The 57,671-nt window shown below is 31.4% G+C and carries 44 protein-coding genes and 4 tRNA genes (2 of these 48 only partly in view); 23 read left to right on the top strand and 25 right to left on the bottom strand.

The window, feature by feature from the left end; translation table 11 throughout:
* The 4 genes from V7R38_RS12950 to V7R38_RS12935 form a co-directional block, all read right to left on the bottom strand.
* A protein-coding gene (locus V7R38_RS12950; RefSeq protein WP_334059056.1) for a DUF349 domain-containing protein crosses the window boundary here: on the bottom strand, positions 1-364 show its 5' end (the start). 1,487 nt of this gene lie to the left of the window's left edge; only the first 364 of its 1,851 coding nucleotides appear in the window; it begins with the start codon at positions 362-364; the stop codon falls past the left edge of the window.
* Between the two features lie 111 nt (positions 365-475).
* Positions 476-1,231, bottom strand: a complete 756-nt coding sequence (locus tag V7R38_RS12945) for a shikimate dehydrogenase family protein (protein ID WP_334059054.1) — start codon at positions 1,229-1,231, stop codon at positions 476-478.
* Positions 1,209-2,219, bottom strand: a complete 1,011-nt coding sequence (locus tag V7R38_RS12940) for a DUF368 domain-containing protein (protein WP_334059053.1) — start codon at positions 2,217-2,219, stop codon at positions 1,209-1,211. Before V7R38_RS12940 ends, V7R38_RS12945 begins: the two co-directional genes overlap by 23 nt.
* Complete coding sequence (locus V7R38_RS12935; RefSeq protein ID WP_334059051.1) at positions 2,220-3,143, bottom strand: DUF368 domain-containing protein; 924 nt, start codon at positions 3,141-3,143, stop codon at positions 2,220-2,222.
* Positions 3,144-3,280: 137 nt separating this feature from the next.
* On the opposite strand from V7R38_RS12935, the gene V7R38_RS12930 reads away from it, so the two are divergent.
* From V7R38_RS12930 to V7R38_RS12920, 3 genes are all read left to right on the top strand, one after another.
* Positions 3,281-4,987 carry an amidohydrolase gene (locus V7R38_RS12930; protein ID WP_334059049.1) on the top strand — a complete coding sequence of 569 codons (1,707 nt, stop codon included), beginning with the start codon at positions 3,281-3,283 and terminating at the stop codon, positions 4,985-4,987.
* Positions 4,988-5,075: 88 nt separating this feature from the next.
* Positions 5,076-5,861 carry an MBL fold metallo-hydrolase gene (locus V7R38_RS12925; RefSeq protein ID WP_334059047.1) on the top strand — a complete coding sequence of 262 codons (786 nt, stop codon included), beginning with the start codon at positions 5,076-5,078 and terminating at the stop codon, positions 5,859-5,861.
* Between the two features lie 23 nt (positions 5,862-5,884).
* The gene (locus tag V7R38_RS12920; protein WP_334059046.1) at positions 5,885-6,400 is read left to right on the top strand and encodes a superoxide dismutase family protein; all 516 of its coding nucleotides are present in this window, start codon (positions 5,885-5,887) and stop codon (positions 6,398-6,400) included.
* 69 nt (positions 6,401-6,469) lie between these two features.
* Here the strand turns inward: V7R38_RS12920 and V7R38_RS12915 are convergent, their stop codons facing one another.
* The 3 genes from V7R38_RS12915 to V7R38_RS12905 all read right to left on the bottom strand — a co-directional run bounded on the left by V7R38_RS12915 (position 6,470) and on the right by V7R38_RS12905 (position 11,787).
* Positions 6,470-7,444 (bottom strand): Gfo/Idh/MocA family protein, encoded by a 975-nt coding sequence (locus V7R38_RS12915; RefSeq protein WP_334059043.1) that lies wholly within the window; start codon positions 7,442-7,444, stop codon positions 6,470-6,472.
* Positions 7,444-9,156 (bottom strand): sodium:solute symporter, encoded by a 1,713-nt coding sequence (locus V7R38_RS12910; protein WP_334059041.1) that lies wholly within the window; start codon positions 9,154-9,156, stop codon positions 7,444-7,446. Before V7R38_RS12910 ends, V7R38_RS12915 begins: the two co-directional genes overlap by 1 nt.
* Before the next feature lie 144 nt (positions 9,157-9,300).
* Positions 9,301-11,787, bottom strand: coding sequence for a PIG-L family deacetylase (locus V7R38_RS12905; RefSeq protein WP_334059039.1), 2,487 nt, complete (start codon positions 11,785-11,787; stop codon positions 9,301-9,303).
* A 175-nt stretch (positions 11,788-11,962) separates the two neighbouring features.
* On the opposite strand from V7R38_RS12905, the gene dnaN reads away from it, so the two are divergent.
* The 17 genes from dnaN (at position 11,963) to V7R38_RS12820 (ending at position 33,171) form a co-directional block, all read left to right on the top strand.
* Positions 11,963-13,081: a DNA polymerase III subunit beta gene (gene dnaN / locus V7R38_RS12900; protein WP_334059037.1), complete on the top strand. Its 1,119-nt coding sequence runs from the start codon at positions 11,963-11,965 to the stop codon at positions 13,079-13,081.
* 101 nt (positions 13,082-13,182) lie between these two features.
* Positions 13,183-13,779 (top strand): ACP phosphodiesterase, encoded by a 597-nt coding sequence (locus tag V7R38_RS12895; protein WP_438825606.1) that lies wholly within the window; start codon positions 13,183-13,185, stop codon positions 13,777-13,779.
* On the top strand, positions 13,776-15,455 hold the full coding sequence (gene ggt, locus V7R38_RS12890) for a gamma-glutamyltransferase (protein WP_334059035.1): 1,680 nt from the start codon (positions 13,776-13,778) through the stop codon (positions 15,453-15,455). The genes V7R38_RS12895 and ggt overlap by 4 nt, the downstream gene beginning before the upstream one ends.
* Positions 15,456-15,504: 49 nt before the next feature.
* Positions 15,505-15,921: a VOC family protein gene (locus V7R38_RS12885; protein ID WP_015480706.1), complete on the top strand. Its 417-nt coding sequence runs from the start codon at positions 15,505-15,507 to the stop codon at positions 15,919-15,921.
* A gap of 70 nt (positions 15,922-15,991) precedes the next feature.
* Positions 15,992-19,234, top strand: a complete 3,243-nt coding sequence (locus V7R38_RS12880) for a S41 family peptidase (protein WP_334059032.1) — start codon at positions 15,992-15,994, stop codon at positions 19,232-19,234.
* A gap of 58 nt (positions 19,235-19,292) precedes the next feature.
* Complete coding sequence (locus tag V7R38_RS12875) at positions 19,293-20,159, top strand: RluA family pseudouridine synthase (RefSeq protein WP_334059030.1); 867 nt, start codon at positions 19,293-19,295, stop codon at positions 20,157-20,159.
* Between the two features lie 12 nt (positions 20,160-20,171).
* Positions 20,172-20,462 carry a DUF1272 domain-containing protein gene (locus tag V7R38_RS12870; protein WP_334059028.1) on the top strand — a complete coding sequence of 97 codons (291 nt, stop codon included), beginning with the start codon at positions 20,172-20,174 and terminating at the stop codon, positions 20,460-20,462.
* A 96-nt stretch (positions 20,463-20,558) separates the two neighbouring features.
* A complete protein-coding gene (locus V7R38_RS12865; protein WP_334059026.1) occupies positions 20,559-21,836 on the top strand; it encodes a hypothetical protein in 1,278 nt (425 codons plus the stop codon).
* Positions 21,836-22,918, top strand: a complete 1,083-nt coding sequence (locus V7R38_RS12860) for an AI-2E family transporter (protein WP_015480711.1) — start codon at positions 21,836-21,838, stop codon at positions 22,916-22,918. Before V7R38_RS12865 ends, V7R38_RS12860 begins: the two co-directional genes overlap by 1 nt.
* Positions 22,919-22,924: 6 nt before the next feature.
* Positions 22,925-24,100: a class I SAM-dependent methyltransferase gene (locus V7R38_RS12855; RefSeq protein ID WP_334059024.1), complete on the top strand. Its 1,176-nt coding sequence runs from the start codon at positions 22,925-22,927 to the stop codon at positions 24,098-24,100.
* Between the two features lie 200 nt (positions 24,101-24,300).
* A complete protein-coding gene (gene fdhD, locus V7R38_RS12850; protein WP_334059022.1) occupies positions 24,301-25,107 on the top strand; it encodes a formate dehydrogenase accessory sulfurtransferase FdhD in 807 nt (268 codons plus the stop codon).
* The gene (locus V7R38_RS12845; RefSeq protein ID WP_334059020.1) at positions 25,100-27,391 is read left to right on the top strand and encodes an FdhF/YdeP family oxidoreductase; all 2,292 of its coding nucleotides are present in this window, start codon (positions 25,100-25,102) and stop codon (positions 27,389-27,391) included. The genes fdhD and V7R38_RS12845 overlap by 8 nt, the downstream gene beginning before the upstream one ends.
* Before the next feature lies 1 nt (position 27,392).
* A complete protein-coding gene (locus V7R38_RS12840) occupies positions 27,393-28,919 on the top strand; it encodes a hypothetical protein (protein WP_334059018.1) in 1,527 nt (508 codons plus the stop codon).
* Positions 28,920-28,932: 13 nt separating this feature from the next.
* Complete coding sequence (locus V7R38_RS12835; protein ID WP_334059016.1) at positions 28,933-30,564, top strand: beta-N-acetylhexosaminidase; 1,632 nt, start codon at positions 28,933-28,935, stop codon at positions 30,562-30,564.
* Positions 30,565-30,570: 6 nt separating this feature from the next.
* Positions 30,571-31,650, top strand: a complete 1,080-nt coding sequence (locus tag V7R38_RS12830; RefSeq protein WP_334059014.1) for a mevalonate kinase family protein — start codon at positions 30,571-30,573, stop codon at positions 31,648-31,650.
* A gap of 1 nt (position 31,651) precedes the next feature.
* Positions 31,652-32,524 (top strand): sugar phosphate nucleotidyltransferase, encoded by an 873-nt coding sequence (locus V7R38_RS12825; RefSeq protein WP_334059013.1) that lies wholly within the window; start codon positions 31,652-31,654, stop codon positions 32,522-32,524.
* 428 nt (positions 32,525-32,952) lie between these two features.
* Positions 32,953-33,171, top strand: coding sequence for a hypothetical protein (locus V7R38_RS12820; RefSeq protein ID WP_015480719.1), 219 nt, complete (start codon positions 32,953-32,955; stop codon positions 33,169-33,171).
* Positions 33,172-33,182: 11 nt separating this feature from the next.
* On the opposite strand, the gene V7R38_RS12815 is transcribed toward V7R38_RS12820, so the two are convergent.
* From V7R38_RS12815 to V7R38_RS12795, 5 genes are all read right to left on the bottom strand, one after another.
* Positions 33,183-33,680, bottom strand: coding sequence for a hypothetical protein (locus V7R38_RS12815; RefSeq protein ID WP_334059010.1), 498 nt, complete (start codon positions 33,678-33,680; stop codon positions 33,183-33,185).
* Between the two features lie 156 nt (positions 33,681-33,836).
* A tRNA-Arg gene (locus V7R38_RS12810) sits at positions 33,837-33,910 on the bottom strand.
* A gap of 29 nt (positions 33,911-33,939) precedes the next feature.
* A tRNA-Pro gene (locus V7R38_RS12805) sits at positions 33,940-34,014 on the bottom strand.
* Between the two features lie 11 nt (positions 34,015-34,025).
* Positions 34,026-34,108 (bottom strand) — tRNA-Ser (locus V7R38_RS12800).
* Between the two features lie 100 nt (positions 34,109-34,208).
* Entirely contained in the window at positions 34,209-36,272 is a 2,064-nt protein-coding gene (locus V7R38_RS12795; protein ID WP_334059009.1) for an HD family phosphohydrolase, read from the bottom strand.
* A 126-nt stretch (positions 36,273-36,398) separates the two neighbouring features.
* Between V7R38_RS12795 and V7R38_RS12790 the strand changes: the two genes are divergently transcribed.
* A complete protein-coding gene (locus V7R38_RS12790; protein WP_334059007.1) occupies positions 36,399-37,574 on the top strand; it encodes an acetyl-CoA C-acyltransferase in 1,176 nt (391 codons plus the stop codon).
* Positions 37,575-37,591: 17 nt separating this feature from the next.
* The gene (locus V7R38_RS12785) at positions 37,592-38,359 is read left to right on the top strand and encodes a C40 family peptidase (RefSeq protein WP_334059005.1); all 768 of its coding nucleotides are present in this window, start codon (positions 37,592-37,594) and stop codon (positions 38,357-38,359) included.
* Positions 38,360-38,415: 56 nt separating this feature from the next.
* Here V7R38_RS12785 and V7R38_RS12780 read toward each other — a convergent pair whose 3' ends face one another.
* Complete coding sequence (locus tag V7R38_RS12780; RefSeq protein ID WP_334059003.1) at positions 38,416-39,663, bottom strand: tetratricopeptide repeat protein; 1,248 nt, start codon at positions 39,661-39,663, stop codon at positions 38,416-38,418.
* A gap of 25 nt (positions 39,664-39,688) precedes the next feature.
* Positions 39,689-42,205, bottom strand: coding sequence for a DNA gyrase subunit A (gyrA, locus tag V7R38_RS12775; RefSeq protein ID WP_015480725.1), 2,517 nt, complete (start codon positions 42,203-42,205; stop codon positions 39,689-39,691).
* 271 nt (positions 42,206-42,476) lie between these two features.
* On the opposite strand from gyrA, the gene V7R38_RS12770 reads away from it, so the two are divergent.
* Positions 42,477-45,041: an ATP-dependent Clp protease ATP-binding subunit gene (locus V7R38_RS12770; RefSeq protein ID WP_334059000.1), complete on the top strand. Its 2,565-nt coding sequence runs from the start codon at positions 42,477-42,479 to the stop codon at positions 45,039-45,041.
* A 37-nt stretch (positions 45,042-45,078) separates the two neighbouring features.
* On the opposite strand, the gene V7R38_RS12765 is transcribed toward V7R38_RS12770, so the two are convergent.
* From V7R38_RS12765 to tuf, 11 genes are all read right to left on the bottom strand, one after another.
* Positions 45,079-45,390, bottom strand: a complete 312-nt coding sequence (locus V7R38_RS12765) for a DUF3467 domain-containing protein (RefSeq protein WP_334058998.1) — start codon at positions 45,388-45,390, stop codon at positions 45,079-45,081.
* A 113-nt stretch (positions 45,391-45,503) separates the two neighbouring features.
* On the bottom strand, positions 45,504-49,775 hold the full coding sequence (gene rpoC, locus V7R38_RS12760) for a DNA-directed RNA polymerase subunit beta' (protein WP_334058996.1): 4,272 nt from the start codon (positions 49,773-49,775) through the stop codon (positions 45,504-45,506).
* Between the two features lie 77 nt (positions 49,776-49,852).
* Entirely contained in the window at positions 49,853-53,662 is a 3,810-nt protein-coding gene (rpoB, locus tag V7R38_RS12755) for a DNA-directed RNA polymerase subunit beta (protein ID WP_334058994.1), read from the bottom strand.
* Between the two features lie 155 nt (positions 53,663-53,817).
* Positions 53,818-54,195, bottom strand: coding sequence for a 50S ribosomal protein L7/L12 (gene rplL, locus V7R38_RS12750; protein WP_015480730.1), 378 nt, complete (start codon positions 54,193-54,195; stop codon positions 53,818-53,820).
* 48 nt (positions 54,196-54,243) lie between these two features.
* On the bottom strand, positions 54,244-54,762 hold the full coding sequence (gene rplJ, locus V7R38_RS12745; protein WP_015480731.1) for a 50S ribosomal protein L10: 519 nt from the start codon (positions 54,760-54,762) through the stop codon (positions 54,244-54,246).
* A gap of 19 nt (positions 54,763-54,781) precedes the next feature.
* Positions 54,782-55,471, bottom strand: a complete 690-nt coding sequence (gene rplA / locus V7R38_RS12740) for a 50S ribosomal protein L1 (RefSeq protein ID WP_015480732.1) — start codon at positions 55,469-55,471, stop codon at positions 54,782-54,784.
* Positions 55,472-55,490: 19 nt separating this feature from the next.
* Complete coding sequence (gene rplK, locus V7R38_RS12735) at positions 55,491-55,928, bottom strand: 50S ribosomal protein L11 (RefSeq protein ID WP_015480733.1); 438 nt, start codon at positions 55,926-55,928, stop codon at positions 55,491-55,493.
* Between the two features lie 70 nt (positions 55,929-55,998).
* A complete protein-coding gene (gene nusG / locus V7R38_RS12730; protein ID WP_015480734.1) occupies positions 55,999-56,547 on the bottom strand; it encodes a transcription termination/antitermination protein NusG in 549 nt (182 codons plus the stop codon).
* A 9-nt stretch (positions 56,548-56,556) separates the two neighbouring features.
* Complete coding sequence (secE, locus tag V7R38_RS12725) at positions 56,557-56,745, bottom strand: preprotein translocase subunit SecE (RefSeq protein ID WP_015480735.1); 189 nt, start codon at positions 56,743-56,745, stop codon at positions 56,557-56,559.
* 19 nt (positions 56,746-56,764) lie between these two features.
* Positions 56,765-56,836: transfer RNA gene (locus V7R38_RS12720), tRNA-Trp, on the bottom strand.
* A gap of 77 nt (positions 56,837-56,913) precedes the next feature.
* A protein-coding gene (tuf, locus tag V7R38_RS12715) for an elongation factor Tu (protein WP_015480736.1) crosses the window boundary here: on the bottom strand, positions 56,914-57,671 show its 3' portion. Its footprint extends 430 nt past the window's final position; the window shows 758 of its 1,188 coding nt (coding positions 431-1,188); its start codon lies beyond the right edge, outside the window; its stop codon occupies positions 56,914-56,916.

The raw sequence follows: 57,671 nt of genomic DNA, 5'->3' as shown, positions 1-57,671 counted from the left end.
TTAAAGGACTCGAAAATTTAAAATCGATTGAATTACCTCCTTCTTCTAAAAATTTTGCTTTTTTCTCAGCTAATAGGGCTCCAAATTTCTTGTTGAATTCACTTTTAATGTTTTCTACAGCTGTTTTAACTGACTGAACAGGATTGTTATTCAAAACTGTTTTAAAGCTAACCAATAACTCCTCTAAGCTTTTATCTGAATAATTCTCTACTGGAATTTCTTTTTCATCTGCTTGATTAGGGGTTGCTTCTTCATTAGCACTTTCTACTGGAGTAACGTTGCTCTCAGAATTACTTTCTGTTTTAGATTCTTCTGAATTTACAACATTTTCATCTTGAACAACTTTTTCTTGATTATCTAACATATCTACAATGTTTAAAGGTCTTAATACAATAATATAATTGTATAGTCACCAAAATTACTTACAACTTACAAAATTTGCAAGGTTTAATTATAGCAAAAATTTATACTGTAATTAAGAGTTCCAAATTCGCCAAGATTCCTCTGCTTGCAGCTCTAACATTTCGAAACCATTCTTAATTTTGGCACCATTTGCTTTACCATTTGCTAAGAATTTTGAAACTTCTGGGTTGTAGATTAAATCATACAATAGATGCTTAGAAGTAATAAATTGATATGGAATTGCAGGAAATTTATCTACATCTGGTGAAGTACCTAATGGAGTTGAATTAACAATAATAGTATAATCTTGCATGATTTCTTGAGATAAATCATTGTAAGAAATTTGCTTTTTCGTTTTTGGGTTTCTAGAAACAAACTTGTACTTAATATTGTTTAACTTTAATGCATATGCAATAGCTTTAGAGGCACCACCTGTACCCAAGATTAATGCTTTCTTATGGTGCTTTTCTAATAATGGTACTATTGATTTTTCGAAACCAACTACATCAGAATTGTATCCTTTTAAATTGCCTCTTTTAGTAATTTTAATAGTATTCACTGCCCCAATTTCTTTAGCAGTCTTATCTATTTTATCAAGATAAGCCATAACCTCTTCCTTATATGGAATAGTTACATTAATACCTTTAATTGATTCATTGTTTTCTATGATACTAGGAAAATCTTCAATTTTTGGGATATCAAAATTCACATAAGAATGATGTTCTAAATTAAGAGCTGTGAACTTTTTTGTAAAATATCCTCTAGAGAATGAGTAAGAAATATCTCTACCTAATAATCCAAATAACTTACTTTTTTCTTCTTTTCCCATAATAATCTATAATAAGCACTATTGCAATGCCAATTAGCATAAAAAATATTGCGAAAAATGTTTCTGAATTGAATAACTCAGGCATAAAACGCTCAAAGTTTTCTATAACTTTATTTCCTTCTTTATCTATTAAGAATTCACCATTTTCCTGAACATATATTTTTTCTTTCCAAGGCCAAACAATTCCTAAAGAACCTGTTATAAATCCAATAATTACAGCATTTACAATTTTATTATATTTTTTTAAAACATAACCCAATACATGAGAAATTGAAACCAAGCCAAAAGCAGAGCCTGCAGTAAAAACTGAAATAATTTTCAGGTATTTTACTTTTATAGGATCAGATAAAACTTCAAAATTTCCAATAGCTAAATTGGTTAATACATTTAAAAGAACGTTTACAGAATCTACCAGCAACAGTACATAATTACCTAATAAAATCAATATAAAGGAACCTGATAAGCCAGGTAAAGTCATACCAGAAACACCTATAATTCCACATAAGAAAACAAACCAAAGATTATCATTTTCTTTAGCAGGCTTTAAAAAACTTATTGCCAAGCCAAGTGTAATTCCGATAATTAAAGATATAAAACTAGTTCTATTCCATTTACCAAAATCTTTTCCTATGTAATAAATAGAGCCTACAATCATTCCAAAAAACCAGCTCCAAACAAACAATTCATAATGCTTTAGCAAGTAATCTAAAAGTAGTGAAACACTGAAATAACTAAAAATACTTCCACCCATTACCAATAGGATAAATTGGGCATTTGTGTATTGAGCAAAGGTTTTAAAATTACCTGCGATAAGCAGTTTAAAAGCTTTTAAATTTATTTTTTGAAAAGAGTAAATAAGATCTTCATAAAAACCAAGCACATAAGAAACAGTTCCTCCAGAAACACCAGGTACTTTATTGGCAGCACCCATTGCTAATCCTTTAAAGAATAGTTTAGCTTTCTGTAGAAAAGTTCTTTGTTCTCGCATTTAGTTTTTTTGTGTGGCTAATTTCTCCATTCCTAAAATTAGCGCAAATCCGATAAAAGCCAATAAAATTGCGAATAATAATTGTGCATCACCATCAAAATTAGATGGCAAAACACTTTGTTGATTAAATGGCACTTGCTCTCCATGAGAATTTGTACGCCAAGTTATGGTTTCTTTCCAAGGCCAAATTTTATTTAAAGAGCCAATAATAAATCCTGTTAAAACAGCGAGCGTATAATCTTTGTAATGGTTAAATAACCATTTTAAAATTTTAGAAAATGATAACAAACCTACAATAGCTCCTAAGCCTACTACTGCAATTGTTTTTAAATCTTTATCGCTTACAGCAGATAAAATTGGTTTATAAGCACCTAAAAGCACCAAGATAAAAGCTCCTGAAATACCTGGTAATATCATTGCACAAATGGCTAAAGCACCAGCAATAAACATAAATAAAAGGGATGAATTTTCATTAACTAAAGGGTTTAATGTAGTAATATAATAAGCTACAAAAGCCCCAATAATTAATACTAAAACCGATATAAAGTTCCATTTTTTAATTTGTTTCGCAATGTAAATTATACTTGCCAAAACCAAACCAAAAAAGAAAGACCAAAGTAAAATAGGTTCATTTTCTAATAGGTATTTAATAGCTTTTGCTAGTGATACAACACTTATAAAAATCCCTGTAAATAAAGCTAATAAAAAATTTCCATTCAACTTTTTCCAGGCTATTTTAAAACCCTCATTTTTTAAAGTTTTAAAAAGTTCTAAATTAATATTACTTATTGAGCCTAAAAGTTCTTCGTAAATACCTGAAATAAATGCGATTGTTCCTCCAGAAACACCTGGTACAACATCTGCAGCACCCATTGCCATTCCTTTAAGACTTATTATAATGTAGTCTTTGATTTTTCTGCTCATCTTACGGAAATTTCTTTATAGAACGAATATAAAATTTTTTTAGTTATATAAAGTATTTCGTACTCAAGTATCTAGAAAAAGTTCTTATTTTAGTTTTAAATTATCTAAAGTATATATAACCAACTAATTAATAAATCATGAAAGGCAAGGCTCTTTTAATTTTATCACTACTAACAACAATCATTATTCTATTTTCTTGTAAAAAAGAAACCACTAAACCACAAGCAACTGTATATTTCAATGGAAAAATAATCACTATGGAGGGTGATAACCCAACCTATGTAGAAGCATTAGTAACCAGAAATGGTAAAATAGAGTTTGCTGGAAATTCAGACCAAGCTATGAAAATAGCTGGTATGGGTCATAAAATGATAAACCTAAAAGGTAAAGCTTTGTTACCTGGTTTTATTGATGGCCATTCACATTTTGCTAACTTTTCTGCTCAAGCCATTGGTGCACAAATTTTACCTCCACCAGATGCAGGTGCAAAAGATATTCCATCTATTATATCTATTTTAAAAGAGTGGAATACCGAAGAAAATAGAGCCTTAACAGGTTGGATTTTCGGAACAGGATTTGATGATTCTGTAATAGAAGAAAAACGTTTTCCGACCAAAGAAGATTTAGACAAAGTAACTACTGAACATCCTGTAATGATTATCCATATCTCAAATCACTTTGCAGTATTAAACTCTAAAGGATTAGAATTATTAGGCATTACAGAAGACACTAAAAATCCAGAAGGTGGAATTATTAGAAGGATGCCAAATAGTCAAGAACCAAATGGTGTTCTAGAAGAATTGGCTGCAATACCTCATATGTTAAAAGCTCTGACACCAAAGTCTGATGAAGCTCTTCTTAAATTTATGAAGGCTGGTCAAGACTTGGCTTTATATTATGGTTACACAACAGCTCAAGAAGGAAGAGCTATGGAACAGCATGAATTATTAGCAACCTTCGCAGATAAAAATTTCTGGAAAATTGATATTGTTTCTTACATCGATTATTCTTTTCAAGATCTTATGAAAAGTAAATGGAATAAAAAAGAGTATGAAAACCACTATAGAATTGGTGGTTTAAAGTTAACTTTAGATGGTTCTCCTCAAGGAAGAACTGCGTGGAGAACTAAACCTTATTTATTAGCACCACACAATGCAGCTCCAAATTATTTAGGATATCCTGCAATACCAAAAGATGAAGATGTTTTAGCTATTTATGAAAATGCATTCAAAAACAATTGGCAAATACTTACACATGCAAATGGAGATGCTGCAATGGATCAAATGATTAGAACCATGTCTAAAGCTGCAAAAAAATATGGTAATGAAGATCGTAGAAATGTTTTAATACATGGGCAATATGTTAGAGATGATCAATTAGATTCTTTAAAAAAACTAAATGTAATTGCCTCTTTATATCCTTTACATACTTTTTATTGGGGAGATTGGCATCAGGAAATTATTGGTGGTGAATTGGGAGAAAAAATTAGTCCTGTAAAAACAGCCTTAAACAAAGGTTTAAAAGTAACCATACATTCAGATGCACCTGTTGCTTTACCTAATTTAATGCGTGTAGTTTGGACAGCTGTAGAAAGAACTTCTAGGTCAGGTAAAGTAATTGGAGAAGGTGAAAGGTTAACTCCTTACGAAGCTTTACAAGCAATTACAAGTTGGTCTGCATATCAACATTTTGAAGAAGACACAAAAGGATCTTTAACTGCAGGTAAATTAGCTGATTTAGTAATTCTTAATGAGAATCCATTAACAGTTGAACCAAGTAAAATTAAAGATATCGTAGTTTTAGAAACTATTAAAGAAGGGGAATCAATCTATAAAAGAAAGTAGATCCTTCTCGAATAATAAATATGTTTAAGATCAACATTTGATTTTTTCTTAATCTTCTTATCTTTGAGAATACTTAAAAAAAAATATCATGAAAATTAAATCAATATTCTTAACGCTAACTGTTCTAGCATTATTTTCTTGCAAATCTGAAGCAAAAAAAACTTCGGATAAAAAAATGCCTCTTGCAGAAAATGTAAAAGAACAAACTGAATTAGAAATTACACCAATAAGTCATGCAACTGCAGTCTTAGAATTCGATGAAACTGTTATTTATTTAGATCCAACAGGTGGTGCAGAAGCGTTTGCTTCTTTTGAAGACCCACATTATGTTTTAATAACTGATATTCATGGTGACCATATGAACTTAAAAACCTTGAATGCCTTAGCTTTAGAAAGCACTATAATTATTGCTCCTGAAGCAGTAGCTAAAGAAATTAGCGCTGTTAAAGCAAAAGAGATTGTTGTAATTAACAATGGCGAAGAAAAATCATTCTCTAATTTTGACATTGAAGCAATACCAATGTACAATTTAAGAGAAGAAGCTTTAAAGTTTCATAGTAAAGGAAGAGGAAATGGTTATGTGCTAACCATTGATGAAGAAAGAATTTATTTTTCTGGAGATACAGAAGACATTCCAGAAATGAGAAATCTAGAAAACATCGACAAAGCATTTGTTTGCATGAATTTACCTTACACCATGCCTGTTGAAAATGCAGCTAGTGGAGTATTGGCTTTTAAACCAAAACAAGTATATCCTTATCATTACAGAGGTACAGGTGGTTTGAGCGATGTAAGTAAATTTAAAGAATTGGTAAACAAAGAAAATAAAGAAATTGAAGTGGTACAGTTAAATTGGTACCCAAATAGAAAATAATAACTATCTAAACTCTTTAAAATATGAAAAAAATAAGTCTATTAATTTTACTTTTTGCAATCGCAATTTCATGTACAAAAAGTGAAGAAAAATTTGCTGAAGCAACTATAAATGCAAAAAGTGGAAGCTCAGTTAGCGGAACTGTTAGTTTTACTCAAGTTGATGGTAAAGTTATGATGAAAGCCGAATTAAAAGGATTAACTCCTGGTACACACGCCATTCATATTCATGAAAAAGGAGATTGTTCTTCTGATGATGGTAAATCTGCTGGAGGTCACTGGAACCCAACACAAGATAATCATGGAAAATGGAAGCATGGTGAATTTCATAGTGGAGATATTGGTAATTTAGAAGCTGATGAAAATGGTAATGCTACCATAGAAAAAGAAAGTGATTTCTGGTGCATAGGTTGTGAAGATGATACTAAAAACATTGTCGGACATGCCATTATTGTTCATGCAGGTACAGATGATTTTAAATCTCAGCCTTCAGGTGCTGCTGGTGCTAGAGTTGGTTGTGGAGAGATTATGGAAAAATAATTGAACCCTATTAGAATATAAAAAGCCACTAGAAATAGTGGCTTTTTTATTGTTTAAAATTAAAATAAATTAATACTCCAAATCTATTTTAGTTCTTACATCGTCTAACGTTTTTATCAATTTTCTAGAAAAATCAAAAGACATTATAGTACTTTCTTTTTTACCTTCTCTCAATAGTTTACTGAAATGATCTGCTTCAAAATTATAACCAATACTCCTATAGTTAAAATTTAAAGTTTCTGAATTATTATTTTGAATTACGGTTACAGTAGAAGGTTCATGAAATCTAGTATTGATAACCAATTTTGCTTTTTCAAAGGTAAAAATAGCTTCAGTAGGAGTTTCTTCTAACAAAGTACTTTTTAGATATGCTTTGGCTTTTTCGTAACTAAAAATCATATCACAAACTGCATCTGCTCCATTTTCGAAAAACTCAGCTTTAGCCTCTATTTTAGAAGGACTACCTAAGGTACTCAAAGCAGCAAATATTGGGTAAATACCAATATCTAACAAAGAACCTCCACCCACTTCTTTCTTAAAAACTCTGCTGTCTGTATTGTAAGGGGTAACAAATCCGAAATCTGCCTTTAAATCAATTAAATCACCATACTTTTTTGTCTTATACATATCGAGTACAAATCTATAATGAGGTAAAAAGTAGGTCCAAAGCGCTTCCATCAATAAAACATCATTTTCTTTTGCAACAGCTATCATTTCATTTACCTCTTCTAAATTCATGGCAAATGGTTTTTCGCATAAAACTGCTTTTTTATGCTTTAAACATAAAATAGAATGTTCTTTATGAAAACTATGTGGAGTTGCTATGTAAACTGCATCTACATTTGGATCTTTAGCTAGTTTTAGGTAAGAATCGTAAGCTTTATCTGCACTAAACTGTTTCGCAAATTCATTTGCCCTTTCTTCACTTCTAGAAGCTACAGCAGCAAGATTTACATGTTTTACATTCGTCAGATCTGTAGCAAATCTGTCAGCAATTTTACCTAAACCAATAATTCCCCAATTGATAATTTTACTGTTATTCATTATCCTTCATTAAATTTTAGCTTCGATTTATCTTGAGTAAATGTTTGAATAAAAATGGCAATTCCCATTACTAAAACACATCCTAATAAATTTAACCATAAATAAGGTAACCAATCCATTATAAACACATAAATTATTATTAGCTGAGTGATAAGTGCAGCTATAAATACTGCATTTCCTCTCACAAATTTGATAAAAAATGCTAATAAAAATATACCCAAAACATTGCCATAAAATATGGAACCAATAATATTTACCAATTGAATTAAATTATCAAACAAATTAGCAATACATGCTACAGAAATTGCAATAATTCCCCAAGCTAACGTGAACCATTTAGATGCTTTTACATAATGCTCTTCACTTTTCTCCTCACCTAAATTTCTTTTATATAAATCCATTGCTGTTGTGCTTGCTAATGCATTTAATTCTGATGCTGTAGAAGACATTGCTGCTGATAGTATTACAGCTAAAAGCAAGCCTATTAATCCTCTAGGTAAATTATTTAGAATGAAATGAATAAAAACATAATCTTTATCATTAGATTCTATTTTTTTAAAATCTTTTTGTTGATTTAAAATATTCACCAAATCTTTAGCTTCTTCTTTTATGGCTAAATCTTGCGCATTTAATCTTTTAATTTTTTCTTTTTCTCTATTCTGAACACCGTCAATGAACATCATTCTTTTTTCATCTTCAATTTTAGCATGTCTGCTTTCTAATTGTTGATATTGACTGCTAAATTTAGAGTTTGCAATAGCATCATTAACCTTTGGATTAAAATTTAAAGGTGATGCATTAAATTGATAAAACACAAAAACCATTACACCTACTAGCAAAATAAAAAACTGCATAGGTACTTTTAGTAAACCATTAAAAATTAAACCTAACTGACTTTCTCTGATAGACTTACCAGACAAATAACGTTGAACCTGGCTTTGATCTGTTCCAAAATAGGATAACATTAAAAATGTTCCTCCTAAAATACCTGTCCAAACTGTATATCTGTTATTTAAATCAAAAGAAAAATCTAAGACCTCCATTTTTCCACTAGCTCCTGCAATATCTAAAGCTTTGCCAAATGTAATATCTTCTGGAAGCTGACTCATAATCATAAAAAATGCTACCAACATTCCAAAAAATATAATAATCATTTGCTGTTTCTGAGTAACATTTACAGCTTTCGTACCTCCTGAAACTGTATAGACAATTACTAAAAATCCAATAATAATATTTAGGACTAACAAATCCCAACCTAGCACTGCAGATAGTATAATCGCTGGTGCAAAAATGGTTATACCAGCTGCTAAACCTCTTTGTATTAAAAATAAAATAGCTGCTAAACTTCTGGTTTTTAAATCGAATCTACCTTCTAAGAATTCATAAGCAGTGTATACTTTTAACTTATGATAAATAGGTATAAAAACTGCACAAATAATTACCATAGCAATTGGCAATCCAAAATAAAATTGCACAAACCCCATTCCACTATGAAAAGCCTGACCAGGAGTTGACAAAAAGGTTATTGCACTGGCTTGAGTTGCCATGACAGAAAGACCAATTGTCCACCATTTAGAATCGCTACCTCCTTTTATATAATCTGTGACATTTCTGTTTTTACGAGTAACATAAGTACCATAAGCAACTATGAATATTAAAGTTACAGATAGTATTATCCAATCTACATAATGTAATTTACTTGTTACTTCCATAAATTAATTTGTAAAATGATTTGTGATGAGATAAAATACAATCAAATAAATTAAGTTCGCAATTAAAACGAAGGTGTAACTTCCTTCCCACTTATATTTTGGTTTTTCCATACGATTCATTTTAAATGATTAGCTTCTAATTTATTATTCTTTACCTACAGACAACATATTTGCAAATAACTTATAAGCCCCAGAAACACCTGCTGGTAGTTCTCTAAAAAAACTTAAACCAGTATAAATGTAATTTCCTTCACCATATTTAGCAATTAACAAACTACCTAACTTCGGAGTTTCTCCTTTGTCTTTCATCGATAATAAAGGTGTGTACTGCTCGCTCCAAATGTCTGGAAAGTACAAACCTCTTTCTTGTACCCAACCTTTAAAATCAGCATCCGTAATTTTATTCGGAAAATTTAACAATGAATTATTAGGATCTAAAATGGTTACTTCTGCAAATTCATCTGTAACTCGATCTCTAGACAATTTAAGTTGATAAGGTGCTTGTACATCCACTCCTCTATTTGTGTTGTACTGCACTATTAAATTTCCTCCATTCTTTACATATTCCAACAAAAATTTCTGTTTGAATTTCAAATCATTCACAACATTATAGGCTCTTATTCCTAAAACAATTGCATCAAATTGTTGCAAATTTTTAGTATTTATTTCTGAAGGCTTTATAGCAATAACATTATACCCAATTTGTTGTAAACTTTCTGGCACAGCATCTCCTGCTCCTTTTATGTAACCGATATTAGTACCTTTCTTTTTGATATTTAATCTTACAATTTTAGCTTCAGAATTCTTAAGAACTATCTGTTTTGGTATGTGATTGTAATTAATTTCTATTAACTCCTTTGTAAACTTTTCACCTTGTGAATTAGCAATAACTTTTAAGTTTCCTTCAGATTGATTTTTTGGAGGAACAACTGTAAAAACAACTACTTGTTTATCATTTTTTTGAGCAATATTAAACGGAATTTCCGAAGGTGAAACCATCCATTCTTTTGGCACATCTAACTGCATAGTTCCAGATGTAAAATTAGCACCAGCTCTTACTTCTACCTCAACTTTTTTTGCGACACTGTCAGAAAAAATAAGCACTTTATCTTTTAACTTAGTAGTTACTCTTGGCACAATTTCAAAAGGTTCGTAAATTTCACCTTTGTCACGTTTAGAATATCTTCTAATTACATTTTTTGTAAAACTGATTGGCACATAATTTACAATCATGTTAAAATCAACAGTAATTTCTCTAGGTGTTTCTGGCTTACCAATTAAAGTTCTATCTTCTACAGCATACATGCCTAAAGACGCCTCATTTCTTAACCAATAAGGGTCTGAATAATTTGCTCCTTTTAATGAAATTTGCTCTTTGAAGTTTTCCTTTTTGTTTTTTGCTAAACTTATTCCTTTAAAATATTTTTTATTTGTTTTGTTTGATGTGATTGAGGTTAGCTCAACAGGAATATCACTTCTATTTATTACTTCGAAATTAACATCAATGGTAGAGTTGGGAACAGCTGTTGCACTTACTGCAGAAGCCTCTATATACAAACCTAAGCAAGCCTCAATAATTTCTTTAATCTCAGCAGTTTTAATCTTTTTCCAATGTTCGTTTTCTAATTTTGTTATTAGAGAATAAGCTTCTAATAATTTTGGCAAATGTTTAGCCGGATTTGTAAAGTCAAAATTTTCTTCAATATCATATAAAATATCACCCACTTCTCCTCCATTCTTAACACGATTCCAAGTAGTATTAATACCTGAAAAAATATCACTTTTATCTTTTGGAGCATCACCTTTTAAAAACTCTACATATTCTGTTTGAGATCCTCTTGTTGTTAATCTACCAAAACCTTGACATAAATGTTGACTACTTGCTAAAGATGCCAATTCATTATTTGAAAGTCCTTTTAAAGGGTAATATACACCAACATCAAATTTTGTAAAATTCTTAGAAGCCTCAGCAAATTTGTCTTTATCTCTATAAAACCAAGAAGATGTGTTAAAAAAAAGACGTTTTGGCTGCCATACTTGGGTATACTTCAATTGGTCAGAAAATTTTGTATTATCATTTACCAAATCAAAAGCTTCAACACTTAACATAGCAGAGCTAGTATGATGGCCATGTGTTGTACCTGGTGTTCTATGATTGAATCTGTTGATAATTACATCTGGCTTAAAGATTCTAATTGCCCAAACCACATCACTTAAAACCTCCTCTTTATTCCAAATTTGTAAGGTTTCATCAGGATGTTTAGAATACCCAAAATCATTGGCTCTAGTAAACATTTGTTCACCTCCATCAACCCTTCTTGCAGCTAATAATTCTTGCGTTCTAATAACACCCAATAACTCTCTAATTTCTGGGCCAATTAAATTCTGTCCTCCATCACCTCTAGTTAAAGATAAGTAAGCAGTTCTTGCTTTAACTTCATTTGCCAAATACGCAATTAATCGTGTATTTTCATCATCTGGATGTGCAGCAATATAAAGTGCTGTTCCTAAAAAATTAAGTTTTTGAACTTTTTCAAAAATTTCATTCGATGTTAATTTATTTGGTTGCTGAGCAAAAAGTGCAGTATACATCAGCAAAATCGCTGAAATTGAAAGGAATAATTTCTTCATTTTTTGTAGTTGATAACACACAAATGTAGTTTTTTTAATCAGTAAAAAAGTACGCATTAACATAATTATAACGTTTTTAAAAACATCAACAAAATGCTCATAACCTGTTAATAAATTAATTTTAAAAGTCGCTTATTAAGATTATATTTGTAAATCAAATTAAGAAAAATAATCAATGAAATTTATTGTATCGAGTTCACAACTTTTAAAGCAATTACAAGTTTTAGGAGGCGTTATAAATAGCAACAACACCTTACCAATTTTAGACAACTTTTTATTTGAATTATCTGAAAATCAACTTAAAGTTTCTGCATCAGATTTAGAAACTACAATGAGTTCTGTTGTAGATGTAGAAAGTGATAGTTCTGGTTCAATTGCAGTTTCTGCACGTTTGTTATTAGATACATTAAAAACTTTTCCAGATCAGCCATTAACTTTCAAAACAGAAGGTGATAATACTATAGAAATTAGTTCTGATCAAGGTAAATATGATATGGCTTATTTTGGTGGAGATGAGTTTCCGAAAGCGGTTACCTTGCCTAGCCCAAGTAAAACTGTAGTACCTGCAAATATATTAGGTACTGCAATTTCTAAAACTATTTTTGCTGCTGGAAATGATGATTTAAGACCAGTAATGAGTGGTGTGTTTTTTCAATTTAGTTCTCAAAGTTTAACTTTTGTAGCAACAGATGCTCATAAATTGGTTAAATATTCTAGAACAGATGTAACTGCAGATCAAACAGCAGAATTTATTATGCCAAAGAAGCCTTTAAATTTGTTAAAAGGTATTTTAGGTGGTTCTGATAGTGATGTAACTATTGAATATAATGATGCTAACGCAAAATTTACATTCGATAATATAGTGTTGGTTTGTAGATTAATTGATGGTAAATATCCTAACTACGAAGCTGTAATACCAAAAGAAAATCCTAATAAATTAACTGTTGATAGAGCTTCTTTCTTAAATTCTGTTAGACGTGTTTCTATATTTTCTAGTAAAACCACGCATCAGATTCGTTTAAAAATGGCGGGTACTGAATTAAATATTTCTGCAGAAGATTTAGATTTCTCTAACAAAGCAGATGAACGTTTAAGTTGTGATTATCAAGGAGATGATATGCAAATTGGTTTTAACTCACGTTTTTTAAGTGAAATGTTAAACAACTTAAATTCTAGTGATGTTTTAATTGAAATGTCTTTACCAAACAGAGCAGGTATTTTAACACCTATTGATGGTACAGATGAAGGTGAACAAGTTACAATGCTTGTAATGCCAGTAATGCTAAACAACTAATATTAAATAGTTTACATTTAAAATAATTTAAATATTACAACCACAATAAATCTGATTTTAAAGTCAGAATTTATTGTGGTTTTTTGATTACATTTACTTGCATGAATTTCTTAGCTCACCTCTATTTATCAGAAAACAATACCAATATTATGATTGGTAATTTTATTGCAGACCATGTGAGAGGAAATAATTATACCCATTTTAATGACGAAATTCAGCAAGGTATTTTTCTACATAGAGAAATAGATACATTTACAGATGCACACCCAATAGTTAGAAAAAGTAAAAGGCGTTTACACAAACGTTATAGACATTATGATGGTGTTATTATCGATATTTTTTACGATTACTTTTTAGCAAAAAACTGGAACCAGTATTCAGAAATTCCTTTAGAATTATATACGAAAGCTATTTATAGACTTTTCAATGAAAAATCTCCTGAACTGCCAATAAAATCTCAGAACTTCATCAGATATATGATTGAGTATGACATACTCTACAACTATCAATTTAAAAATGGAATTGCCAAGGTTTTAAATGGCATGAACCAAAGAACAAAAGGCAAATCTCAAATGAATTTGGCTATTGAAGATTTAGAAATCTTACAAGATGAATTAGAAGAAGATTTTACTATATTTTTCAAGGATTTGCATGCCTTTACCAAAATCAAATTAAAAGAAATTCAATCTGAATTATGAGAAATATACTAAGTCTATTATGCTTTACAATTGTTTTAATTTCTTGTAAAAAACAAACTGAAATTGGTTTAATTACAGAAAAAGCCATGGTTGTTTCAGCAAGAGTTGAAGCATCAGAAATTGGAACATCTATTTTAAAAAAAGGAGGAAATGCTTATGATGCCATGGTTGCTACTCATTTTGCTTTAGCAGTTGTATACCCAGTTGCTGGTAATATTGGTGGTGGTGGTTTTATGGTTTACAGAAATAATGATGGTACAAAAGGAGCGCTAGATTTTAGAGAAAAAGCACCTATTACAGCACATAAAAACATGTATTTAGATTCTTTAGGCAATGTTATCGAAAATAAAAGTGTTTTAGGTGCGTATGCAGTTGGAATACCTGGCTCTGTTGCTGGTGTATTCGAAGTACATCAAAAATTAGGCAGTTTACCTTTTTCTGATTTGGTTCAACCAGCTATTGATTTAGCAAAAAACGGAATAACAATTACAGAGAAACAAGCAAATGATTTAAATAATGCCACAGCTCGTTTTAGAAAGGTAAACAATTACAAAACTATTTTTGATAAAAAATGGAAAGCAGGCGATGTTCTTATTCAAACTGAATTGGCACGAACCTTAGAACGTATTCGTGATTTTGGAAAAGATGGCTTTTATAAAGGAAAAACTGCTGAATTATTAGTAGAGTATGTAACAGAATTAGGAGGTATAATTACCTATGAAGATTTAGAGAAATATCAGGCAATTTGGAGAAAACCTATAGAGTTTACTTACAAAAACCACAACATTACTTCCATGACTTTACCTGCAAGTGGTGGTATTTGTTTAGCTCAAATTCTAAAGTCTATTGAACCTTATGATCTTTCTAAAATAAAACACAACTCAACAGAGTACATACAATTATTAACTGAAGCAGAAAGACGTGCTTATGCAGATAGAGCTCATTATTTAGGTGATATCGATTTTGTAGATGTACCAATAGATAGCCTTGTAAATTCGGCTTATATAAATAAGAGAATGAGTGATTTTTCTTGGGATAAAGCTACACCATCATCTGCAGTTTCTCATGGTAAAATTCTTGGTTATGAAAGTGATGAAACAACACATTACTCTATTGTAGATCAATTTGGAAATGCAGTTGCAGTAACAACGACACTAAACACGGGTTATGGATCTAAAGTTTTGGTAAAGGGCGCTGGTTTTTTTCTTAATAATGAAATGGATGATTTTTCTAGTAAACCTGGTGTGCCCAATGTTTATGGTTTGGTAGGTTCTAAAGCAAATGCAATTGCGCCAGAAAAACGCATGTTAAGCTCAATGACGCCAACCATAATAGAAAAAGATGGAAAGCTCAAAATGGTTGTAGGAACTCCTGGAGGTTCTACAATTATAACCTCTGTCTTGCAAAATATAATCAATGTTGTCGATTATAATATGGGTATGCAAGCATCTGTAAATCAGCCACGTTTTCATCATCAATGGTTACCAGATATAATTCGAATGGAACCTAATGGATTTGATTATACTACAAAAACAAACCTCAACAATTTAGGTTATGATATTTTAGAAAGAAACTCATTAATAATAGGTAGAGTTGATGCCATTTTAGTTTTACCAAATGGAAAGCTAGAAGCGGGTGCTGATAAAAGAGGTGATGATGCAGCAGTTGGGTTTTAATTAACATTCAGAAATCGAAACAGATAATTATAAAATTAAATAACTAAAAATGATACAACCTTTTCACTTGGCAATTCCCGTTCAAAATTTAGAAAAATGCAGAACTTTTTATAGAGATGTGTTACAATGTGAAGAAGGCAGATCTTCAGATCATTGGGTAGATTTTAATTTCTTTGGCCATCAATTGGTAATTCATCAAAAAGAAGGTTTTATTTCTGACCGAATCTCAAATCCTGTAGATGGTAAAGATGTTCCTGTTCCTCATTTTGGTGTTGTTTTAACATGGAGTGATTGGCATATTTTAGCTGATCGATTGAAAGAAGTACAGACTGAATTCATAATAGAACCAGGAATTCGTTTTGAAGGCAAGGTTGGTGAACAAGCTACCATGTTTTTTAATGATCCAGAAAATAATGCTTTAGAGTTTAAAGCTTTTAAAGATGAAAGTCAGTTATTTGCTAAATAACTTAAAATTTTTGTGATATTTTTTAGTTTGATTTTATTTACCTTTAAAGACTAAACCAAACTTTATCATCATGAAAAAAATAATTCTTCTTTTTTCGTTATTCTTAACATACATAAGCTTTTCACAGGGAACTCGATTATTGAGGCAACCTACACTATCTAGCAACCAAGTAGTATTTGTGCATGCAGCAGATTTATGGAAAGCACCAATAAATGGTGGTAATGCAGTTAGGCTAACGAGTGATGATGGCTATGAATCTAGCCCAAAATTTTCTAAAGATGGGCAATGGATTGCCTTTACAGCTCAATATGATGGAAATATTGATGTTTATTTAGTTTCCATAAATGGTGGTGAACCAAAAAGATTAACCTACCATTCAGCTTCAGATATTGTGCAAGGCTGGACACCAGATGGTAAAATCTTATTCAGATCTAACAGAGAAGGGAGGCCAACACAAACTAACAAATTCTACACAATTGGCACAGAAGGTGGTATGCCAGAAGCTTTTGATATACCAAGAGCTGCCTTTGGTGAAATTTCTGAAGACAATAAATACATTGCCTACACTCCTATTACAAGTTGGGATGCAGAATGGAGAAATTACAGAGGAGGACAAGCAATGCCTATTTGGATTGTAAATTTAAAAACAAAAGAATTAATAAAAACGCCTCAGTTAGATGGAGAAAGACATGTAAATCCTGTTTGGTTTAAAGGCGATGTCTATTACATTTCAGAAAGAGATTATACTGCCAATATTTGGTCTTATAACTTGAAAACCAAAAAAGAAACTCAAGTAACCTTTCATAAAAAGTTCGATGTTAAAAATATTGATGCTAATGGAAATGGTATTGTTTACGAGCAAGCAGGTTTTCTGCACATGCTAAACCCAGAAACCAAAGAAACCAACCAAATTATTATTAATGTTAAAGGTGATTTAAACTATTCTAGAACAAGATGGATGAACGTTTCTGGAAGAAATCTTACAAACCCAAAAGTATCACCAAAAGGTAAAAGAGCCATTTTTGAATATAGAGGAGAAATTTTTACGGTACCTAAAGAAAATGGTACTTGGAGAAACATAACCAATTCTTCTGGAGTTGCAGATCGTTCTCCTATTTGGTCTCCAAAAGGTGACCAAGTTGCTTGGTTTTCAGACAAAAATGGTGAATATGAATTGGTTTTGGCAGATCAGAATGGAAATAATCAAGAGTATATTAAACTACCAAATCCTACTTTTTATTTTCAACCAGATTGGTCTCCAAATGGTAAATACATTGCATATACAGATACCAACTTTGTTATTTGGATCATTAATTTAGAAACCAAAAAAATCGTAAAAGCAGATGCAGATGGTTTTGCACATCCAAACAGAACTATGAACCCTAAATTTTCTCCTGATAGTGATTGGATTGTGTATGCCAAACAAAATGACAATAGCTTTAAATCTGTTTATGCATACCAATTAAGTACGCAAAAAATAGTTCAAATTACAGATAAAATTGCAGATGCAATTACACCTGTTTGGGATGCTTCAGGTAAATACATCTATACCTTAGCAAGTACAGATTATGGTTTACAAACAGGCTGGTTAGACATGTCTTCTTACGATCCTAGTGTTACAAGAACACTGTATACAGTGGTTTTAAATTCTGAAGACAAAGCTCCTAACCTGCCAAAAACAGATGAAGAAGAAATTAAAAAAGAAAAGACCGAAGATGCTAAAAAGGAAAAAGACAAAAAAATAGAAGCCAATAAAACAATTATTGATGAAAATGGAATTTTTGATAGAGCTGTAGCTTTAGATTTACCTGCAAGAAATTATGTTGGGCTTTTAAAAGGACCTAAAAACAAAGTTTTTGTAGCTGAATCTATCCCAAATTCTAGAGGTTTAACGTTACATAGTTTCGATGTTACCAAAGAAAAACCAACAACTTTTGCAACTGGGGTATCATCTATGACTGCCTCTAGTGATGCAAATTCAATTTTATTATCTAAAGGAAGTAGCTGGAGCATCAACAAAGCAACTGCACCCAAAGCAGGAAAAGAAAACTTAAAAACCAATTTAAAAATTAAAGTAGATCCTAAAGCAGAAGCGCATCAAATATTTAAAGAAGGATGGCGATTTATGAGAGATTTTCTTTACGTAGATAATGTGCATGGAGCTCCTTGGAATGATATTTACAAGTGGTATTCTCCATGGATAAATGATGTAAGACATAGAACAGATTTAAACTATGTTGTAGACATTATGAGTGGTGAAGTTGCAATTGGGCATTCTTATGTTTCTGGTGGAGATTTACCAAATGTAGACAGAGTTGCTGTAGGTTTGTTAGGTGCAGATTTAGAGAAAAACAAGGGTTATTATCGCTTTAAGAAAATCTATAAAGGCGAAAGATGGAATCCTAATATTTTTGCTCCTTTAGGCTTGCCAGGTATCAATGTAAATAAGGGTGATTATTTAGTAGCTATCAATGGCGTTGAACTTACATCAGATATGAATCCTTATCAATTGTTAGAACAAACTGCTGGTAGAGAAATTTATATTAAAGTTAATGATAAACCTTCTCAAAAAGACGCAAGGTCTGTTTTAATTACACCAACTGCAAGTGAAAGAGGTTTAAGAAATATTGATTGGGTAGAAAGCAACAGAAGAAAGGTAGATAAATTATCGAATGGAAAATTGGCCTACGTTTATGTGCCAAACACAAGTAATCCTGGTTTTACTTCTTTTAATAGATATTACTTTTCTCAACAAGATAAAAAAGGAGTAGTAATTGATGAAAGAAATAATGGTGGAGGTTCTGCTGCTGATTATATGATTGATATTATGTCTAGAGAAGTTGTTGGTTATTTCAATAGCAAAACAGAAAGCAGAAAACCTTGGACAACACCAATGGCTGGAATATGGGGCCCAAAAGTGATGATAATTAACGAAAGAGCTGGTTCTGGAGGAGATTTATTACCATATATGTTTAAAGTAAAAAAACTAGGAACCTTAGTAGGTACAAGAACTTGGGGTGGATTAGTTGGTACTTGGGATACCCCAAGATTTATTGATGGAGGAAGAATGGTAGCACCAAGAGGTGGTTTTTATGATGTTGATGGGAACTGGGCTGTAGAAGCAGAAGGTGTTGCACCAGATATTGAGGTTCATCAAACACCAAAAGAAGTATTAATGGGTAAAGATCCTCAGTTAGAGAAAGCAGTTGCAGAGGCTTTACGCTTGTTAAAAGGTAATGAGTTTTTTCCTAAGCCAGAGCCAAAAGCGCCAATTCGTTCTAAAAGACCAAAAGGTTATCAAAAAGACAATTAATCAATTGATAATAATTCCCACTTTTGTGGGAATTATTATTTAACCACATTTATTATCCGTGAGAATTATAGAAACTCATATTGCTTTAAACCTTGATAAACCGATTCGATTTCAAGAATATGGAGTTGGTATTTTTAATACAATTACTACAAAATCGGGTATAAAAAAAGCAATAAAGAAACAGTTGATTTTAATTGATAATGAGCTTGCAAGTACTGCCAAATTTATTTCGGGTGGAGAAAAAATTATGTTGTTAGAAAGTAATAACAAACAAGAATTCAGTAGACTAAAATTAGAATTAGAAGTTTTGTTTGAAGATGATTTCTTAGCAGTTATTTATAAGCCTGCAGGAATTTTAGTAAGTGGGAACAAATTTGTAACAATAGCGAATGCTTTATCTCAAAATCTTAAAAAAAGCAATCAAGTAGATGCTGTAAAACCACAACCTGTTCACAGACTAGATTATGCAACTTCAGGTTTACTTTTAGTTGGCAAAACAAGTAGTGCCATTCAAAAACTGAGTGAGTTATTTCAAAAAAAAGAAATTCAGAAAACCTATTATGCAATTACTATGGGTAAAATGAAACCTCTTGGTATTATCGATAAATCTATAGATGATAAAGAAGCATACACTCAATTTAAAGTAATAAGCACTGAAATTTCCAAACGTTTTAATTTTCTTAATTTGGTAGAATTATTACCAAAAACAGGTAGAAAACACCAACTGAGAAAACATTTATTATCATTAAAAAATCCTATTTTAGGTGATAAAGACTATTTTATAGAAGGTAAAATACTAAAAGGTAAGGGTTTGTATTTACATGCAGCAAGGTTAGAATTTAAACATCCTTTCACCGCTGAAAAAATTACAATTCGTAGAGAATTACCAAATAAATTTAAGTCCATTTTTTCCAATATTGAGTAAAATATAAAATTGATGCTACAAATTAGACCTACTTGTGAACATTGCAACAAAGCATTACCTAACCATTCTACAGAAGCTATGGTATGCTCTTTTGAGTGCACCTATTGCAAAACTTGTGCAATAGAGATTTTCAAAAATGTATGCCCCAGTTGTTCTGGCAATTTTGTAGAGCGTCCAATTCGACCTTCGAAAATGTTAGAGAAATACCCTGCATCAACAATTGAAATCTTTAAACCTAAAGATTTAGAAAAGGCTAAAAACAATACAAATACATTTATAAACATCAAGCCCTCAGAGAGATAAAACTTCTACAGGTTAAACAAAACATTAATAGTTCTAAAACAATTCACTTGTTATTTTAAATTAATAAATTTGTGTTTTACAACACTTAATAATTCTATGAAGAAATTTTTTAAAATTTTAGCAGTTCTACTTATTTTAATTATTGGATTTTTAACCATCTATTATTTTGCTAATAATGAAGATTTGCCTGAAGGTGAAAAAGGAAAAGAAGCAGAAGCCTTGGCCATAAAAATGTTTAATGCAATAAATCATGAAGCTTTTGAAAATACCGAAATCATTGAATGGAATTTTAGAAATGCTCATTTTTACAAATGGTTCAAACAGAAAAATAGTGTTGAAGTAACTTGGGATAATAATAAAGTGATTTTAAACACAAAAGATGCTTCAAAATCTGAAGTTTATGTAGATGATAAAAAATCAGACAAGAAAGAATTAATTGCAAAAGCACAGTCTTATTTTAATAACGATTCATTTTGGTTAATTGCACCTTACAAAATTTTTGATGCTGGCACAGAGAGAAGCATTGTAAATTATGAAGGTAAAGATGCTTTAATGGTAACTTACACTTCTGGAGGCTCTACTCCTGGAGATTCTTACTTATGGATTTTAGATGAAAACTATTTGCCTACTTCTTATAAAATGTGGACCTCAATTATACCAATTGGTGGTGTAGCAGCAACTTGGTCTAATCTAAATAGAACTGAGGCTGGTATTTTACTGCCTAAAACCCATACCTTGTCTTTATTTGGTTTAGAGATTCCTATAGGGAATGCTAAAGCCTATAATAAGCAAGCAAATGATTTAGCAAATAAAATTTTAACTGCCATAAAACACGAAAATTATAAGAACACTAAATTTTTAGAATGGAGTTTTGGAGGCAGAAGAAATTTTAAATGGAATAAAGAGAGCCATATTGTTGATGTTTCTTGGGAAGATTTTCGTGTGAACTTAAATCCTGAAGATTTAGACAATAGCACTGTTTATTTTGAAGGCGAAAAGCAAGAAGATACAGATGAAAAAATCGTGAAAAGAGCTTGGGATATTTTTAATAATGATTCTTTCTGGTTAGTTGCTCCTCATAAATTATTTGATGATGGTGTAATTAGAACTTTAGAATCTATTGATGGTGAAACAGGTTTAAGAGTAACTTACACTTCTGGAGGAACAACTCCTGGAGACAGTTATGTGTGGCTTTTAGATGAAAACTTTATTCCTAAAAGTTATAAAATGTATTTAAAAAATGGCAGAATGAATGGTACACCTGCAACTTGGGAAAGTTGGATTACCACAGAAAGTGGTACCTTATTGCCTACAAATCATACTTTTTCTAATGGTGCTACTTTAAGCATGGGAGATGTAAAAGGTTATAATTAATGACATCAAAAATAATAGCAAACGGAATTTTAAGAGCATTGGGTATAATACTTGGTATTGTGCTGCTAATTCTCTTTTTAATAGAAATTCAATCTGTTATTACTTACATTATAATTGCAGCAGTTTTATCTTTAATTGGGCGTCCAATAATTTTATTTTTAAGAAAAAAACTAAAATTTCCAAATACGCTAGCTGTTGTAACCACAATGATTCTGATGTTAAGCTTATTAACAGGAATTGTAGTATTATTTATACCTCTTATTATAGAACAAGGTAAAAGTTTATCACTATTAGAGGTTGATCAATTGCAATACAATGTACAATCTATCTTTAATCAAATCACAGCCTATTTCTCATCTAAAGGTATAGATGTTTTAAAGGAATTAAAAAGTATCGACTTTGCAAATCAATTTAAAACGATTCCCAATATTTTTAATAGCATCTTAGGAACTTTAGGTAACTTAAGTGTTGGCTTATTTTCGGTTTTATTTATTTGTTTTTTCTTTATGAAAGATAGTAGATTGTTTAAAAAGGGAATATTAACCTTAATCCCTAATAATAGCGAAAATAAATTTTCTCATTCGTTAGAAGTTATAAATAACCTTTTATCGAGATACTTTATAGGTCTAATTTTTCAGATAACTATCTTATTCATCATCTATACAATTGTACTTTTATTTTTCGGAATTTCAAATGCAGTCGTTATTGCATTTTTGTGTGCTTTGCTAAACCTTATACCTTATGTTGGGCCAATTATAGGAGGTTTGTTAATGTTTACTCTATCTATGACCAGCAATATTGGTAATGATTTTCAAGCATTTATTTTACCAACATCTTTAAAAATTATGGTGTTTTACTTTCTAGCACAAGTATTAGATAATTTTGTAAGTCAGCCTGTGATTTTCTCAAAAACCACAAAATCTCATCCTTTAGAAATTTTTTTGGTAATTATTATTGGAGGCTTGTTATTTGGTGTTATAGGTATGATTACAGCTGTACCTTCTTACACTGCTTTAAAAGTTATTTTAAAAGAATTTTTATCTGAAAATAAGATTGTAAAATCCTTAACCAAAAACATTTAATTACTATTGAATTTAAATATCTTAGAGGAAAACGTACAACAATATATTACTGATAATTTAAAATCAGAGATTACAAAACTAATCTTAAAAGGAAGCCCATTTGAAGACATTTCATCTCAAGAATTAGCAAATCAGGTTATTGCAAAACAAAAATCCGAAAAGAAATTACCTACTTGGTTTAACACAAGCAAAATTTATTATCCTCCTAAATTAAGTATTGAGCAAACTTCATCAGAAATTACTGCTAAATACAAATCAGCAATTATAGAGGGATCTTCGATAATAGATATTACTGGTGGTTTTGGAGTAGACTGTTTTTACTTTGCTAAAACATTTAATAAAGTAACTCATTGTGAAATTAATGAAGAGCTATCTAAAATTGTATCACATAATTATAAAGAATTAGATGTTTCTAACATTACAACAATTGCAGGTAATGGTTTTGAATTTCTCAAAAATACAAAGCAACATTATGATTGTATTTATATAGATCCAAGTAGAAGAAGTGATGTAAAAGGTAAGGTGTTTTTGCTTAAAGATTGTTTGCCTTATGTACCTCCAAAAATAGATTTCTTTTTTACTAAAGCAAATAACATTTTAATTAAAGTATCACCAATCTTAGATATTACAAATACAATTAATGACCTAAAAAATGTAAAAGAAGTACATGTAGTTGCTGCAAATAATGAAGTTAAAGAGTTACTGTTTTTACTAGAAAAAGACTATAATAATACTATAAAAATTAAAACAATTAATTTTCAGAAAGACCAACTTCAAAGTTATTATTTTGCTTATAAAGATGAAGTACAAGCAAGTTATTCAGAACCATTAGATTATTTGTACGAACCCAATAGTGCCATTTTAAAAGCTGGTGCATTTCAACAAATTGCAAAGCATACAAATAGTTTTAAATTACATCAACATTCGCATCTTTTTACATCTAAAATGTTAATAACTTTTCCTGGAAGAGCATTTAAAATAGATGCTATTTTAAAATACGATAAAAAGAAATTAAAGAAATTCTTACCAGGGAATAAGGCGAATTTTACTACTAGAAATTTCCCAAAAACAGTAGCACAGCTAAGAAAAGAGACTAAAATTAAAGATGGTGGAGCTATTTATGTGTTTTTCACAAAAATCAATAAAAGTGACCTAATAACTATTATTTGTAGTAAAATTTAAGCTAAAATTGTTAATTTGTTAACATTCCTTAATTTTTTTGTTCTTAATTGAAATAATTATTTATATTTGTAACCACTTTATGTGTTTTATTTTTAGGGGTATAAGACACTAAAGCCCAAGTCTCGATTTCGATATCGAGACTTTTTTTTTGCTAGTACTTTTTCATTAAGTTTGTATAGAAAGATATATTCTCCATACCTATGCAATCTACCCTATATCAAGGTCTAAAAGTTTCAAAATCAAACTACACAAAAGTTGATGATTTCCTTGTTGTAGAAGCTCCACTCCAAATAAATATCAATAAAGAGCCATATACAGTAGTTATGAGAACTCCTGATGATGACTTTGAGTTAATTAGAGGCTTATTGTTTGCTGAAGATATTTACAAACAGAAAGCACCTTTAGCAATGAAAATTCTTAAACAAGAAGATAATATTCCCAAAATAGTTGATGTTTCTATATCTAAAGATCATTTAGGCAAAGGTTATTTGAATAAAAGAACGTTACTATCTGTCTCATCTTGTGGTATTTGTGGTAAAAAGGAGTTAAATGACATTAAAGTAACTGGTAATAATTTAGAGAATAGGTATCAATTAACTGCGAATCAACTACATAAAATGTATGAAGTTATGCATACACTTCAAAAGACTTATAATAAATCTGGAGGAAGCCATGCAGCTGCATTATTTTCTAAAGACAATAATCTTCTTACATTAAAGGAAGATATTGGTAGACACAATGCTGTTGATAAAGCTATTGGCAATTTACTCATAAATGAAAACTTAAAAAAAGCGCATTACTTGCTTGTTAGTGGAAGAGTTTCTTACGAAATAGTCACAAAAGCTTTTATTGCAAAAATACCCGTAATTGTTGCAGTTTCTGCATGTTCAAGTTTAGCTGTAGATTTTGCCAAAGAATTTGGTATTTGCTTAATTGGCTTTACTAGAGAAAACAAACTAACCATCTATTCCAACACAAACGCAATTAATCTTTTAGCACATGATTAAAAAAACAAATGCTCAAAATCCAGAAAAATATACAGGAATAGAATTAAAAGAAATTCCTCATTCAGCAGTTGGCTTTAAGGCCATAAAATCTTCTATAAATCATGTGAAAAATGAAGCAGGACTATTTAGAGGAATGAGCTTATTAAAAAACTTAAATCAAACCTATGGTTTTGATTGTCCTGGCTGTGCATGGCCAGACCCTGATGAAAAAAGAGCCTTTTTAGCTGAATATTGTGAAAATGGTGCAAAAGCAGTTGCTGAAGAAGCAACAAGAAATAAAGTTTCCCCACTATTTTTTGCAACTTACTCAGTGAGTAATTTGGCCAAACTTTCTGATTATGAAATAGGAAAAAAAGGTCGAATTACACATCCTGTTTATTTACCTGAAGGCGCAAACCATTACAAAGAAATTTCTTGGAAAGATGCTTTTAAGCTTATTGCAAGTGAACTTAATAGTCTAGATTCTCCTGATGAAGCCATTTTTTACACCTCAGGAAGAACGAGTAACGAAGCTGCATTTTTATATCAATTATTTGGAAGACAATTTGGTACAAACAATTTACCTGATTGTTCTAACATGTGTCATGAAGCAAGTGGTGCAGCACTTTCTGAAACATTAGGTATTGGTAAAGGTTCTGTTACCTTAGATGATTTTAATCATACAGATTTAATAATTGTAATGGGGCAAAACCCTGGCACCAATCATCCTAGAATGTTAACTGCATTAGGTGATGCCAAAAAGAATGGAAGTAAAATTATAACCATTAATCCCTTACCTGAAGTTGGATTAATGAATTATAAAGACCCTCAAAACCCTTTAAAATGGGTAGGTTCAGGACAAGATTTAACAGATTTGTTTTTACAAGTTAAAATTAACGGAGATGTAGCTCTTCTAAAAATCATTTTAAAATTAATGATTGCTAAAGAGGAAGAAGATACAGGTTCTGTTTTTGACTATAAATTTATAAAAGAAAAAACCCATGGAGTTGAAGCTTTAATAGACGATTTAGAAACGTATTCAATTGATTATCTATTGCCTCAAACAGGTTTAACTTTAGAAATAATTAAAAAGGCTGCAGACCTAATTATCAACAATAAAAAAATTATCATTTGTTGGGCAATGGGTTTAACTCAGCATAAAAACTCTGTAGACAACATTAGAGAAATTGTAAATATTTTACTTCTAAAGGGTAGCATTGGAAAAAAAGGTGCTGGAACATGTCCTGTTCGTGGACATTCCAATGTACAAGGAGATAGAACTATGGGTATTTGGGAAAAAATGCCAGACACATTCTTAGATAAAATTGATACCGAGTTTAATTTTAAATCTCCCAGAAAACATGGCTTTGATGTTGTAAATTCTATAAAAGCCATGCATCAAAAAAAGGCCAAAGTATTTTTTGGTATGGGTGGTAATTTTGTGTCTGCAACTCCAGATACAGAATATACAGCAGAAGGTTTACGAAATTGCAATTTAACTGTTCACGTTTCTACAAAGCTAAATAGAAGTCATTTAATTCATGGTAAAAAGGCTTTAATTTTGCCCTGTTTAGGAAGATCAGAAAAAGATTACCAAACTTCTGGAGAGCAATTTATATCTGTAGAAAATTCTATGGGAATTGTTCATAAATCTCAAGGCCATTTAGAACCTTGCTCTGAAGATTTGTTAAGTGAACCTGCAATTGTTGCTGGTTTAGCCAAAGCAACTTTAAAAAACTCAAAAGTAAATTGGGATGAACTTATATCTAATTATGATTATATAAGAGATAAAATAGAAGCTGTTATTCCTGGCTTTAATAACTATAATAAAAGAGTTCGAGAAGATGTTGGTTTTTACTTACCCAATAATGCAAGAGCAAATAACTTTAAGCCCACAGCAACAGGTAAGGCAAATTTTACGGTAAATGCTACTTCTGATTTAAAGCTTGCAGAAGATCAATTTATAATGATGACTATAAGAACGCACGATCAATACAACACCACAATTTATGGTTTGAATGATAGGTATAGAGGAGTATTAAACGAAAGAAGAGTTATTTTTATGAATAGTTCTGATTTGGAAAAATACAATATTAAGAAATTAGACATCGTAGATTTAAGAAGCCACTTTGATAATGAAATTAGAGAAGCCAAAGGTTTTATAGCAATTCCATACAACATTCCAAAACAATGTACTGCAACCTATTTTCCTGAAGCAAATGTATTAGTACCTATACAAAGCACAGGTAGAACTAGTAATACACCAACATCAAAAACTGTAATTATTACAATCCATAAAAGATAAAATGAAGAAAATTCTAAGTTTATTTCTATTACTATTTTTAAGTTATCATAGTTATGCTCAAACTATTGAAATTCCTAAGAAACAAACTCAGAAAGCGTTTGCGAAATTAGATGTTTTGTCAATAAAAATGCCAGAAACTAGCATTCCTAATGAAAAAAACATGGGATTTTCAGGTATTCATTATAATTTAATGTTGAACGATTGGGCTTATGCTGGTCTTGGTATTTATGGAGCTGTAACTGGTGAAAGAGGTGGCTTTTTTACTTTAGGCGTAAATGCAGGAATTAAAAAATATTTAAGTCCTAAGTTTTATGTTGATGCTGGTTTTCATTTTGGAGGTGGTGGAGGTGCTGCTGCTCCTGATGGTGGAGGCGCATTTATTTTACCTCATGCAAATCTTGGTTATGATTTTGAACACTTCTCTATAAATTCAGGTTGGAGTTATGTTGACTTTTTTGATGGTGGATTAATACAAAATCATCAAATTAATTTTAGTCTAGAAATACCCTTAAATTACGATTACGCCTCTTACATAGCTTCTGAAACCGAATACAATTTTGACAGTCTTAAGGAGTCTGATTGGAATGTAAACTCAAAGAGAACCTCTTTAATGCTGCATTTAAATACCTTAAAAATAAAAGGAGAAACGCAAGGTATTAATAACGGAAAAACTATAAAATTAGCAGGTTTTGAATTGGCTACTTATTTCACCAAAAACTGGTTTGCATTTCTAAAAGTTGATGGTGCCTTTGATGGCATTAAAGCAGGTTATATGGATGTATTTTTAGGTGGTGGTTATCATCTATCATTCAATAACAATAGCACAAATATCCTTGCCAAATTTGGAGCAGGTGCTGGTGGTGGAGGTGGAATCGATTCTCAAGGAGGTTTCTTAATTTATCCAGATTTATCTCTTGAACAACGTATTTTTAACGACATGTATATCTCCGTAAATAAAGGGTTTGTAATGTCTCCTAATTCACATTTTTATACATCTTCACTTGGAGTTGGTTTAAAGTATTATGTGGAAAGAAATGGTACTAATTCTGATAAAAAATTCAGTTCTGGTAAATTTAAAGGACTAGAAATTATTACAAAACATGATATTTATTTCAATGCAGAAAGAGATTCTAATCCTACAGAAGATTTACACCAAATCTCGCTTCAAATTAATTTAAACCTAAATAAAAACATATACATCACTGGGCAAACGTCATTTGCTAATTTTGGAAACGCAGGTGCTTATGCTGAAGGAATTGTAGGTTTAGGCGTACAAACTAATTCATTTATGAATGATAAAGTATCTATATTTCTACAAGCTTTGGGAGGAGCTGCTGGTGGAGGAGATATAAGTACAGGACAAGGATTAATTGTAAAACCAAGTGTAGGTTTTAATTACCAATTAAATGATAATTTAAGTTTTAGAAGTGCTGCTGGTTATGTAAAAGCTAAAGGTGGATCTTTAAGTAGTATAGCTTTTAACTTCGGATTAAAATATCATATATCATTTTTAAAAATGAAAAAGTAAAGTAAATCTAATTATGAAAAAACCTTTTTTAAACCTTATATTTTTTATCCTATTTCTAAATTCATCAATTATAGAAGCTCAAAACATACAAATTATACCTCAGCCAAATACCATTATATATGGTAAAAAATCATTTATAATAAATGAAAACACTAAAATAGTTTCATCAAATGATGCTAAATTGATAGAACAGGATTTGGTAAATTATTTTAAAAATGAGTTTAATCTATCGTTAAAAACTACCCAGCAAGGTTTTGCGAAAAATAATTTTATCACTTTTAAAATAGATAAAAACTTGCAAAATGAAGCTTACGAATTAACTGTAGAAGATGATAAAATTACTATTTGTGCTAAAAACAAAGCTGGCTGGTTTTATGGCAACCAGACCTTAATGCAATTGCTTTCTTACAACTCACATTATTCACAATATGAAAATCAAATTAAAGTAAAGGGTATTAAAATAAAAGATGCTCCAAGATTTAAATGGAGGGCATTCATGTTAGATGAAGCTAGATATTTTAAAGGTAAAGAACAGGTAAAATTACTATTAGATGAAATGGCTTTTTTAAAAATGAATACGTTTCATTGGCATTTGGTAGATGATCAAGGTTGGCGAATTGAAATTAAAAAATATCCAAAATTGACAGAAATTGGATCTAAAAGAAAAAGCACACAAATTGGCCCTTTACAGTGGGAAAGCCCAATACAATCTGCAGAGCCTCATAAAGGTTTTTATACCCAAGAAGATATTAAAGAAATTGTGGCTTATGCCCAAGAAAGGAACATTACTGTTGTTCCAGAAATAGAAATGCCTGGTCATTCAACTGCTGCAATTGCTTCTTATTCTTGGTTAGGAACTTCTAAAAAAGAAATAGAAGTGCCTATAAAATTCGGAGTTGGAAAAGATGTTTACGATGTTACAAACCCAAGAGTAACACAATTTCTAAAAGACGTATTAGATGAAGTTATGACACTATTTCCATCAAAAGTTATTCATATTGGTGGAGATGAAGTAAAATACAACCATTGGAAAAATTCGTCTTCTGTTCAGCAATACATGAAAGAGAAAAAATTAAAAACGCCTGCTGATTTACAGGTTTACTTCACAAATTCAATATCTAATTACCTGCAAAGTAAAGGAAGAAGAATGATGGGTTGGAACGAAATTATGGGTCATAATTTACATGAATATCAAGATGAAAATGACACCCAGACTTCTCAAAAATTAGCAAAAGAAAGTATTGTACATTTCTGGAAAGGAGATGTTGAATTGGCAACAACTGCAGCAAAAAACGGGTATGAAATTGTAAACTCATTACATTCTTCTACCTATCTAGATTATAGATATAAAAATCTACCTTTCTCAAAAGCATATGCTTTTAACCCAATTCCTAAAGATTTAGATGTAAAATATCATGATAAAGTGATTGGTTTAGGTTGCCAAATGTGGGGTGAATGGATTCCTACAATTGGAGAAATGCATTATAAAGTTTTTCCAAGAATAGCTGCATATGCAGAAATAGGTTGGACCAATTTAGAAAATAAAGATTTTAGTGCTTTTAAAATCAGTCTTAAAAATTTACAAGATAGATGGGCATCTAAAAACATATACTATGCACCTAATGAATTTGTAGAAAAAAAATAATTTAGTTTGAAAGAAATAATTTCTATTGCTCCAGGAAGAACTTGTTTATTTGGCGACCATCAAGATTACTTAGGGTTACCAATAATTGCATGCGCAATTGATAAACACATTACCATTAAGGCTGTTAAGAATAATAAAGAAAATTTTGTTATTGATTTGCCAGATATCAATCAAAAAAGAACAATTTCTATATATCAACAGCAAGACGAATTAGAACAAGGAGATTTTTTGCAATCTAGCTTACAGGTTTTAAAAAGATATAATTGCACACCCAGTTGTGGCTATGATGTTTTAATTACAGGAACTATTCCAATAAATTCAGGAACTTCTAGTTCATCTGCATTAACTGTAGCTTGGATTCAGTTTTTATTAAAAGCATTTGGGCCAGAAGAACTTTTATCACCAGAGAAATTATCTCAATTAGCCTACGAAGCTGAAGTTTTAGAACTTAATGCTCCAGGAGGTAAAATGGATCAATACAGTATAGGTTTAGGAAATATCATTTATTTAGAAACGGGTGAAGATTTTTCTTATCAAGTTTTAAAGAATCCTATTCCTGGCTTAATTATGGCAGATTCTGGTGTACCAAAAGAAACCACTGCCCTATTACATCGCTTAAAAACTAATTCTTGGAAAGCTATTAAAGAGGTTCAAAAACATATTCCTCATTTTACCATAGAAACTGCAAATCTTGCGCATCTAGATGAATATCTTAATTATTTAAGTGATGATTTAAAACCCTATTTAGAAGCAGCTCTTGGCAATTACACTGTTACCAAAACTGCACTATTAGAATTTAAAAAAGAAAGGTTAAATCTTAATTCAATAGGTCAATTAATGAATAAGCATCACTATTATTTAAAAGAGCTTCTCAAAATTACAGTACCTAAAATTGATAAAATGATAGATGCTGCTTTATCAGCTGGAGCTTTAGGAGCAAAAATAGTTGGTTCTGGTGGTGGAGGAAGTATTGCAGTTATCTCTGATGAAACCAATAAAAATAAAATTATAGCAGCTTTGAATAATGCTGGCGCTAAAAGTGTTTACTTTGCTAACGTTGATCCTGGAGCAAGATTAATTAAATAACATGCATAACAATTTAATAATTTTAGCTGGTGGCATGTCTTCAAGAATGAAGAAGCCATCGACCATAAAAAACATCAATAAAGAAAAAATTAATGAGGCTAATTCTCGAAGTAAAAGTTTAATTGGAGTTGGAAAGGAAAACAGACCATTAATGGATTACTTACTTTACAACGCTAAAAAAGCAGGCTATAAAAACATTTATATTGTTATAAATAAAAATGGGAATCTTTTCAAAACTTTTTATGGCACTAAATCAGCCAACAATGAATTTAAAGGATTAAACATTTCATTTCCGATTCAAAAAATACCAGACTTTAGAGAAAAACCTTTTGGAACAGCAGATGCAGTTTATCAAGCAATAGAACAATTTCCTAAATTAAAAAAAGAATCATTTACAGTTTGCAATAGCGATAATCTATATTCAATTAAAGTTTTAGAATTATTGAGAAATTCTGAAAGTGTAAATTCACTTATTTCATATGATAGAAAAAGTTTAGAATTTTCATTAGAAAAAATATACTCTTTTGCTATTATGAATTTGGATAAGCAGAATTACTTGAAAGATATTATTGAAAAACCCACAAAAGAGGAAGCTGAAAATTATCAAGACAAAGATGGCAAGATAAGAGTAAGCATGAATATCTTTAAATTAGATGGGCCAATAATTTTTGAGTATTTAAAAAATTGTCCCATTCATCCAAAAAGAAATGAAAAAGAATTACCAACTGTTGTATTAAATTGCATCAAAGATCATCCAAAGAGTTTTTTAACAATTCCTGTTTCTGAACATGTTCCAGATTTAACCGCAAAAGACGATATATCAATAGTTAAGAAATATATTGATGAAAATTACCCTACAAATTTGGCTTGGTAATTATGCTCTATCCAATAGCTGACCTTCTCCCTTTAATTGGATTGTAATCCGTGTAAATAAATATACAAGTTATTAACAATTAGTCTTTTGAATACCGTTTTTCTATAAAATATATTATATTGCAACACTTTTTAACCCCTTAACCCCTTAATTATGGATAAAGAAACCATAAAACAATTGTGCGTGCTTGCATTCACTTCAGTAATACTCTATTTCTCAGGATTTCATTTAATTTCTATTGGAAACTTAAAAAACCTATCAGATGGTTTTGTAGTGATCGTTTTCTTTTTAGCTTTTTTCCCTTTTTTGGGCAATTTTGCTTCATTAACGTTTAAATGTTTCAAAAAAGTTTTAGGCTAAGAATTTTAAATTTGTAACTATAAAATTATTTTTTGTACATTTACTTTAAATTGTAATCCCCCACAACAATGAGTAAACTTATCATTAAACAAGCGATAGTCGTTTTAGTTACAGCAACAGCCTTATATTTTTCTGGATTTCATTTAGCATCTAATGAAGGTATTGAGAATCTTTTAGACGCATTTATGGTTATGTTATTTTTCATAACCCTGTTTCCATTTATAATTAATTCAGTAAAATTAGTCTATAAATTTTTTAAATCGCTTTACAATATAATAGCAGTGTAGTTCACTAATAGTTATTTATTTAATCTAGAAGTGTTTAATCGTTTATTAGTAGAATTCACATAACTATTATAAAGCGAGTTGTATTTCACCAAATCATTAAATTGATATTTGTTGGTGTTATTTTTATGTAGTAAAATATCGCCATTTGTAAGCTCTGTAGTACTTCTTGCATCACTCAATTCAGGAATTTCTAATATAGCATCCTTATTATTTGCTATCACAATACTTTGAGATGCCAATAATTTGGTATTACCTGTCTGTCTGTCTAATACTTTAATATCTGCCTTAACAACATTATATCCTCTAGATTTTTTTTCAATTGTAGACTCCACATAAAACATAATTTTTGATGAAGGCCTGCATTCAAAATATTCTTTATTTAAAGCTTCTATTACATCAATCTGATCTAGATTAATTCCATTTTTAGAAGTTTTAGTTTCAATTGTAGTGAAGGAAAATATTCCAACAAGTAATAAGAATAGGGTTGAGATTTTTTTTATCGTTTTCATAAATAGGGTATTTATCTGCAACAAATTTACCCTATAAATTAGCTGAAATTAGAAATTTTCGCCAAGTGGCTTTTAAATGCAGTCGAATTGAGACGAATATAAAGATGAAGCTATTTAATAAAACAAAAAACCACACTATAAATAGTGTGGTTTAAGTGAGCCCTGAAGGATTCGAACCTTCGACCGCCTCCTTAGAAGGGAGGTGCTCTATCCAGCTGAGCTAAGAGCCCGTAGTTTTTATGTTTCTACGAAAACAAAGTCGGGGTGGCAGGATTCGAACCTGCGACCTCCTCGTCCCAAACGAGGCGCGATGACCGGGCTACGCTACACCCCGAGTGCAATTTGCGGAGAGACAGGGACTCGAACCCTGGCGACCAAAAAGGTCGACAGATTAGCAATCTGCTGCATTACCACTCTGCCACCTCTCCAAAAAATCCCACTATTAAATAGTTGAATTAAATTGCGAGTGCAAATGTAATATTAGAATTACAATTTACCAAGATTTTTTAATGTTTTTATTAAGTTTTTTTATTCTGGATATTCTACCCTTAAATGATAGATGTTCATCAACTTTTTCTTGATCACTTTTTTAATCAATTTAATTTCCCTGAAAGTAATATCTGAGTTTACAAATTGGTTATCGGACATTTGTTTATCAATAATTTTATCAATTAAATCGCTAATAGACTGAGCTGTTGGATTTTTGATACTTTTCGATGCTGCTTCTGCTGCATCACACATCATTAAAATAGCAGTTTCCTTAGAAAATGGTATAGGACCTTTGTATTTAAACTTTTCAATATCAACTTCGGTGTCTGGATTTAGTTCTTGCTCTTTTTTATAAAAATAGTAAGTAGAACTTGTACCATGGTGCGTTCTGATAAAATCAATAATTCTATCTGGTATATTATTTTTCTTAGCTAACTCTACCCCTTTTATAACATGATCTGTAATTATTTTACTACTATCTCTAGGTGATAAATCATTATGCGGATTCACACCTGTAGATTGGTTTTCTATAAAATACATCGGATTTAGCATTTTACCTACATCATGATATAATGCCCCAGTTCTTACCAACATAGAATTAGCACCAATTTCATTGGCTGCAGCCTCTGCTAAATTAGCCACTTGCATAGAATGCTGAAATGTTCCTGGAGCTTCTTCATTCAATTGTCTTAAAAGCTTTGTATTGGTGTTAGAAAGCTCTAATAAGGTAACATCAGATACCAGTCCAAAAACCTTTTCATAAATATAAATTAATATAATTGAAAGAAATGAAAGCAATCCGTTCATTGCAAAAAGCACAAAATAATCCCAATTAATTTGAGAAACATTACCTTCTTTAATTACAGAAAACGCAAAGTAGGTTAACATATATATACCTGTTATTTGAGCTACAGATATAAATAGATTGGCTCTTTTGTATAGTTCAGAAACTGTAAGTATGGTTACAATACCTGCAATGATATGTAGATAAATAAACTCAAAACTATTTGGAACTATATATCCTAAAAGCAATACTGTTAATACATGACTAAATAAACCCAATCTAGCATCAAAGAAAGCCTTAATAATAATTGGTAAAATACTTAAAGGTACTATATACAAATAATCGGAGTTGTATTTAATTACCAAAGTTTGTATAAAAATTATGGCAAATACATTAAAAAAGATAAATGTTACTTTGTTGTTATTTTCATAAATTTCAATTCTATATTTATGTAAAAAAAGCAATAACATTAATAGGGCTAGAGATACTAAAATGGTATATCCTAAAACAATCCAATTGTAATTAGAATCTGTCCAGATTTTAGATTCTGATTCACTTTTTAAGGAATTCAAAATAGCCAACTTTTTACCCTCTACTATATCACCTTTTAAAATGATTAATTCACCTTCTGAAACTTTACCTTTTGTGTAAGAAATATGGTCAATATCATTTTGAATTATTTTCTCTGTAAAATCTTTATCATAAGACACGTTAGGTTTAATAACGCTTGCTAAAATATTTAGTAATAAGTTCTGGTTATAGGATAATTCTTTCGATCCAATTTCAGTATTAATCAATGCTAAAACTTCTTTTGAGTTGAATAGATTTTTAAACAAAATATCTTCCACTTCATTTTCTTTTTTAAGCGCAACAATTTCATCTAACTCAGAAACTCTGTCTTCACTAATTACCTCTAAATATCCATAATTATAAACATCTTCAATAATGTTCTCTCCTACTCTTTTTAGTGATAATCTTTTGGTTTCTGTTAAAGAATCATTCAATTTTAAACTTAAAATTTTATTATTAAACGAAGCCCTTACTTGGTTTACAACCTCTGCATCATATTGAAAATACAATTTGGCATTTACCTCTATTTGCTTTTTTTCAACTTCAATTTCTTCATCTGTTTTTTGTATAGCAAAATCGAAAGTAGCATATAAGTTATCATATTTCCATAGCTGACCATTGCTAAAATCATATTTAAACTGCCCCCCTTTTGGAAACAAATAAACAATGGCAACTGTAGTTATTAGAAATAGAATAACTTTATAAATAATTGTGTTATTTCTATATATTTTATTGATGAAATCACTCATAAGTAACAGTGTTATTATAACAAACTTACAGTAAAAAAATGAAGCCCAAAAATTAAGATTTCTTTTTGATTTAAAATGGTTATTTTCGCAAGACAAAGAAACGATTTAAAGAAAAAAATATATAATATGAAAGAAGTAGTAATTGTATCTATAGCAAGAACACCTATTGGAAGTTTTATGGGAAGTTTATCTTCTATTCCAGCTACAAAATTAGGTGCTATTGCCATTAAAGGTGCTTTAGACAAAATAAATTTAGATGCCAATTTGGTTCAAGAAGTATTTATGGGTAATGTAGTTTCTGCAGGTTTAGGACAAGCTCCTGCAAGACAGGCAGCAATTCATGCAGGTATTCCAGATTCTGTACCTTGTACTACAGTAAATAAAGTTTGTGCATCGGGTATGAAATCTATTATGCTTGCAGCCCAAACAATTACTTTAGGTGATGCTGACATTGTAGTAGCAGGTGGAATGGAAAACATGAGTTCTATACCTCATTATCAACATGCTAGAAACGGATCTAAATTCGGACCAATTACTATGGAAGATGGTATGCAAAGAGATGGTTTAGTAGATGCTTATGAAAAGGTTGCTATGGGTGTTTGTGCAGATGAATGTGCTGCAGAATATGAATTCTCAAGAGAAGATCAAGATGCCTTTGCAATACAATCTTACAACAGATCTGCTGAGGCTTGGGCTTCAGGCAAATTTGATGATGAAATTGTACCAGTTTCAATACCACAAAGAAGAGGTGAGCCTATTCTATTTTCTGAAGATGAAGAATATAAAAATGTTAAGAAAGAAAAAATACCTGCTTTAAGACCTGCTTTTACAAAAGAAGGAACTGTTACTGCTGCTAATGCATCAACAATAAATGATGGTGGGGCTGCTTTAGTTTTAATGTCTGCTGAAAAAGCGCAAGAATTAAATTTAACACCAATTGCAAAAATTAAAAGTTATGCAGATGCTGCTCATGAGCCTAAATGGTTTACTACAGCTCCTGCAAAAGCATTACCAAAAGCATTGGCTAAAGCTAATTTAAGCATAGATGAAGTTGACTATTTTGAATTGAACGAAGCATTTTCTGTGGTTGGCTTAGCAAACATGAAAATATTAGGTATTTCTGATAAAAATACTAACGTAAATGGTGGTGCAGTTTCTTTAGGGCATCCTTTAGGTGTTTCTGGAGCAAGAATTGTAATTGCTTTAACTTCTATTTTAAAGCAAAATGATGCCAAAATTGGTGCTGCTGCTATATGTAATGGTGGTGGAGGTGCTAGTGCCCTAATTCTAGAAAGAATTTAATTTATAAAAGATAGTTTTTGTACGGAATTTGTAATTTAAGTATTGTTCCTTTAAGGAAAGAACCAACAGATCAATCAGAAATGGTTAGTCAGGTTTTGTTTGGTGAATTTTTTACAATACTTGAAAAAGATAAAAACTGGAGTAAGATTAAATTGGCTTTTGATGATTGTGAAGGTTTTGTTGATAATAAACAATTTCAGGAAATTGAATATGCTGAATATCAAAATTTACAAGAGGCTAAGCCAGTTTATTCTGGAGAGGTTATCGATTTTATTTCAAATTCAGCTAGAGAATTCTTTACAATCCCTTTAGGAGCAAACCTGCCTAATTACAACAATGAAAGTTTTATTTTAAATAAAGAAAATTATCAATTTGAGGGTGCTATTTTAGGTCAATTAGAAAGTAAAGAAGAAATATTACAAAAGGCATACGTGTATTTAAACACACCTTTTTTGTGGGGTGGTAAAACACCTTTTGGTATAGATTGTTCAGGATTTACGCAAATGGTCTACAAATTATGTGGCTACAAACTTTTAAGAAACGCAAATGAACAAGCTACGCAAGGTGAAGTTTTAAGTTTTATAGAAGAAAGTGAGCCAGGAGATTTAGCCTTTTTTGACAACGAAGAAGGTGAAATTATACATGTTGGTATTATCTTGAATAATTATAATATTATCCATGCTCATGGCAAGGTTAGAATTGATACTTTAGATCACAGTGGAATTTTTAATGCCGACCTTCAAAAACATACACATAAGCTAAGAGTAATTAAAAAAATTATATAGCATAAAAAAAACCGAAACTTTAAAGTTTCGGTTTTTTTATACATTGAGATCGAAAATTACATTCCTCTCATTTTTTTATAGATTGGTCTTAAAGCATCTGCTTTCTCTTCCATTCTTAAAATATCATAAATATTTAAAAGAGATTTCACAGTATCTTCAGAACGCTTAATGCTATCTGCTTTTTCTAAAAATGGTAAAGCTTCTTTATATAATTCTTTCTGCTTTCCTTGTAATTCATCATACTTTTTAAAGTTAGATAAATTTTCGTTCATTTCATCTACAATTGCTTGCTCACCAGATAAAATTGCGACAGCTAAATTCATATAAGCATCTCCATATTCAGGATCTAATTCAATTGCTTTTTTGTAGTAACCAATTGCTTCTTCTTTTTTACCTTCATTTTGATTTACAACTCCTAAGTTGAAAAATAATGTTGGATTATTTGGATCTAATTGTATGGCCTCTTGCATTAAAGTTCCAAACTTCTCCATATCTTTCAATTGAATGTATAATTGAGCTTCATTCAATAGTAAGTTTAAATCCTTAGGATCGTTTTCTCTTGCTTTTTTAATTGCTACAATTGCTTCATCAGTTTTTCCTTGTGCAATTAAAATGTAACCAATATTTTTTACAATATCTGCTTGTCTTGATTTTGTTGGCACATCTTCTGGAGCAATATAATCGCCAGATTTTACCATTAAATCTCTTTGCGTCTTTCCTCCTAAGTTTTCTTTAGCTCCTGTTTCTTTGTTAGTTGCCATATACTGCATAGTAACACCTGTATAACCTAACTCTTGAAGCTTATTATAATAGGCTAAAGAAGTATCGTAATCTTTTTGTAAAGAAGCACTTACTGCTGCATTATAAAGAAAAGATGTATCTGTAGGACTTAGTTGATATGTTAAGTAAAAGTTTTCAGTTGCAGTTTTATAATCTTTCGTTTCATTATAAGCTGTAACTGCTTTTTGAGATACAAACTGAGTAAGCTCCATTACTTTTGTTTTAGCCTCATTTGTATATCTAGATTTTCTAGTTGCTTTCTCAAAATCAAATAAATTATTGTAAGCTTCTACTGCTTTTTTAACATCGGTTTTACCATAAACTTGCCCTTTTAGAAAGTAATATTTACCCTTATACTTATCCTCCATAGAACCTTCCATACTTTCTATAGACTGTATAGCAGTTCTGGCAGTAGCTATATCATTCTTTTTAAGTGCTTTTTCAGCAACTTTTAGTTCGTTTTTTTGCGCTGATACTCCAATCGTCATCAATCCTAAAGAAAGCGCTAATATTTGTTTTTTCATTTTGTTTCTGTATTAAATTTGTTTTCTATTCTTGATTATCACTTGTATTATTTTCAATATTCGTGCCATTTTCTGTTTCATCTGCAGACTCTTCTTCTGCTTCTTCTTCATGAACAACTTTGGCTACTGCAGCAATACTATCATCATCTTTAATGTTAATTAAACGAACACCTTGTGTTGCACGCCCCATAACCCTTAAGTCTTCTACTGCCATTCTAATTACTAAACCAGATTTGTTAATAATCATTAAATCGTTAGAATCATCTACGTTTTTAATGGCTACTAAATTACCTGTTTTTTCAGATATATTTAACGTTTTTACACCTTTACCACCTCTGTTTGTAATTCTATAATCTTCTAGGCTAGAACGTTTACCATATCCTTTTTCAGAAACCACTAAAATGTTACTTTCCATATCATTTACGGCTACCATACCAATAACCTCATCGTTTTCATGTTGCAGAGTAATACCTCTTACACCAGATGCAGTTCTACCCATTGGTCTTGTTTTAGCTTCTTCAAATCGAATTGATTTACCTGAAGCTAGAGCTAACATTACTTGGCTATCACCAGTTGTTAATTTTGCTTCTAAAAGTTCATCACCTTCTTTAATTGTAATTGCATTAATTCCGTTTGTTCTTGGTCTAGAGTATTGCTCTAAAGATGTCTTTTTAACTTGACCTTTTTTAGTGGCCATAATTACGTAATGGCTGTTGATGTACTCTTCGTTCTTTAAATCTTGTGTAACCAAGAATGCTTTAACTGAATCATCTTGCTCAATATTGATTAAGTTTTGCATTGCTCTACCTTTGGTGTTTTTACCACCTTCTGGAATTTCATAAACTCGCATCCAAAATACTTTACCCTTTTGAGTAAAGAACATCATATATTGATGATTGGTACCTACAAATAGATGTTCTAAGAAATCTTCATTTCTTGTAGTAGCGCCTTTTTGGCCTCTACCTCCTCTATTTTGAACCTTGTATTCATCTAGATTTGTACGTTTCAAGTAACCTGCATTAGAAATGGTTACTACCACTTTTGTATCCGGAATCATATCTTCAATACGCATATCACCACCAGCATACTCTATAGTAGATCTTCTTTCATCTCCATATTTCTCTTTGATGTGTAATAACTCGTCCTTAATTATTTGATAACGTCTAGGCTCATTGGCTAAAATATCTTTTAAGTCAGCAATTGTAACCATAATTTCATCAAACTCAGCTCTTAACTTGTCTTGCTCTAGACCCGTTAATTGACGTAAACGCATTTCTACAATTGCCTTCGCCTGAATTTCTGTTAATTCGAAACGCTCAATTAAGCTAGCTCTTGCTTCATCTGCATTAGAAGATGCTCTAATAATTTTAATTACTTCATCAATATTATCTGATGCAATTATTAATCCCTCTAAAATATGTGCTCTAGCTTCTGCTTTCTTTAATTCATATTCTGTTCTACGAACAACAACCTCATGTCTGTGTTCAACAAAATAATGAATAAGTTGTTTTAAATTTAATTGCTCTGGTCTACCATTAACTAACGCAATATTATTTACACTAAAAGAAGTTTGTAATTGCGTATATTTAAATAACTTGTTTAAAACGATATTAGGAATTGCATCACGTTTTAACACGTAAACAATTCGCATACCATTTCTATCAGATTCATCTCTAATATTGGCAATACCAGATATTTTTTTCTCGTTAACCAAGTCAGCAGTTTTCTTAATCATGTCTGCTTTATTCACTTGGTAAGGAATTTCAGTAACAATGATACACTCACGCCCTTTTACTTCTTCAATAACCGCTTTTGCACGCATTACAATACGTCCACGACCTGTATGAAAAGCATCTCTTACTCCATCATAACCATAAATAATTCCACCTGTTGGAAAATCTGGTGCAGTAACATGTTGCATTAACTCATCAATCTCAATATCTCTATTTTCTATATAGGCTACAGTACCATTAATAACTTCTGTTAAGTTATGAGGAGCCATATTTGTAGCCATACCTACTGCAATACCAGAAGCACCATTTACCAATAAGTTAGGTATACGAGTTGGTAACACAACAGGCTCTTGCAAAGTGTCGTCAAAATTTAAAGAATGATCTACAGTATCTTTTTCGATATCTGCCAACATTTCTTCAGAAATCTTTTGCATTCTAACCTCAGTATAACGCATTGCTGCAGGAGAATCACCATCTACAGAACCAAAGTTTCCTTGACCATCAACCATCATGTAACGCACACTCCAATCTTGTGCCATTCTTACCATAGAGTCATAAACAGAAGTATCTCCATGAGGATGATACTTACCTAAAACTTCACCTACAATTCTTGCAGATTTTTTATACGCTCCAGTTGCCTTAATTCCTAATTCGTGCATACCATATAAAACCCTTCTATGAACTGGTTTTAAACCATCTCTAACATCTGGTAATGCTCTAGATACAATTACAGACATTGAATAATCAATGTATGCAGATTTCATCTGTTCTTCTATGTTAATTGGAATTAACTTTTCGCCTTCTGCCATATATATTTTATTATTATTTAATCAAAAATTTAAAACAAGGCAAGATACTGTTTCTAATGCTTTTTACAAAGATTATAACGTCTCTAAACCCTCATAGTTATCAACATTTTTTGATAATTTTTAACACTATTATACTTGTTTGATTTCCAATTGTTTTCTACCTTGTAATGGTAGTCAAACTGTCAGTTTTAAAGCATTGGCATCTTTTTTGTAATAATCTCAAAAAAAAAGGACTAAATTTACAACACATCAATTTTAGATAGAAAGAAATATGGACGATAATTTTTCACCAAAAGTTAGAGATGTAATCACTTTTAGTAAAGAAGAGGCTTTAAGATTAGGGCACGAATTTATTGGAACTGAACACCTTTTACTAGGATTAATAAGAAAAGGCGAAGGTAAAGCTATTGAGATATTAACAGCGTTTGATGTTGATTTAACTTTGCTAAGAAAAAAATTAGAACAATTAAACCCTGCAAACCCAACGTTTGTAGAGAGTGCAGATAAACCTAGCTTACGTTTAACAAGACAAGCTGAAAAAGCGTTAAAAACAACTTTTTTAGAGGCTAAGTTATATCAAAGTGATGCTATAGATACAGCACATTTATTGTTGTGCGTTTTAAGAAACGAAAATGACCCAACAACTAAATTAATTCAGAAATATCATGTAAACTATGATGAAGCAAAAGCTTTATACAAACAATTACATGTGGATGAAGTTGATGCTGATTTACCAGTAAACCCCATTGCAGAAACACCTTCTGATGATGAATATGCTTCAGAAAAATCGAATCCTTTTGATCAGCCCCAGAAAAGCAAAGCTTCAAAAAAATCTAAAACTCCAGTTTTAGATAATTTTGGTAGAGATTTAACAGATTTGGCGGAAAATGGGAGGCTAGATCCTGTTGTTGGGCGTCAAAAAGAAATAGAGAGAGTTTCTCAAATTTTAAGTCGTAGAAAGAAAAACAACCCAATGTTAATTGGAGAACCAGGTGTTGGTAAATCTGCTATTGCAGAAGGTTTAGCTTTACGAATTGTAGATAGAAAAGTATCAAGAATTTTATTTGATAAGAGAATAGTATCTCTAGATTTAGCTAGTTTAGTTGCTGGAACAAAGTACAGAGGTCAGTTTGAAGAAAGAATGAAAGCCTTAATGAACGAATTAGAAAAGAATGATGATATTATTCTTTTTATTGATGAAATTCATACAATAGTTGGTGCAGGTGGTGCTACAGGTTCTTTAGATGCATCTAACATGTTAAAACCAGCTTTAGCGAGAGGTGAAATACAATGTATAGGTGCCACAACTTTAGATGAGTTTAGAACAAATATTGAGAAAGATGGTGCTTTAGAACGTCGTTTTCAAAAAGTAATTGTAGATCCAACTTCTGTTGAAGAAACTATTCAGATTTTACAAAATATTAAAGGGAAATATGAAGAACATCATAATGTAGATTTTACGGACGATGCTATTGAAGCTTGTGTAAAATTAACTAACAGATATATGACTGACAGATACTTACCAGACAAAGCTATTGATGCTTTAGATGAGGCTGGATCTAGAATTCATATTACCAATATCGTTGTTCCGAAACAAGTTTTAGAGTTAGAATCTCAATTAGAAATAATTAGAGATAAGAAAACGAAAGCTGTGAATGGCCAAAAGTACGAAGAAGCTGCAAAATTGAGAGATGATGAAAAGAATATGGAGGCTGCTTTAAACTCTGCTCAAAAACAATGGGAAGATGATTCTAAATTAAACAGAGAAATTGTTACCGAAGATAATGTTGCTGAAGTAGTTTCTATGATGACAGGTATTCCTGTGAATAGAGTTGCAGAGGCAGAAAGCCACAGGCTACATGAGCTACCTTCTTTAATTAAAGGTAAGGTTATTGGGCAAGATGAAGCAGTTACGAAAGTTGTTAAAGCTATTCAAAGAAATAGAGTTGGCTTAAAGGACCCGAACAAACCTATTGGTTCATTTATTTTCTTAGGTCAAACTGGTGTTGGTAAAACACAACTAGCAAAAGTATTGGCTCGTGAATTATTTGATTCTGATGATTCTTTAATCAGAATTGACATGAGTGAATACATGGAAAAGTTTGCAATTTCACGTTTAATTGGTGCACCTCCAGGTTACGTTGGTTATGAGGAAGGAGGACAATTAACTGAAAAAGTTCGCAGAAAACCTTATTCAGTTATTCTATTAGATGAAATTGAAAAAGCACATCCAGATGTGTTTAATATGTTATTACAGATTTTAGATGATGGTCATATTACAGATAGTTTAGGTAGAAAAATTGATTTTAGAAATACGATAATTATCATGACATCTAATATTGGTGCTCGTCAATTAAAAGACTTTGGTGGTGGAGTTGGTTTTGGAACTGCTTCTAAAAAAGAACAAGCAGACGCACACGCAAAATCGGTAATTGAAAGTGCATTGAAGAAATCTTTTGCACCTGAATTTTTAAATAGAATTGATGATGTAATTGTTTTCAACGCTTTAGAAAGAGAAGATATTCATTCAATTATCGACATCGAGTTAGACAAATTATTAAATAGGATCTCTGATTTAGGGTATACTTTAAATCTAAGCGAAAAAGCTAAAGATTATATAGCAGACAAAGGATTTGATAAAAAGTATGGAGCAAGACCTCTTAAAAGAGCTATCCAGAAATATATTGAAGATGCTTTGGCTGAAGAAATTGTGAATTCTAAATTAACTGAAGGTGATACAATAGCCATGGATTTTGATGAAGCTAAAGACGAGCTTACCATTAAAATTAAAAAAGGCAAGAAAAAACCTGAAACAAGAACAGAAAGTGAATCTTAAAAGAAAAAATCCCAAATTGTAAAATTTGGGATTTTTTTTATGCTTGACCTGTTGGCCCAAAATTCATCGGAATTGGAGGTTGCTCATAATCTTTGATATCTCCATTTTGTTGCTCGAACTTTTTAATATTATCAGCTAACGCTTTAGATAATCTTTTTGCATGTTGTGGAGTTAATATAATTCTAGACTTCACTTTTGCCTTAGGCACCCCAGGCATTATGTTTATAAAGTCTACAATAAACTCAGATATTGAATGATTTATAATTGCCAAATTTGAGTATGTTCCTTCAGCTACATCTTGGCCTAATTCAATATTTAATTGGCCGTCATTATTATTATTTTCTTCCATCAGTTTTAATTATTTAAATAAAAGTACAAAAAATAAAAAAGTTGAATTGAATACTGTAAAACAATTACAATAAACAATTCAACTTTAGATTATAAACGTTTAAACGTTATGTATTAGAAACTTTGTTCTATTTCATCTTTTGGTCCAACAATTACTTTATCATAAGATCTCATTCCTGTACCTGCTGGTATTTTCTTACCTACAATTACATTCTCTTTCAATCCTTCTAAAGTATCTATTTTACCATTTACAGCTGCCTCATTTAATACTTTTGTAGTTTCTTGGAAAGAAGCCGCAGAAATAAATGATTTCGTTTGTAAAGATGCTCTTGTAATACCTTGTAATACTTGTTCTGCTGTTGCTGGTCTTGCATCTCTTGCAGTAACTAAGTTATTGTCATTTCTTCTTAATAAAGAATTCTCATCTCTTAATTGACGTGCAGTGATTATTTGACCTGGCTTTAAATTCTCAGAATCTCCAGCATCTTCAACAACTTTCATTCCGTAAATTGCATCGTTTTCTTCAATAAAGTCATTCTTGTGAATCAATTGATTCTCTAAGAAAAGAGTATCTCCTGAATCTATAATTTTAACTTTACGCATCATTTGACGAACAACAACCTCAAAATGTTTGTCGTTAATTTTCACACCTTGTAAACGATATACTTCTTGTATTTCATTTACTAAGTATTCTTGTACTGCAGATGGCCCTTTAATTCTTAAAATATCAGAAGGTGTAGTAGCACCATCAGATAATGGCATACCAGCTTTGATAAAGTCATTTTCTTGAACTAAAATTTGATTAGAAAGCTTCACTAAATATTTGCTAATCTCACCTGTTTTAGACTCAACAATAATTTCTCTATTACCTCTTTTAATTTTTCCGAAAGAAACAACACCATCAATTTCTGAAACTACAGATGGGTTAGAAGGATTACGTGCTTCGAATAATTCTGTTACACGTGGTAAACCTCCTGTAATATCACCTGCTTTACCAGATTTTCTAGGAATTTTAACTAATGTTTTTCCACTTTCTACAACATCTCCATCATCAACCATTAAGTGAGCACCTACAGGTAAACTGTAAGAACGTAATGCGTTACCATCCTCATCTTCAATAATTAAAGATGCAATGATTTTTTTGTTCTTAGAGTCTGTAATTACTTTTTCTTGGAAACCTGTTTGTTCATCAATTTCTACAGCATAGTTCATACCTTGCTCTAAATTGTCGAACTTAACTCTACCATTAAACTCAGAAACAATTACACCATTAAATGGATCCCATTGTACAATAACATCTCCTTTTTTGATTGATTTTCTATCCTTATCAAAAATGATAGAACCATAAGGTAAAATATTAGTACTCTGAGTGATATCAGTTTTCTTATCAATAATTTTAATTTCAGCAGTTCTCGAAATTACGATATCTACTTCATTACCTTCATTATCTTTACCAACTACAGTTCTTAAATCATCGATAACAACTTTACCATCAAATTTGGCAATTAACTTGTTCTCTTCTGATATGTTACCTGCAACCCCACCAACGTGGAATGTACGCAATGTTAACTGTGTACCTGGCTCTCCAATAGATTGTGCTGCAATTACACCAACTGCCTCACCAATTTGCACTTTGTTACGCGTTGATAAACTTAAACCATAACATTTTGCACAAATACCTCTAGAAGATTCACAAGTTAATGCAGATCTTACTTCTACAGAATCAATACCTGACGCTTGTACAGCATCTGCTAATTGAGAAGTAATAGATTGATTTGCTTCTAATAATAATTCTTCTGTTACTGGGTGATAAACATCGTTTAAAGAAATACGACCTTCAATTCTGTCTGATAAAGACTCAACAATCTCATCGTTTTTCTTTAATGGAGCAACTTCTAAACCTCTTAATGTACCACAATCTTCTTCGTTAATAATAACGTCTTGAGATACATCTACTAATCTACGTGTTAAGTAACCAGCATCTGCGGTTTTTAGAGCTGTATCTGCTAATCCTTTACGAGCACCGTGAGTTGAGATAAAGTATTCAAGAATTGATAAACCTTCTTTAAAGTTAGAAAGAATTGGATTCTCGATAATTTCTCCACCACCAGCAGTAGATTTTTTCGGTTTTGCCATTAATCCACGCATACCTGTTAACTGACGAATCTGTTCTTTAGATCCACGAGCTCCAGAATCAAGCATCATATATACTGAGTTGAATCCTTGTTGGTCTTCACGTAAATTTTTCATAGACAATTCAGTTAATCTGTTGTTGGTAGAACCCCAAACATCAATTACCTGATTGTAACGCTCTTTCTGCGTTAACATACCCATATTATAGTTACCTACAATACCATCTACTTCTTTGTTTGCTTCATCAATCATGGCTTGCTTTTCTTTAGGGATAATAATATCACCTAATGAGAAAGACAATCCACCTTGGAATGCAAACTTATAACCCATATTTTTAATTTCATCTAAGAAAGCACCTGTTGTAGGAATATCTGTAGCTTTTAAAATACCACCAATAATTCCACGTAAGTTTTTCTTAGTTAAAACTTCATTTATATATCCGGCTGCAGCAGGAACTTTTTCATTAAATAAAACTCTACCTACAGTAGTTTTTATAATCTTAGTTACTTGCTCTCCATTTTCAATATCTTGAGTTCTAACTTTAATAGATGCATTTAAATCTACTTTTTCTTCATTAAAAGCTATTGTAACTTCTTCTGGAGAATAGAAAGTTAAGCCCTCTCCTTTAATTTGCATTTCTGGAGTAGATATTCTTTCTTTGGTCATGTAATATAATCCAAGTACCATATCCTGAGAAGGTACAGTAACTGGAGCACCATTTGCAGGGTTTAAGATATTATGAGAAGCCAACATTAATAATTGTGCTTCTAAAATAGCTTCTGGTCCTAATGGTAAGTGAACAGCCATTTGATCTCCATCAAAATCCGCATTAAATGCAGAACATGCTAATGGGTGTAATTGTATAGCTTTACCTTCAATTAATTTTGGTTGGAAAGCTTGAATACCTAGTCTGTGTAAAGTAGGAGCCCTGTTTAATAATACTGGGTGACCTTTAATTACGTTCTCTAAAATATCCCAAACAACTGGTTCTTTTCTATCAATAATTTTCTTTGCAGATTTAACTGTTTTTACAATTCCTCTTTCAATTAGTTTTCTAATTACGAATGGCTTATAAAGTTCAGCTGCCATATCTTTTGGCAATCCACATTCGGACAATTTCATTTCTGGTCCAACAACAATTACAGAACGTGCAGAATAATCAACACGCTTACCAAGTAAGTTTTGACGGAAACGACCTTGTTTACCTTTTAATGAATCTGACAAAGATTTTAAAGGTCTGTTAGATTCAGTTTTTACTGCTGATGATTTACGTGTGTTATCAAATAATGAATCTACTGATTCTTGTAACATACGTTTTTCATTACGTAAAATAACTTCTGGAGCCTTTATTTCAACCAATCTTTTTAAACGATTGTTTCTTATAATAACTCTTCTATATAAATCATTTAAATCCGAAGTTGCAAAACGTCCTCCATCTAATGGAACTAAAGGTCTTAATTCTGGTGGTATAACCGGAATTGCCTTCATAATCATCCATTCTGGATTATTTTCTCTATTCTTTTGAGAATCTCTAAATGCTTCAACAACGTTTAAACGCTTTAAAGCTTCAGTTTTTCTTTGCTTAGAAGTTTCAGTATTTGCTTTATGTCTTAATTGAAATGATAATTCATCTAAATCAATTCTAGCTAATAAATCAATTAAACATTCAGCACCCATTTTAGCAATAAACTTATTTGGATCTGAATCGTCTAAATATTGATTTTCTTGTGGTAACTCATCAACAATATCTAAATATTCTTCTTCAGTTAAGAAATCCATTTTTTGTAATGGCTCTCCTTCCACATTTTTTGCAATACCTGGTTGAATTACTACGTATCTTTCGTAGTAAATAATCATATCTAACTTTTTAGAAGGTAAACCTAAAAGGTAACCCATTTTGTTAGGTAATGATCTAAAGTACCAAATATGAGCAACAGGCACAACCAAATTGATATGCCCAACTCTATCTCTACGTACTTTCTTTTCTGTAACTTCTACACCACATCTATCACAAACAATACCTTTGTAACGAATTCTTTTGTACTTCCCACAGGCACATTCATAATCCTTAACAGGACCAAAAATACGCTCACAGAATAAACCATCTCTTTCTGGTTTGTGTGTACGATAATTTATAGTCTCTGGCTTTAAAACTTCACCTTTAGAAACTTCTAAAATAGCTTCTGGTGATGATAAACCAATTGAGATTTTGTTAAACTTTTTTACAGTGTACTTTTCTTGTTTTCTTGCCATGTCTTTTAATAAGTATTCAGTTGGCAGTACTCAGTTTTCAGTAACGAATGCTACTGAAAACTGGTTACTGAAAAAATTTATTCTTCTAATCTAACGTCTAACCCTAAACCTTTAAGTTCATGCATTAATACGTTAAACGATTCTGGTAAACCTGGTTCTGGCATAGCTTCACCTTTAACAATACTTTCGTATGTTTTAGCTCTACCCATTACATCATCAGATTTTACAGTTAAGATTTCTCTTAAGATACTTGATGCTCCATATGCCTCAAGTGCCCAAACTTCCATCTCTCCAAAACGCTGACCACCAAACTGTGCTTTACCTCCTAATGGTTGTTGTGTAATTAAAGAATATGGTCCTATTGAACGAGCGTGCATCTTATCTTCAATCATGTGCCCTAACTTAATCATATAAATGATACCAACTGTTGCTGGTTGATCGAAACGTTTTCCAGTTCCACCATCATATAAATAAGTGTGTCCAAATCTTGGTACTCCTGCTTCATCTGTAATTTCATTAATCTGATCTAAAGATGCTCCATCAAAAATAGGTGTTGCATATTTAGTTCCTAATTTTTCACCCGCCCAACCTAGAACAGTTTCATAAATTTGACCAATGTTCATACGTGAAGGTACCCCTAATGGATTCAAAACAATATCTACAGGTGTTCCATCTTCTAAGAACGGCATATCTTCTGCTCTTACAATACGTGCAACAATACCCTTGTTTCCATGACGTCCAGCCATTTTATCACCCACTTTTAACTTACGTTTTTTAGCGATGTAAACTTTAGCTAATTTTAATATTCCTGCTGGTAATTCATCTCCAACTGAAATTGTAAATTTCTGACGTCTTAAAGAACCTTGTAAATCGTTAACCTTAATCTTGTAGTTGTGAACTAATTCACCAACTAAAGCATTTAAGTCACTATCAGTTGTCCAAGAACCTGTTAAGTGAACATAATCGTCTACTGAGTTTAACATTTTAAGCGTATATTTTTTACCTTTTGGTAAAACTTCTTCTCCTAAATCGTTAAACACTCCCTGAGATGTTTTTCCACTAATTAAAGTAAATAACTTCTCAATTAACTCGTCTTTTAAACCTTCGAATTTAGAAACAAAAGATTGTTCTAAAGTAGCCACTGCTTCTTTATCTCTAATTCTTTTGTTTTTATCTTTTACAGCTCTTCTAAATAATTTTTTATCAATTACTACACCTCTTAATGATGGAGAAGCTTTTAATGATGCATCTTTTACATCACCTGCTTTGTCACCAAAAATTGCACGTAATAATTTTTCTTCTGGAGTTGGATCAGATTCTCCTTTTGGTGTAATTTTACCAATTAAGATATCACCAGGATTTACTTCTGCTCCAATTCTAATCATTCCATTTTCATCTAAATCTTTTGTAGCTTCTTCAGAAACGTTAGGAATATCATTAGTTAACTCTTCAGTTCCTAATTTTGTATCTCTAACATCTAAAGAATACTCATCAATATGAATAGATGTAAATATATCTTCACGAACTACTTTTTCAGAAATCACAATTGCATCCTCAAAGTTATACCCTTTCCAAGGCATAAAGGCTACTTTCATGTTTCTACCTAAAGCTAATTCTCCTTTTTGTGTTGCATAACCTTCACAAAGTACTTGACCTTCTTGAACTCTATCACCAGTTTCTACAATTGGCTTTAAGTTAATAGATGTACCTTGATTGGTTTTTCTAAATTTAATTAAGTCATAAGATACTTCATCAGAATCAAAACTTACTAGTCTTTCTTCATCTGTTTTATCATACCTAATTGTAATTTTATTTGCATCTACATAAGTTACTTCACCTTCACCTTCTGCATTAATTAAAATACGTGAATCTTTAGCAACTCTTCTTTCTAATCCAGTACCAACAATTGGTGATTCTGGTCTTAATAATGGCACTGCTTGACGCATCATGTTTGATCCCATCAATGCTCTGTTGGCATCATCATGCTCTAAGAAAGGAATTAAAGATGCAGAGATAGATGCAATTTGGTTTGGTGCAACATCCATATAGTCAATCACTTCAGGATTAACTACAGGGAAATCACCTTCCTCACGTGCAATAACTCTATCTAAAACAATGCTACCATCTTCTTTAAGTTCTAAATTAGATTGAGCAATTTTCTTACCCTCTTCTTCTTCAGCACTTAAATATATAGGCTCTTCACCTTCAACAACACCATTGTTTACTTTTCTATAAGGAGTTTCGATAAATCCTAAATTATTCACTTTTGCAAAAACAGAAAGTGAAGAAATTAGACCAATATTTGGTCCTTCAGGAGTTTCAATCGGACATAAACGACCATAATGTGTATAGTGTACATCACGAACCTCGAAACCTGCTCTTTCTCTTGATAAACCTCCTGGCCCTAATGCAGATAATCTACGTTTGTGAGTAATCTCAGCTAATGGATTTGTTTGATCCATAAATTGAGATAATTGGTTGGTACCAAAGAAAGAATTAATTACTGATGATAATGTTTTTGCGTTAATTAAATCAATTGGAGTAAACACTTCATTGTCACGTACATTCATACGCTCACGAATTGTTCTTGCCATTCTTGCTAAACCAACACCAAACTGACCAGCTAATTGCTCACCTACAGTTCTTACACGTCTGTTAGATAAGTGATCAATATCATCTACTTCTGCCTTAGAATTAATTAACTCAATTAAATATTTAATGATAGTTATAATATCTAATTTTGTTAATACCTTTTGATCTATAGGCTCATTTAATTGAAGCTTGGTATTCATTCTAAAACGACCAACTTCTCCTAAATTATATCTTTGTTCAGAGAAGAATAATTTATCGATAATACCTCTTGCAGTCTCTTCATCTGGCGGTTCTGCATTACGTAATTGTCTATAAATATGCTCTACAGCTTCTTTCTCTGAGTTTGTAGGATCTTTTTGCAAAGTATTGTGAATTATAGCATAATCAGCCATATGATTATCTACTTTATGTAGTAAAATCGTCTTAGCTCCAGCCTCTATAATTTCATCTATATGTTCTTTTTCTAAAACTGTATCACGATCAAAAATAATTTCATTTCTCTCAATAGATACAACTTCTCCAGTATCTTCATCTACGAAATCTTCATGCCAAGTTTTTAAAACTCTAGCAGCTAATTTACGACCTAATACTTTTTTAAGACCTGCCTTAGAAACCTTAACTTCCTCTGCAAGGTCAAAAATTTCTAAAATATCTTTATCTCTTTCAAAACCAATTGCTCTGAATAAGGTAGTTACAGGTAATTTTTTCTTTCTATCAATATAAGCATACATTACTTGATTGATATCGGTTGCAAATTCTATCCAAGATCCTTTAAAAGGAATTACTCTTGCTGAATACAACTTAGTTCCATTTGCATGGAATGATTGACCAAAGAATACACCTGGAGATCTATGTAATTGCGAAACCACCACACGCTCAGCACCATTGATTACAAAAGTACCTGAATTTGTCATGTAAGGTATTGTACCAAGATAAACATCTTGTACAATTGTTTCAAAATCTTCGTGTTCTGGGTCTGTACAATATAATTTAAGACGTGCTTTTAAAGGAACACTGTGTGTAAGACCTCTCTCTATACATTCTTGGATTGAATATCTTGGTGGGTCTACAAAGTAGTCTAAAAATTCTAATACAAATTGATTTCTTGTATCTGTAATTGGAAAGTTATCCATGAAGGTTTTGTATAAACCTTCTTCTCCTCTTTCTTCTGCCTTAGTTTGAAGTTGGAAAAAATCTTGGAAAGATTTTACCTGAATATCCAAAAAGTCTGGATACTCTTTAATCATTTGAGAAGTAGCGAAGTTGATTCTTTCAGTAGTGTTTTTCGTTGCCAAAAGAGAATATTTTTTTTGATTAAAATATGAATTAAAATAAAGAACGAATATATACACAAAATGGTTTAGGCCTAAAAACCTTAGTTCTTAGTACCTAAACCTAAATTTGTTTTCTCGATTTCGATATCACTGTTCGAAACTCGAGAAGTAAAAGCTTATTTAAGCTCTACCTCTGCTCCTGCTTCTTCTAAAGATTTTTTAAGACCTTCAGCCTCATCTTTAGATACACCTTCTTTGATTGGAGCTGGTGCGCTATCTACGATACCTTTAGCATCTTTTAATCCTAAACCAGTTAATTCTTTAACTAATTTTACAACTGCTAATTTAGAAGCACCTGCTGCTGTTAAGATAACATCAAATTCAGTTTGCTCATCTGCTGCATCATCACCACCACCTGCTGCTGGTCCTGCTACTGCTACTGCTGCTGCTGCTGGTTCAATACCATACTCATCTTTTAAAATAGTAGCTAATTCATTAACTTCTTTTACTGTTAAGTTAACTAATTGTTCTGCGAAATCTTTTAATTCTGCCATTTTAATTGTTTTTAAAATTTTGTGTTTTATTATAGTTTATTTGTGCGCTTATTCTTTTTCAGATAAAGTTTTAATAATACCTGAAAGTGTTTGTCCTCCTGATTGTAATGCTGATATAACATTCTTAGCAGGTGACTGTAATAATCCAACGATTTCACCAATTAACTCTTCTCTAGATTTAATATCTACTAAAGCATCTAATTGATCATCACCAATGTAAATAGATTCCTCTGCAAAAGCTCCTTTTAAAATAGGCTTCTTAGATTTCTTTCTAAATTCTTTGATTAATTTTGCTGGTGCATTAGCTGCCTCAGCAATCATCATTGATGTATTACCTTTTAATGTTGTTGGAAGATCACCAAAATCTTTATCTGATGCTTCCATTGCTTTCGCAAGTAATGTATTTTTAACAACCGATAACTGAACTCCTGCTTTGAAACATGCTCTTCTTAAATTAGAAGTAGTTTGTGCATTTAATCCAGAAATATCTGCTAAATAAAGTGTATTTGTATCTGCTAATACTGCTGTTAAATCTTGTATTACTTGTGATTTCTCTTCTCTAGTCATAATTATAAGTTTTAACGTATTAAACAGTTTTCACTTCAACAGGTATACTAGGACTCATAGTACTAGACATAAAAACGCTTTTTACATACGTTCCTTTTGCTGTTGTAGGTTTCAATTTAATAATTGTTTGGATTAATTCATTTGCATTCTCTTCAATCTTCTTAGCATCGAAAGATACTTTTCCAATTGCTGCATGAACAATACCAGTTTTATCTACCTTAAAGTCGATTTTACCAGCTTTAACATCTGTTACTGCTTTAGCAACATCCATAGTTACTGTACCTGTTTTTGGATTAGGCATTAAACCTCTAGGACCTAAAATTCTTCCTAATGGACCTAATTTACCCATTACACTAGGCATTGTAATAATTACGTCAACATCTGTCCAACCTCCTTTAATTTTCTGAAGGTATTCATCTAACCCAACGTAATCAGCACCTGCTTCTTTAGCTTCTGCTTCTTTATCTGGAGTTACTAATGCTAAAACTTTTACATCCTTACCAGTTCCATGAGGTAAAGTTACTACACCCCTAACCATTTGATTTGCTTTACGTGGATCTACTCCTAAACGAATCGCTAAATCTACAGAAGCATCAAACTTTACATTAGTAATGTCTTTGACTAGCGCTGAAGCAGCTGCTAAATCATAAGATTGAGTATTATCAACCTTAGCGTAAGCTTCCTTTTGCTTTTTTGTTAATTTTGCCATTTTACTACTTTTTATAAAGTTATGCTGGTGCATTCCCTTTTACCGTTAATCCCATAGAACGTGCTGTACCTGCTATCATTTTCATTGCTGAAGTTACTTCAAAGGCATTTAAATCTACCATTTTGTCTTCTGCAATTACTTTAATCTGATCCCAAGTAACTGATGCTACTTTCTTCCTATTTGGTTCTCCTGAACCTTTTTTAATTTTGGCCGCTTCTAGTAACTGAACTGCTGCAGGAGGAGTTTTTACAACAAAATCAAACGATTTGTCTTTGAAAACAGTAATAACCACAGGTAAAACTTTACCTTGCTTATCTTGCGTTCTTGCATTGAACTGTTTACAAAACTCCATAATGTTAACACCAGCAGCTCCTAAAGCGGGTCCAACCGGCGGCGATGGATTCGCTGCGCCTCCCCTTACTTGTAATTTAACTACTTTACTAACTTCTTTTGCCATTTTAAAAATGTTTAATGATTTATTTTAAGTTGGAAGCCAAAAAATAAATCGATATATATCTGTGTAACAATTATATCTTTTCTACTTGCATATAACTTAACTCTAATGGTGTTTTTCTTCCGAATATTTTCACCATTACCTCAAGCTTACGCTTTTCTTCATTTACTTTTTCTATAGTACCATCAAAACCATTAAATGGACCATCTACAACCTTAACAGTTTCTCCAACATTATAAGGAATTGCAATATTTTCATCCTGTACAGAAAGTTCATCTACTTTACCTAGCATTCTATTAACTTCTGACTTTCTCATAGGAACAGGTTCACCACCTTTTACCTCACCCAGAAAACCAATAACTCCAGTAATCGCTTTGATAACATGCGGAACCTCACCAGATAAATTAGCTTCAACCATAATGTAACCAGGAAAATAAACTCTCTCTCTATTAACCTTCTTGCCATTTCTGATTTGAACAACCTTTTCAGTAGGAACTATAACTTGATTAACATAATCTGATAAACCTACTCTAGAAATTTCTGTTTCTATATAATTTTTTACTTTATTCTCTTGTCCTCCAATGGCTCTAACAACATACCATTTCATTACCGAATCAGCCATAGTTAATTATTAAAATAATTTAAAAAAGTTATCTAACCCTGTTTGAAAAACATAATCAATACCTGCAACAGCTAAAGCAAACACAATAGTAAATACTGCCACTGTAACTGTAGTTTTCTGAGCATCCTCCTTAGAGATCCATGTCATATGGTTGCTAAGCTCATCAAAAGAGTCTTTGATATATTGAATAAAGTTCATATTACTATATTTTTATTTGCACGGGCGGAGAGATTCGAACTCCCGACAGCTGGTTTTGGAGACCAGTGCTCTACCGCTGAACTACGCCCGTTTCTTATTCATTGATAAAGGTATTCCGTAAAAAACGGAATACCTTTATAATTTTGAAATAATAAAACTAATAAATTATTAGTCTAATAATTCAGTTACTTGACCTGCACCTACAGTTCTACCTCCTTCACGGATCGCAAAACGTAAACCTACATTTAATGCAATTGGCTGAATCAAGTCAACTGTAATTGTTAAGTTATCTCCTGGCATAACCATCTCAATACCTGAAGGTAAATTAATAGTACCTGTTACATCTGTAGTTCTAACGTAAAACTGCGGACGATAGTTGTTATGGAATGGAGTATGACGCCCACCTTCTTCTTTCTTAAGAACATAAACCTCTGCCTTAAACTTAGCATGAGGAGTTACAGAACCTGGCTTACAGATTACCATACCTCTCTTAATATCTTCTTTAGCAATACCTCTTAATAAGATACCAGCGTTATCTCCAGCCTCTCCTCTATCTAAGATTTGACGGAACATCTCGATACCAGTAATAGTAGATGACATTTTTTCAGCACCCATACCAATAATATCAACAACATCACCTGTATTTGCAATACCCGTTTCGATACGACCTGTAGCAACAGTTCCACGACCAGTAATTGAGAATACATCCTCAACAGGCATTAAGAAATCTTTATCAACTTCTCTTAATGGCTCTTCAATCCAAGCATCAACTTGCTCCATTAATTCTAAAACAGTATTAACCCACTTTTCTTCACCATTTAAAGCTCCTAAAGCAGAACCTGAAACTACAGGACCATTATCTCCATCATATTCATAGAAAGATAATAATTCTCTTACCTCCATATCTACTAACTCTAATAACTCTT

The sequence above is a fragment of the Polaribacter sp. P097 genome, assembly GCF_036864555.1.
Taxonomy (GTDB): domain Bacteria; phylum Bacteroidota; class Bacteroidia; order Flavobacteriales; family Flavobacteriaceae; genus Polaribacter.
This window is presented reverse-complemented; position numbering and strand designations above follow the sequence as displayed.

What these genes read in the sequence shown, in the direction of transcription:
- V7R38_RS12815 (WP_334059010.1), bottom strand. Translation starts at nt 33,680, where the DNA reads ATGAAAACGATAAAAAAAATCTCAACCCTATTCTTATTACTTGTTGGA.
- secE (WP_015480735.1), bottom strand. Translation starts at nt 56,745, where the DNA reads ATGAACTTTATTCAATATATCAAAGACTCTTTTGATGAGCTTAGCAAC.
- V7R38_RS12780 (WP_334059003.1), bottom strand. Translation starts at nt 39,663, where the DNA reads ATGAAAAAACAAATATTAGCGCTTTCTTTAGGATTGATGACGATTGGA.
- V7R38_RS12925 (WP_334059047.1), top strand. Translation starts at nt 5,076, where the DNA reads ATGAAAATTAAATCAATATTCTTAACGCTAACTGTTCTAGCATTATTT.
- V7R38_RS12795 (WP_334059009.1), bottom strand. Translation starts at nt 36,272, where the DNA reads ATGAGTGATTTCATCAATAAAATATATAGAAATAACACAATTATTTAT.
- V7R38_RS12885 (WP_015480706.1), top strand. Translation starts at nt 15,505, where the DNA reads ATGATACAACCTTTTCACTTGGCAATTCCCGTTCAAAATTTAGAAAAA.
- fdhD (WP_334059022.1), top strand. Translation starts at nt 24,301, where the DNA reads ATGCAATCTACCCTATATCAAGGTCTAAAAGTTTCAAAATCAAACTAC.
- rplK (WP_015480733.1), bottom strand. Translation starts at nt 55,928, where the DNA reads ATGGCAAAAGAAGTTAGTAAAGTAGTTAAATTACAAGTAAGGGGAGGC.
- V7R38_RS12895 (WP_438825606.1), top strand. Translation starts at nt 13,183, where the DNA reads ATGAATTTCTTAGCTCACCTCTATTTATCAGAAAACAATACCAATATT.
- V7R38_RS12860 (WP_015480711.1), top strand. Translation starts at nt 21,836, where the DNA reads ATGACATCAAAAATAATAGCAAACGGAATTTTAAGAGCATTGGGTATA.
- rplL (WP_015480730.1), bottom strand. Translation starts at nt 54,195, where the DNA reads ATGGCAGAATTAAAAGATTTCGCAGAACAATTAGTTAACTTAACAGTA.
- V7R38_RS12870 (WP_334059028.1), top strand. Translation starts at nt 20,172, where the DNA reads ATGCTACAAATTAGACCTACTTGTGAACATTGCAACAAAGCATTACCT.
- V7R38_RS12770 (WP_334059000.1), top strand. Translation starts at nt 42,477, where the DNA reads ATGGACGATAATTTTTCACCAAAAGTTAGAGATGTAATCACTTTTAGT.
- V7R38_RS12945 (WP_334059054.1), bottom strand. Translation starts at nt 1,231, where the DNA reads ATGGGAAAAGAAGAAAAAAGTAAGTTATTTGGATTATTAGGTAGAGAT.
- rplJ (WP_015480731.1), bottom strand. Translation starts at nt 54,762, where the DNA reads ATGACTAGAGAAGAGAAATCACAAGTAATACAAGATTTAACAGCAGTA.
- V7R38_RS12905 (WP_334059039.1), bottom strand. Translation starts at nt 11,787, where the DNA reads ATGAAGAAATTATTCCTTTCAATTTCAGCGATTTTGCTGATGTATACT.
- V7R38_RS12790 (WP_334059007.1), top strand. Translation starts at nt 36,399, where the DNA reads ATGAAAGAAGTAGTAATTGTATCTATAGCAAGAACACCTATTGGAAGT.
- dnaN (WP_334059037.1), top strand. Translation starts at nt 11,963, where the DNA reads ATGAAATTTATTGTATCGAGTTCACAACTTTTAAAGCAATTACAAGTT.
- rpoC (WP_334058996.1), bottom strand. Translation starts at nt 49,775, where the DNA reads ATGGCAAGAAAACAAGAAAAGTACACTGTAAAAAAGTTTAACAAAATC.
- V7R38_RS12910 (WP_334059041.1), bottom strand. Translation starts at nt 9,156, where the DNA reads ATGGAAGTAACAAGTAAATTACATTATGTAGATTGGATAATACTATCT.
- rplA (WP_015480732.1), bottom strand. Translation starts at nt 55,471, where the DNA reads ATGGCAAAATTAACAAAAAAGCAAAAGGAAGCTTACGCTAAGGTTGAT.
- V7R38_RS12920 (WP_334059046.1), top strand. Translation starts at nt 5,885, where the DNA reads ATGAAAAAAATAAGTCTATTAATTTTACTTTTTGCAATCGCAATTTCA.
- V7R38_RS12930 (WP_334059049.1), top strand. Translation starts at nt 3,281, where the DNA reads ATGAAAGGCAAGGCTCTTTTAATTTTATCACTACTAACAACAATCATT.
- V7R38_RS12915 (WP_334059043.1), bottom strand. Translation starts at nt 7,444, where the DNA reads ATGAATAACAGTAAAATTATCAATTGGGGAATTATTGGTTTAGGTAAA.
- gyrA (WP_015480725.1), bottom strand. Translation starts at nt 42,205, where the DNA reads ATGGCAGAAGGCGAAAAGTTAATTCCAATTAACATAGAAGAACAGATG.
- V7R38_RS12765 (WP_334058998.1), bottom strand. Translation starts at nt 45,390, where the DNA reads ATGGAAGAAAATAATAATAATGACGGCCAATTAAATATTGAATTAGGC.
- V7R38_RS12845 (WP_334059020.1), top strand. Translation starts at nt 25,100, where the DNA reads ATGATTAAAAAAACAAATGCTCAAAATCCAGAAAAATATACAGGAATA.
- V7R38_RS12935 (WP_334059051.1), bottom strand. Translation starts at nt 3,143, where the DNA reads ATGAGCAGAAAAATCAAAGACTACATTATAATAAGTCTTAAAGGAATG.
- nusG (WP_015480734.1), bottom strand. Translation starts at nt 56,547, where the DNA reads ATGGCTGATTCGGTAATGAAATGGTATGTTGTTAGAGCCATTGGAGGA.
- V7R38_RS12880 (WP_334059032.1), top strand. Translation starts at nt 15,992, where the DNA reads ATGAAAAAAATAATTCTTCTTTTTTCGTTATTCTTAACATACATAAGC.
- ggt (WP_334059035.1), top strand. Translation starts at nt 13,776, where the DNA reads ATGAGAAATATACTAAGTCTATTATGCTTTACAATTGTTTTAATTTCT.
- V7R38_RS12865 (WP_334059026.1), top strand. Translation starts at nt 20,559, where the DNA reads ATGAAGAAATTTTTTAAAATTTTAGCAGTTCTACTTATTTTAATTATT.
- V7R38_RS12940 (WP_334059053.1), bottom strand. Translation starts at nt 2,219, where the DNA reads ATGCGAGAACAAAGAACTTTTCTACAGAAAGCTAAACTATTCTTTAAA.
- V7R38_RS12840 (WP_334059018.1), top strand. Translation starts at nt 27,393, where the DNA reads ATGAAGAAAATTCTAAGTTTATTTCTATTACTATTTTTAAGTTATCAT.
- V7R38_RS12820 (WP_015480719.1), top strand. Translation starts at nt 32,953, where the DNA reads ATGAGTAAACTTATCATTAAACAAGCGATAGTCGTTTTAGTTACAGCA.
- V7R38_RS12825 (WP_334059013.1), top strand. Translation starts at nt 31,652, where the DNA reads ATGCATAACAATTTAATAATTTTAGCTGGTGGCATGTCTTCAAGAATG.
- V7R38_RS12835 (WP_334059016.1), top strand. Translation starts at nt 28,933, where the DNA reads ATGAAAAAACCTTTTTTAAACCTTATATTTTTTATCCTATTTCTAAAT.